Below are 57,671 nucleotides of genomic sequence, written 5' to 3' on the forward strand. Positions count from 1 at the left end.
AGGCAACCTCACCCCATGGATTGCTTCACTGCGTTCGCAATGACGAGTGGGGAGAGGCAGGAACATCTCCCTCCCGTCGCCCCGGACCTGATCCGGGCCCCGCTTTTCTTCCAGCGCAGTGCCAGCGGAAGCTGGACCCCGGATCAAGTCCGGGGTGACGGTGTTGGCCGGGAAGCGCCCCGGATGCGGACGACCTCGCGGCACCGGGCCTAACCATTCCCCGACTTACCCACCCTCGTCATTGCGAGGAGCCGTAAGGCGACGTGGCAATCCATGGCCCGAACCTCACCCCCTCACAACCGCCGTGACAGGAGGCAACCTCACCCCATGGATTGCTTCACTGCGTTCGCAATGACGAGTGGGGAGGCATGCGACTACCCCAAGCCGCCCCACCCCCGCTCCCGAACTTCGTCCCCGGATCAGCTCCGGGTCGACTTGCGGCTCAGCCTCTCGATTTCGCGGTCGAGCGAGCGGAGCACTTCCTTGCGGGCGCTTTCCGGGATTGAGGAGTCGCGGGCGATTTCTTCGCGGGCGGAGCGGATGCCATCCACTGCCGAGGCCATGATCTGGTTCGTGCAGACCTGCACCACGCGGCGGCCGTTCTTCCCGGTTGCAGTCTGCCCGCTGGTTACGCAGTTGGTGTCGATCTCCGGCATGCGGTCGATTTCGGCCATCGCTTCGGCGTGTGCCCTCGCTGCTTCACTGCGCGCCTTCGCCACATCGGCCCGGGCGGCGCGCACTTCGCGCTCGACCTGCTTGCGGATCGCCTTTTTATCGATTTCGGAATGGCTTGTCGTCCACGCCCATTCGCGCGCTTCGTGGCGTGTGGTCCCTCCCGTTCTGTCGCTCGCGGTGTCATTCACGCGCACGGTATATCCCGTGCGAGGCGCTGCGGGCACAGCCGGGGGCGCGGGCACCGCGGGGGTGGCCGCTACGGCGGGAGTGGCGGGGGTAGCTGGCGTTGGCGGTACATCGCCGACCTGCGATACCGCAGATACACCGGGCGCGGAGAATGCGTCATCCACGGTGTAGGCAGCGGGCGCATCCGGCGCCAGCGGCGCTTGCGGTACGCCAGAAACGTCGGAAACATCCGCCATCGCAGGCACTTCGGGCACATCAGGCAATTCGGCCTGCGCGTAAGATATCGATGCCGTAAGCGGCAGAGCCAGTGCGGCGGCGCCGATCAGGGCACGGCCAGCAATGCGCTGGCGACGCGAGATCTCTGTCATAGTAAGGGTCCTCAACCGATGGACAATAGAGGCGTCCCCCAACACCGGGCAGGCCATCGGAGCTGCCAGTGCGATTCTCGGCCCTGCTGCCTGTGCGGCGATCAATCGGGCATATACCGCCCGCTCTGCCTTGCCCCGCGCCGCGATCACGCGGGCATCGCAGGCGGCCTCCTGATCGCGCCGCATGGCGCGCCAGCCGTAATAGCCGAGCGGATTGAACCAGTGCAGCGCGAACAGCGGCTGCACCAGCATATTGGCCAGCAAATCGTTGGCCCGGTGGTGTGCGAATTCATGCTCCAGCGCGAGATCGCGCGAGCGGCGATCGTGCATCGCCATGAAATGCGGCGGCAGCACGATCAGTTTATCGATCACGCCCAGCGCCAGCGGGGAATCGACCTGCGGGCTTTCCAGCAGGCGGATACGCCCCGCTTCGCCCACGGGCCGCGCGTTGTGCAACAGATCCCCGCGCATGCGGAAATAGGCGGAAAAGCGCCACGCCAGCAGCACTGCGGCACCCGTCAGCCACAGGCCCGCTATCAACGGCAGCCAGTCGGCATACGAAATCGCCGTCGCGCCAGCCGAAGTCGAAACGGGCTCCAGAACGGGGGCCGAAACGGAAACGGCGCTGGCATCCGGGGGGACTCCGGTCGTTACCAGCACCGTTTCCGCCTTCGTAATCGTCTGCTGTGCCGGGGCCAGCCACGCAGGCAGGACAATCGGCGGCAGCAACAGGCGCAGGAAAGGCAGCAGCCACAGCGCATAGGCGGCGTGTGGCCCGAAATGGCGCGCCACGGGGCGGCGCAGCAGCAGAACGGCGGCCAGCAGCACACCGGTCCATACCAGCGTCGACGCAAGCCAGCTCATTGCCGCAACTCCTTCAGCAATGCTTCGATTTCAGTCAGATCGTCGTCGGTCAGCGCTTCGGCTTCGGCCAGATGCGCCAGCAGCGGCGCGGCGCGACCGCCGAACAGCCGCTCGACCAGACGTTTCGATTCGGTGCCGGCATAATCGGCCCGTTCGAGCAGCGGGGTGTAGAGAAACCGTCGCCCGTCCGGCTCAGTCGCCACGGCGTTTTTCGCGACCAGACGGCTGAGCAAAGTCTTGACCGTCGGCATCGACCAGTCACGTTCCGCACACACCGCATCGCACACATCGGCGGCGGTGGCGGGGCTGTTGGCCCACAATGCCTCCATCACGGCAAGCTCGGCCTCGCTGATCCTGTCGGATTTTGTGTCGTCGCTCTTGCTCATGCGCGGTGACCTCCCCGGCTTTTGCGCTGTTGAACTCTCTATGCGCTCAACGATTACGAATGTAAACATTGCTCACCGATGAACCGCTATTCAGGATCGACCAACCGCGATAAAGAGGGGAAATGGTCCGTATTTTTCCCGTTCCGCATTCGATCCGCCGGGTCGAAGATTGCCACAATATCGAAGATTTCCGCACGCTGGCGCATCGCAAGCTGCCCTTCCCGGTGTTCCATTATATCGACGGCGCGGGGGATGACGAGCTGACCAGAGCGCGCAATACCGCCGCCTATAACGATGTCGATCTGGTGCCCAATGTGCTGGCCGGGGTGGAAACCATCGATACCAGCACCACGATCATGGGCCGCAAGACCGCTCTGCCGCTGGTGCTCAGCCCCACCGCGTTGCAGCGGCTGTTCCACTGGCAGGGCGAACGCGCGGTGGCGCGGGTGGCCGAACGGCACAACCTGTGGTTCGGCATCTCCAGCCTGTCGAGCGTCAGTATCGAAGAAGTCGGCGCGAATTACTCCGGGCCGAAGATGCTGCAATATTACTATCACCGCGATCGCGGGCTGAATGCCGCATTGGTGGAACGCGCGCGGGCGGCAAAATTCGATGCCATCGCTCTGACGGTGGACACCATCGTTTCGGGCAATCGCGAACGGTGCAAACGCACCAAGTTCAAGACACCGCCCGAATTTACCCCTGCCAGTTTCCTGTCCTATGCCACGAAGCCGGCCTGGGGCCTCAATTTCCTGTTTCGCGAAAAATTCTCGCTCCCCAACCTCGCAACCCATGTGGCCGAAGGCAGCAAAGACGCGATTTCGATTCAGGATTATTTCGACAAAATGCTCGATCCCAACATGGACTGGGCCGCGGTGGAGCAATTGCGGAATGATTGGGGCGGCAAATTCTGCCTGAAGGGTATCATGTCGATTGGCGATGCCCGGCGCGCGGCCGACATCGGTTGCGATGCGATCATGGTATCGAACCACGGCGGCCGCCAGCTCGACGGCAGCCGCGCCCCGTTCGATCAACTGGAAGAAATCGTCGATGCGGTGGGCGACCGGATCGAAGTAATCTGCGATGGCGGCGTGCGGCGCGGCACGCATGTGCTGAAAGCGCTGGCCACCGGCGCCACCGCCGCATCGGGCGGCCGCCTCTATCTCTACGCATTGGCGGCGGCGGGCGAGGCCGGGGTCGAACGCGCGGTTTGCATCTTGCGGGACGAGATCGCGCGCGGGATGCGTTTGATGGGCGTGAAATCGGTCGCGGAGCTGAATCGCGCGATGTTGCGGCGGCGTTGAGCGGTGATTTTGCGGATTTTTGGGGTGTTTCTGGGGTTTGGGCGCGTCTGTCGATAGAATGGACGGGTGTTTGCGGTGAGTTGACACACCTGTTCGTCACTCTTGCGGAATTTTTGAAAAAAGGTGAGCGATTATGGTTGGTTACGGCGTCTATAAGCAGGTGATAATGGTGTTATCCCTGCTGGCTGCATCTGCCCTCGCCCCTGTGCTCGCCCACGCGCAAGACGTTGATGCAGAACCGAAAACCCAGCTTGTCGCGATTGAGACGACGGTGGGCACGATCACCGCCGCAATCGAGACGGAGCGCGCGCCGATCACCGCCAAAAACTTCCTCCGCTATGTGGATGAACACCGTTTCGACGGCACGGTTTTCTATCGCGCGATGCGGCTCGATTGGGGCGATCAGCCCAACGGATTGGTGCAGGCGGGGACGCAATACGACCCCAAACGGGTGCTGAAACCGATCGCGCACGAACCAACAAATGTTACTAGCATCAAACACTTACGCGGCACTCTTTCGATGGCGCGCTTCGCGCCGGGCAGCGCCACCGGCGATTTCTCGATCCTGCTGCAGGATCAGCCGAGCATGGATGCCGCCCCATCTGCCGACGATCCCGAAACCCGCGCAGGCTTCGCCGCCTTCGGTCACGTGGTCGCGGGGATGGACGTCGTCGAATCCATCCACGCCGCCCCCACCGATCCGAACAAAGGCGAAGGCTGGATGAAGGGCCAAATGCTTGCAAAACCAGTCAAAATTATCCGCATGAAGCGGGTGGCGGCAGTACCGGAGGCCGCGAAATAGCGGGCCTCACCGCACAATTCCCCGCCCCCGAATTTCGCGGTATGCGGCCAAAAACCCGCCTCCAACCGCCCCTCCCTCTCGTCATTGCGAGGAGCGCAGCGACGCGGCAATCCATGGCCTGCCCCGTTCCCATCACAAACGAAGCGATGGGGGAACCCTCACGCCATGGATTGCTTCACTCCGTTCGCAATGACGAAAGATCTGATAAATAAAGATGATTTTCTGGCAGCAATACCACTCGCCCCGCCCCCGCCCTCGTCATTGCGAGGAGCCGTAGGCGACGTGGCAATCCATGGACCATACGTCTCCCTCATCACAAACGAAGCGAGAGGCGGCAACCTCTCGCCATCGATCGCTTCACGCCGTTCGCAATGACGAAGGACCAAGCAATGGCCTGAATAATATAATGAAAAGCAGCGCCCCCACCTCTCCCCGAGCCTACTAGCACACTTCCGCTGTGTTCTCCGGGATCGGCCCCGGCGGCACTCGCGCCGCGCTCATCCAGAACGGATCGCCACGCAATTGGTGATTGTTTCCATAGGCTTGCCCCAGAACCGCATAGAGTTGCGGGTCATAAGCCGCGAGATCGGCATGGTTGAGTATCCGGCGCCCATCGAACACGGCCAAGCGGTTGGAATCAAACCAGAACTGGCTCCCTTCCGCCCAATATTCATCAACCGTGGTGGAGGCGTATTCGTCTTTCCACAGCCCGGAGGCGAGCGCATGGGCGTAAGCCGCATCGACCTGCCGGGCCAGTTTCGGATCGACTGCACGGATCGCGGAGAGGATGTTGTGACTGAATTCATGGACGAAAATCGTCTCGCCCCAATATCGACTGCTGCGTTTTCCCAGCAAATCCTCTTCCGCCCCGCTGGTCAGCACCCCTGCCATTCCGCGCGCGCGCTGGTCCCAATACTGGCGGTCGGTCAGTGCCCCGATCCGATCGCTATAAAGCTTGCGTTCGCAACGGGTTAGGCGGGGATCATTGCGCGACGGTTTCTTCCAGTGCGCCTGTTCGGGCAGATCGGTGGTCGTCTCACTTTCCGCCATGATTGCAACGCGATAGCGGTTCGCAACCAGCCACTGAGCCAGATCCGGCCGGTACGACAACAGTTGTTCGACGATCCGCTGCGCCACCGCCAGCGCCTCATCCGAAACGCGATCGCTGCCGACAATCGGAATGCCGTCCGCCTCTATCCGCTTGGAATAAAACGGATCGAGCGTGTGGTAAGTCGCGGAGAGGGCCGGAACGGCGGGTGCAGCAGGCGCAACACTCGCACATCCGCCCAGCGCCAGCAGACAGGCGCTCCCGGCGAATGCGGCAATCCGCAATCGCCGGGTAACCTCCTTAATATACGCGCTTTTTCGGTTTGATGTACTCGGCATCGTCGGTCAGCGTAAAGTCGTGGACCGGGCGATAATCGATCTTGATGTCGCCGCCTTTGCCGCCCCAACCTTCGAACCAAACGGCGGTGTGCTTCATCCAGTTGGCATCGTCGCGCTCAGGATAATCCTCGTGCGCGTGTGCGCCGCGGCTTTCCTTGCGGTTGTGCGCCGATGTCATGGTGACACTGGCCTGCGCGATCAGGTTGTCCAGTTCCATCGTTTCGATCAGGTCGCTGTTCCAGATCAGCGAGCGGTCCGATACACCGATGTCTTCCATCTGTTTGTATGTATCGGCAAGCACTTGCACGCCTTCCGCCATCATCTCGTCGGTGCGGAATACCGCGGCGTGCTTACTCATCGCGCGCTGCATCCGGTCGCGGATCGCAGCGGTCGGGCTGCCGCCCCTGGCATTGCGGAAATGATCGAGGCGGCCGAGCGCGAAGTCGGCGCTGTCCTTCGGCAGCTCCTCGTGCGCGGTACCCGGCTTGATCAGTTCTTTCAGGCGATGGCCCGTCGCACGACCGAACACCACCAGATCAGTCAGCGAGTTGGAGCCAAGGCGGTTCGCACCGTGAACCGACACGCAGGCCGCTTCACCCACGGCAAACAGGCCGGGAACCACGGTTTCCGGGTTGCCATCGGCACCGATGGTGACGACTTCTCCGTGGAAATTCGTGGGAATACCGCCCATGTTATAGTGCACCGTCGGCACCACCGGCAGCGGTTGCCGCGTCAGGTCGACCCCGGCAAAAATCTTCCCACTTTCGGTAATTCCCGGCAGGCGTTCGGCCAGAATCGCCGGATCGATGTGATCGAGGTGGAGGAAAATGTGGTCCTTGTCAGGGCCGACACCGCGCCCTTCGCGGATTTCCAGCGCCATCGAGCGCGACACCACGTCGCGGCTGGCCAGATCTTTCGCGCTGGGGGCATAGCGTTCCATGAACCGCTCGCCCTCGGAATTGGTGAGGTATCCGCCCTCGCCACGCGCACCTTCGGTAATCAGCACGCCCGCGCCATAGATACCGGTCGGGTGGAACTGCACGAATTCCATGTCCTGCAACGGCAATCCGGCGCGCAACACCATCCCGCCGCCGTCGCCGGTGCAGGTATGCGCGCTGGTGCAGGTGAAGTAGGTGCGGCCATAGCCGCCCGTCGCCAGCACAACCGATTTCGAACGGAACCGATGAATCGAACCATCGTCAAGACAGATAGCGATCACGCCACGGCACTCGCCGTTCACCATGATCAGATCGATAGCGAAATATTCAATAAAGAAATCAGCGTCGTACTTCAGGCTCTGCTGGTAGAGCGTGTGCAGCAGCGCATGCCCCGTGCGGTCGGCCGCAGCACAGGTGCGCTGCACCGGCGGGCCATCGCCCATGTTCTGCATGTGCCCGCCGAACGGGCGCTGATAGATCGTGCCGTTATCGTTGCGGCTGAACGGCATACCGGCATGTTCCAGCTCCAGAATGGCATCGGGCGCCTCGCGAACGAGATACTCGATCGCGTCCTGATCGCCGAGCCAGTCCGACCCTTTCACAGTATCGTACATGTGCCACTGCCAGTGATCGGGCGTGTTGTTGCCCAGACTGGCAGCAATCCCTCCCTGTGCGGCCACAGTGTGACTGCGAGTCGGGAAAACCTTGGAAATATTGGCAGTTCGCAGGCCAGCTTCGGCCGAGCCCATCGTTGCGCGCAAGCCGGAACCACCGGCACCCACAACCACCACGTCATAAGTGTGGTCTACGATTTTGTAGGCCGGTTGGGTCGATTCGGTGGCCATCAGGCAGCTCCTCCAAGAGCAAGGCGAATAATGCTGAACAGGGCGAATGCAGCGCCGCCGAAGGCAGCGAGATTAAGCGCGGCGATAGCGGCGAACTTGTTGCCCGGGGTGTGCACGTAGTCTTCGATCAATACCTGCAGGCCAAGGCGCGCATGCCAGAACGAACTGATGACGAACAGCGCAGTCGCCGTGGCCGGAACAGGGCGCGCGATCCATTCTTTCATCGCGCCGTAATCATGGCTGCTCATCAGAGCGAAGCTGACCGCCAGGAACAGCCCGAGCGCCAGATTGCCAATGGCCGTAAAGCGTTGCAGCAGCCAGTGATGTGTCCCGGCATGTGCCGAGCCGAGTCCGCGCACCCGGCCGAGTTCGGTTCCATTACCCATCTTCAGTCCCTCAGCGAAGAAGCACGATGGCCCAGAACCCCACCGTCAGCGCAATGCCGACAAGCGGGCTCACAATAGACCACGTATTGTTGGTTTTGAGTTCGTAACCCGCCCCGATGTCGAGCACGAAGTGGCGCAGCCCCGAACACAGGTGCGAAAAAAACGCCCACGACAAGCCGACCATAAAGACCCATCCGACAGGCGAAGTCGCGATGGCGAGGAAAGTGGCGTAAGCTTCCGGCCCGCTGGCCAGTGCGCCCAGCCACCAGACCATCACGGCCAGACCGACCAGCGCCAGCCCATCGCCAGTGGCGCGGTGCAGAATGGAAACCGCCATATTCGGCCCCCACTTCCAGATTTGCAGATGCGGTGATAGCGGACGGTTTGCCATGTGCGGTCTTCCGATTGCGCGAGTGAATTCGGCCCTCCCCTTAGCGCAATGATCCGCCGAGGCAAGCGCAGCGGCTCGACAGCGCACCGCCAATACCCGATAGTTAGTGGATGACAACGATACTTCTGACCGGTGCCAGTCGTGGAATCGGTGCCGCAACACGCACCGCCCTGCACGCCCGCGGCGCATCGGTGATCGCGCAGGCCACCCGCCCTGCCGCAGACGGCACGATAGGCGCCGATTTCACGGATCCGCTCGCCCCGGCAATGCTTTGGGAAGCAGCGCTGGATGCGGCCGGAGGCCAGATTGACGTTCTGATCAACAATGCCGGGCTGTTCGCCTCTAACCCGGTCGAGAGTTCTGATATCGAATGGCTCGACAGATGGGAGGCGACCCTCCGCATAAATCTCACCGCTGCGGCACAACTTTCCCGCTTTGCAGTGCGGCATTGGCAGGAACGCGGCATACTCGGACGCGTAGTGCACGTGGCGAGTCGCGCCGGGCATCGCGGCGACTCGCCCGCGCACTGGCACTATGCCGCGGCGAAAGGGGGGATGCTGGCGATGCACAAGACCATCGCCCGCCAATATGCCGCAGAAGGCATCCTCTCGTTCGCTATCGCACCGGGTTTTACCGACACATCGATGGCCGATGATTATCTCACCAGTCGCGGTGGAGCGGCATTATTGAGAGACATACCTCTGGGCCGGGTCGCCACGCCCGATGAAATCGCAGCAATCATCGCTTTCTGCGCGCTCGACGCTCCACCCAGCATGACGGGAGCGACAATCGATGCCAATGGAGCGAGCTATGTTCGCTAGATTCGTATCTCTTGGCGTTGCATCCATCGCCCTTGTATCGGCAGTTTCCGTTGCACCGATTTCTGCCCGCGCAGTCTCGTCGAATGAAGGGGTGCAGGCGGTAACGCCATGGGATTCGACAGGGCAGAGGGAATGGGCAGCAACCTGTAAGGACTGGGACAATTGGGACAAACCCGGCCCGCCCTTCCGTATCTACGGCAAGACTTATTACGTCGGCACATGTGGTATCGCCGCAATCCTGATCGCAGGCGACGAAGGCAACATTCTGATTGACAGCGGCACACGCCCCGGCGCTGATATTGTCGCAGCCAACATCGTGAAGCTCGGCTTCCGATTGGAGGACGTGAAATTGCTCCTGACCAGTCACGAACACTTCGATCATGTCGGTGGGATGGCCGAATTGCAGCGCCGCACCGGCGCCCGGCTGCTTACATCCACCGCCGCAAAACCAGTGATGGAGAGCGGGAAAGCATCCCCGGACGATCCGCAATCCGGGATGCATGAACCGTTTGAATCGGCCAAAGTCGACGGCATTGTCGAAGATGGCAAGCCCATACGACTCGGATCGCTCACCCTCACCCCTCTTGCCACACCGGGTCACACGCCCGGCGCGCTGAGCTGGCAATGGCAAACGTGTGACGGGGCCCAGTACGCCACGTTAGTGTTCGCAGACAGCCTTTCGGCCATCAGCAGCGACGATTATCGCTTCAGCGATCACCCCGGCTATATCCGAGCATTCCGTGATGGCCTGACACGCGTTGCCAGCGTCGATTGCGGAATATTGCTTACCCCGCATCCATCCGCCAGCAAGATGCGTGAACGCTTCGCCAAAGGCACCCCGTTTGGGGCACTCTCTTGCGAAGCCTATGCAAAGAGCGCAGCCGCACGGCTGGACAAACGGCTGGAAAAGGAAGCTTCACAATGAGCTGGAAGCTGGTGGCCTTCGCGCCGAAACCAGTCGTGCAGTCCGCGCTCGCCGCACATGAAGCGCGTTGGGACTGGGATGCGGACATCGTACTGACCGGCTCCGAAATTGCCGAGGACCGACCCGATGACTGGCAACTGGAGGCCTATCTCTCTCGTCGCCCGTCCAGGCAGGACCACAAGGCGGTTGAATCCCTGTTTGCCGACGGTGCCCCGCCTATAGCTGCGGAAAAACTGCCCGACACCGATTGGGTCACCGAAACACAGAAACAGGTTGTACCGATCCGCGCCGGACGTTTCCACGTGCACACTCCGGATTATCCGGCAGACGAAGCCCCCGGCATAACGGATTTCGTCATCCCCGCCAGTCAGGCATTCGGCACAGGGCAACATGCGACCACGGCAGGCTGCCTGACGATGCTCGATACGATGAAGCGGTGCGGCACAGTGGTTCGCAATCTGGCCGACATCGGCACCGGCACCGGCCTTCTGGCATTCGCCGCGCTATCCCTTTGGCCTCGCGCATACGCAACCGCGAGCGACATCGACACAGTGTGCGTGCCTGTCGTCGAAGGCAACTGCACGCTCAATGGAGTGGCAATGGGGGATGGGGTTGGTAGGTTGACGATGCTGGTGGCGGAGGGGATGGATCATCCCCGGTTGCAAGCACGTGGGCCATATGACCTGCTGATTGCCAATATTCTCGCGGGGCCGCTTGTTTCGCTTGCTGGCGACTTCGCAGATGCGGTCTCTTCCGGCGGTTCGCTTCTGCTGGCCGGACTGCTGGAAACGCAAGAGCCCGCCGTTCGCGCTGCCTACCGGGCTGCGGGGTTCCGCTTGGCGGCACGACTGGTGAACGGGGATTGGTCGGTATTGTGGCTGCGCCGACGCGCCATCGGTTGATCCGCGCAGCTCTCATGGGCCTCATCGGCCTGATCGCCGCAGTGATCTGCTTTGCCGTGGCAGGATGGGTGGGCAGCTCTGTTCCGCGCAATGCGGGATGGCGACAAACGGGGCGCGATATTGAAATTCTGGTCGAAACGAATGGCGTACATACCGCACTGGTTTTGCCGCTGATAGCGCCGGACAAAGATTGGCGAACAATCTTCCCCGCAAGCGATCTGCGCGCGCCCTTGCGGCCATACACGCATATTTCCATTAGCTGGGGTGAGCGCGCTGTGTTTCTCGACACACCTCGCTGGCAGAACATATCCCCAGTGACGATTCTGCGAGCAACCACAGGCAGCAGTTCCCTGCTTCATGTCGCGCATTATGTGCGCCCTGCCCCGGGGAACGACGTACGTCCGTTGCGGCTGACTTCGGCTGAATATCGACAACTGGTCACTGCTATCGAGAAGTCGATCGCGCCCACTTCACCACAGCGTCACTATCCCGGCTATGACAGCTACGATGTATTTTATGATGCTGCTGGCACTTATTGGATAGGGCGCACCTGCAACCAGTGGACGAGCGACATGCTGGCGGCAGCAGGGGTCAAAGTCGGACGATGGACGCCGTTTTCAGGGGGTGTGATCAAATGGATCGCACCTGCGCCGGCCGGTATCAGTTCGAGGCTGATTGAAAATACGCGCGAGCGCGCTTCGCCAGAACGATTGGGACAATAACCGACAGCAATATTCCCATCAGCATCGCAATCGCAGCGACGGCGTCCACCTCGGAATTGCCTGTCTGGAATAAAGTCCAGAATACCGGCGCAGCCATCACTATCCCGCGAATTTCATTGAGAACCAGCAACAGTCCGCCAACAGTAACCAGCTTTTTGAGCTTACTGGCGGTTGCGACGTTCATGATCGGTACCTTATCTCCATGGATGCCATTGGATTAAAGAGCCGCGACCGATCAGGTTCCCGCAACTGCGTCAGTTTCCCTTATCAGACGATCACCCTGCCGCTGCCACGATCTGCGCCCATTCCGCTTCGTCGATAACGGGAATGCCCAGCTCAGCCGCTTTCTTCAGCTTCGAACCGGCACCGGGGCCAGCCACGACCAGATCGGTCTTTGCGCTCACCGATCCGGCAGCTTTGGCACCGAGGCGTTCGGCCTGCGCCTTCGCTTCATCCCGGCTCATCGTTTCAAGCTTGCCGGTAAATACCACCGTCTTGCCAGCGACTTCACTGTCGCGGGTTTCGACTTCGTAACGCGGCGGATCGACCTGAGCGAACAGATCATTCCACACCTGCCGATTGTGCTCCTCGTGGAAGAAATCCGCCAGCGCATGACCGACTGCGATACCGATCCCATCGGTCCGCACTTCGAAAATCCGCTTTACCGCATCAACCATACGAGTGTTGAACGGACTTTCCTTCTCATCCGCTCCGCGGGGGTTTTCTTCCCGATAAGCGGCAAATTCAGCGGCCTTTTCAGGCAACACGCGAATATCGTGCAGCCCCTTCATCAGGTCACGCGCCGTTACCGCGCCGACGTGGCGAATGCCCAAACCAAACAGGAGGCGTGCAGCATCCGGGTGGCGCTTGCTTTCCACAGCAGCCAACAGGTTGTCCACAGACTTGTCCTGCCACCCTTCGAGCGAGAGTATTTCGTCGCGCCTTTCACGCAAGCGGAAAATGTCGGCGGGACTTTCCAGCCAACCCAGCGCGAAAAACTGGTCGATCGTCTTTTCGCCCAAGCCGTCGATATCGAGCGCGCCGCGACTTACGAAATGCTTCAGCCGTTCGGTACGCTGCGCCGGGCAAATCAGCCCGCCAGTGCAACGCACATCGACTTCGCCTTCTTCGGCAACCGCCTCGCTGCCGCATTCCGGGCAATGATCGGGGAAAGTATATGCAGGTCGCTCCGCATCTCGTGTCAGATTTTCAACTACTTGCGGAATCACGTCCCCGGCACGCTGCACTTTGATCCGGTCACCTGGCCGCACGCCAAGTCTGGCGATCTCGTCGCGATTATGGAGGGTGACATTCGTCACAGTCACACCGCCGACAAGCACCGGCGCCAGACGCCCGACCGGAGTAAGCTTACCCGTGCGGCCAACCTGGATATCGATCGCCTCCAGCGTTGTTTCGGCCTGTTCCGCCGGAAACTTGCGAGCGATAGCCCATCGCGGTGCTTTCGCCACGAACCCAAGACGACCCTGCCAATCGAGCCGATCGACCTTGTAAACCACACCGTCGATTTCATAGGGCAGCGCGCCCCTGCCCTCCGCAATTCGTCTATAGGCAGAAAGCATCGCATCGAGATTTTCGCAGCGCACCATCTCTGGCGAAATGGGCAGCCCCCATGCGGCAATCTGTTGCATCATGTCATGCTGTGTTACGCCCGGAACTGCGCTCGCCGCCCCCCAGCCATGCGCCCAGAAGCGCAACGGGCGTTCGGCGGTAACTCGCGGGTCTTTCTGGCGCAGCGAACCGGCGGCTGCATTGCGCGGATTGGCGAATTGGCGAACTTTGGCAGGATCGAATTCCTCGCCGGCAGCCGCGGCCTTCGCCCGCGCTTCTTCCATCAGTCGCGCGTTAAGAGCATGGAAGTCTGCTGTCGCCATATAGACTTCGCCCCGCACCTCGAAAACATCGGGGACCTCACCGTACAGTTTCTGAGGAATATCAACGATATGGGCAACGTTGGGCGTGACATCTTCGCCCACCTGCCCATCGCCGCGTGTAGCCGCGCGAACCAGCTCCCCTCGCTCATAACGCAGGGAACACGAAAGACCATCGATCTTGTCTTCAGCTGTAAACACCAACGGGACGGTTTCGTCGATCGAGAGAAAGCGTCGGACCCGCGCAACGAATTCAGCCACTTCTTCGTCGGAAAACGCATTGTCGAGGCTCATCATTCGCACTTCGTGCTTGACCTTGCCCAGCGGGGACGAAGCAATCTCGTGTCCCACCGATTGCGACGGGCTGTCAGCGCGGACGAGATGGGGAAAGGCACTTTCCAGCGCGGCATTGCGCCGCACCAGTGCATCGTATTCCTGATCCGTAATCTCTGGCGCGTCGTCTGCGTGATACAGGCGATTGTGATGTGCGATGGCCTTGGCGAGCCGCATGAGCTCATTGGCGGCGTCGGCTTCGGACATCTGGGTGGGGTTGATGCTCATAGTATCAGTCTGTCATTCGGTTCCGCGCAAAACCGCCAGCATGGCCGGTTCGAGGCGTTCGTAAACGGGGGCGCCGGGCGTGACGATAGCGAAATGGCTCGCGCCGGGATTGCTCAGCACATCGACTTGCGCGCCATCGGCGGCAATGGCCGCGATGACATCCGCCGATGGCGATGGGAGTTTGGCCTGCACAAACAGCACCTGCTCCAGTTGCGGTGCCTTCCGGAACGGCGAAATGACTGCGAGGCGATTATCGATCTCTTGTCCATCCGCCCCCACAAATGGGCTGACAGACGAGAATTCGCACAGCGCATCGAAATCGCGGGCCTCCCTGCCAATATCACCCGGACCGTCCAGTACGATGCCCGCACGCACCTTTGTCGCTGTGCGCGCACTCACAGGCCCGCCTGAATCCTGCGATGTCGCCAGCCACAGCGCTGGCAAAGCACCTGCCGAATGACCGACCAGTGTCACGCGCCCCCGATCGACAGCGTATTCGCTGGCAACTCGGTCGATCAGATGAGCAGCGCTGTCCCAATCCTCAAAACTGCCGGGCCAGCCCCCGCCGTCACCAACTTCGCGATAATCGACATTCAGCGTAGCAATTCCCTGTGCCTGCCACCGCGTTGCAAGCGGAGCCATATAGGCTGTGTCGGCGATGCCGGCTTTCCAGCATCCACCATGAAAGATGACCGCCAGCGGAAAATCGCCCCGCCCTTGCGGCAAGCGTAGCTCGGCAAAGCCGCGCGCGTGGGCGCTATACCGCAGGATCGCGTCGGGCACACTGGCACTGACACGAGCGTCAGCCCCGTAAGTTGAAAGAGTCCCCGCCGACCCCGCGCTATCCGGCTCTGTCATCTCGCACCCTGCAAGCAGGAGAAACGCAAACCCTGCCGCGCCCCCTCGCCGTACATCGTTCACATTCCTTCCAGCAAACGATCTGCCTGCGCGCGCGCCTCGGCGGTGATTTCGGCGCCGGACAACATACGGGCGATTTCCTCTTGCCGCTGGTCCGCGTCCAGCAGCGAAACCGACGTGCGGGTAACAGTACCCTCGCTCGATTTGTGGATTGCGTAGTGGGTTTGCCCACGCGCGGCGACTTGCGGGCTGTGTGTGACAACCAACACCTGCCCACCTTCCGCCAAACGCGCCAGACGATCACCTATGGCACTGGCGACCGCCCCACCCACTCCACGATCAATCTCGTCGAATATCATCGTTGCCGCGCCGCCTTTCTCTGCCAGCGCGACCTTCAACGCGAGAATGAACCGTGACAATTCCCCGCCACTGGCAATCTTATTGAGCGGCGCGAAGTCCGCGCCGGGATTGGTGGCGATAAGGAATTCGACGGCATCCATGCCGGATGCGCTCCAGCGTTCTTCGGGCAGTTCGACGACCGCTGTACGAAACCGTGCCGCATCCAGTTTTAGCGGAGGAAGTTCACTGGCCACTGCCGCATCCAGACGCTCGGACGCCTCCGCCCGCAAGTGGTGAAGTGTCATCGCTCGTTCGCGATAAAGGTCGCCTGCCTGCTTCGCTGCCGCGATCAATGCGTCGAGCTCCGCTTCGCCGCCTTCAATCGAATCGAGCGCCGCACGAAACTCACGCATTTTTTCGGGTAGTTCGTCCACCTCGCAGCGATGCTTGCGGGCAATAGCGCGCAGTTCGAACAGCCGCGTTTCCGCCCGCTCCAGTTCCGCGGGATCGTGAACCAGCGCTTCCGCCGCAGCGGCGAGCCGTTCCTCGGCTTCTCCCGCTTCGATTACCGCCCGGTCCAGCGCAGCCAGTGCATCCGCCAGCAAGGGATGTTCTGGCGCGATCCGGTCAAGCCGCCGTGCCGCCACCCGCAATGACGCCAGTGGAGAGTCCGATCCTTCCCACAGGTGCCGCAATTCTTCCAGATCGCCGGAAAGACGCTCGCCCTTCTGCATCGCAGCGCGTGCTTCGGCCAGACGCGCCTCTTCCCCAGCTTGAGGGGCAATCTCGGTCAGTTCCGCAAGATGCGCGAGAAGGAGATCCTGATCCGCTCTGGCGTTCTCTACGCCTTCGCGCGCATCTGCCAGTTGGTCTTCCGCGGCGCGCCATGCAGCCCATGCTTTGGCCAGCCCCGCAGAATCTGCCCCGGCAAACCGGTCGAGCAGCGCACGGTGCCCTTTCGGATTGACCAGTCCACGATCATCATGCTGCCCATGGAGTTCAACCAGCGAGGCGGACAGTTCGCGCAACAGCGCCACGCTCACGGGCTGATCGTTGACGAATGCCTTGCTGCCCCCATCGGCCCGCACAGTGCGCCGGATAATAAGCGGTTCACCAGCCTCGCGCTCAATCTCCGCATCTTGCAGGATCGTCGCCACGGGTGCTGGGGTCTGCGAAAACTCGAATGTCGCGGTTACGCTTGCGCGCTCTTCCCCTGCCCGCACGAGCGCCGTTTCCGCCCGATTGCCCAGCACTAGCCCCAATGCGTCGAGCAAAATCGACTTACCAGCCCCCGTCTCGCCAGTCAGCACACCGAGGCCGCCCCGAAAATCGAGGTCGAGCGCATCGATCAGCACGACATTGCGAATGGAGAGCCGGGTCAGCATAGCTGGACGATTCCCTAGCCCAACCAATGGCTCGCGTCACCGGTTTGCGGCGTGCTTGCCAACAAGCCTGAGAAATTCTGTGGCACTGAGCGCAGGCGAACAGAGGAAGCCCTGAAACAACAGACACCCTTCTGCCAGGGCCAGTGCACGCTGCTCCTCGGTTTCAACCCCCTCCGCAACTACTTTCAGGCCGAGTGCATCCGCCAGAGCAACGATAGCGCGCAACACTGCCAGATCTCGGGGATTATCTGTCACCCCTTCGATCATCGACTTGTCGAGCTTCAGGTAATCGAGCGGCAACAGCTTAAGATATCCGAAGTTGCAGAAACCGCTGCCGAAATCGTCCAGCGCGATTCGCATTCCTGTGCCTCTCAACTGGCTGAGTTTTCCCGCCGCCTCTTCGAGATCGTTCAGCAGGACATGCTCAGTAATTTCCAGCGTGAGACGCTCCGCCGGAAACCCGCTATTCGCCACCATCGCGAGGAATTCACGAACGAAGCCGCTGTTGGAAAGATCATCGGGCGTTATGTTCAGAGACAGGCGAAGGTCGCTTCCCCATTGCGCGGCCAATGCGAGGGCGCGCTGCGCGATATGGCGAGACAGATGCGCCACGTGCTCTGCACGCTCGGCAATAGCAAACATCGCCGTCGCACCGATCAACCCAAGCGTTGGATGTTGCCACCGTGCCAGCGCTTCTCCGCCAACGAGCAAACAATCGGCAAGGTCGTACTGTGGCTGAATCACGACCTCGATTTCGTCACGGTCAAGCGCTGCGATCAAATCCGCTTCCAGTTGAGCACTGCGATATCCGGGCAGCGCATACACATCGTTCGCCCATGTGACCCGAGCCCCGGTTTTGTCGTTAGCCTTGCCCAAAGTTGCTGCAAGCCGATCAAGCAGGTGTTCTGTTCGTTCACCCGACAGCATCCGAACCATTGCCGAGCGGGGCCACAGCCGGACCGTACCCACGCCGCCAATGGGGGCAATCGGGGCCGACAACACATCAGTCAGCGCTTCGGATAACCATTGCCAGCGCTCCCGACTGCATGCCTCTCTTGCTGCAAGCAGGAATTGCCCGCCACCAATTCGCGCTGCGATCCACTCTCCCTGTTTCAGCTCATCCTGTGCCAGCAGACGAATCCGCCGTGCAACTTCGGCAAGCGCCCCGTCGCCAGCCGCTTCCCCATACGCGAGGTTGACTGTATCGAAGCGGCCCAGACCAATAAGGGTTGCATGAATAGGAGCCGACTGGTCGTTTTGGGCAGCTTCGTCACGCCACCGCTCCAGAACATCGATGGCAAATGCTGCATTACCCAGACCGGTGAGCCGGTCGAACGAATAACTGGCGTTTGTTGTGAGTCTTGCGACCATGGCCCGGCAATAACGTGATTTGGTGGATCTGGCGCGTGCGCTTTCGCTGTGCGTTGCCAAATGGGACAACGCATCCTAATTTTCAGGTTGTAGCGTGTGCTTTTTATTCGAAAGCAAGAGGGGCAAGAGTGGCCAGCCAGCAAGAGTTTTCACGTCTGGCGTTGCTTGCGTCCGATACACCGCGGGCACAAGAGGCCGCAGTCGTTCTTCGCGATGCTTACGATTGGGTTCCCCTTCACCGCGCAGATGCGGTGGTGGTTCTCGGCGGCGATGGGTTCATGCTGCAAATTCTGCATCGGATGCTCGACAGCGGACGGATCGTCCCGGCTTACGGAATGAACTGTGGCACAGTCGGCTTTCTGATGAACCGCTATCGCAGCCCGGCAAAGCTGCTCGACCGTATCGCCAAGGCCAAGGCGTTCGGCATCGCGCCTTTGAGAATGGAGGCGGTCTTGCAGGACGGTTCCACAGTTCAGGCGCGCGCGATCAACGAAGTGTCCCTGCTGCGCGAAACGCGCCAGACGGCAAAGATCGAAATTTCGGTCGATGGCAAAGTGCGCCTGTCCGAAGTCGTATGCGACGGCGTACTGCTCGCCACACCCGCCGGATCGACGGCCTACAACCTTTCGGCCAACGGTCCAATTCTACCACTCGATTCGCAACTATTAGCACTAACTCCGATCAGCGCGTTCCGACCGCGCCGCTGGAGCGGAGCCATTTTGCCAGAACGCAGCACCGTGACTTTCCGCATCAAAGAACCGGATAAACGGCCTGTGTCCGCAGTGGCAGACCAGCATGAATTCCGGGACATAGCCGAGGTAAGGCTGGAGATCGACCGCGAACACCAGCTCTCTTTGCTGTTCGATCCGGGGCACGCTCTGGACGAACGGATCGTGGCCGAACAGTTCGTCGTGTAAAATTACCCCAAAACACGGGTTGCCAAAGTCGAACGGCACCCATATAGGCTCGCCCCTGCCCACGCGGCTGCTCCCCGATAGCTCAGCGGTAGAGTAGGTGACTGTTAATCACTTGGTCGTTGGTTCGAATCCAACTCGGGGAGCCACTTTCTAACATCGCAGCCGCTGCATCGCCTCCCGTCCTCGTGACAGGGAGGTTTTATTTTTCAGTCAATTACGAACTAAATCTCGATTGTCGTATTACGTAACGATCTGTCGCGTTTGGTTATCGTCGCGCAATTCGTGCATTGTAGCGCAAGCTGAAAATTCGTTCACATTTCAGCGATGCGAGAGGGAGCAGATGCTGGCGTGCACGGCGATTATGCCATGCATCTCAGGAGCATAAACAATGCGTCCAATTCATTCGATGATTTTCGGTTCGCTTGCCTCTCTCGCCCTCGTCATCGGCGCGCCCGCTTTCGCCAGCACTACCGGTATAGCCAAGCCTGTGGCGGTTGCGCTGACAGCCAAGGAAAAGGGCAGGACCGTTGCCAAACTCACCAAAGCGTCAGCAAGTGCAGCCAAACCATCCTTCGAATCATCCGGCCAGACCAAAGCAAAGCTCGCCACCAAGGCGGTGACGAAGAAGGGCAAAGCTGCCAAGTCCACTACTAAGAAGGTAACCAAAACGGCCAGCACACATTGCCGCGATGCGAAAGGGCACTTCGCTTCGTGCAGCACCTCAGGTGTGCATAAATCGTAATCAGAAGGTAGTCGCTCGATAATACAGCATCGGGTGGCTGCCTGCCTGCTACCATCCGGTCAACAGGCGCCCACCTACCCAAATGGTCAACGCTGCCGTCATCCAGCGAATCGCCATTTGCGGCAGAAATCGGACAGCGAGAAAACTCCCTATCTGCCCCCCGAGCACAACCGCAATCAGCAGCGGCAGGCCGACCGTTGTCGCTTCTCCAATACTGTCCAGGCCATTCTTTGCCAGTTGCCCGCCAAGCCCGAACAGCGAATTGACGAGGATAAAGAAAGCTGCAGTAGCAGCCACTTCCCGTGCGCCGTTCCAGCGTACCAGATGTAACAGGGGCGCCAGGAATATCCCACCACCGATACCGACCAGTCCCGCCAGATAACCGATCGGAGCCGCTACTAACGGCATGTAGCGGGCGCCACGCATTGGCACGCCCTCTGCCGTCGCAGGCCGAGGGAGCAGGAGAGTCAGTCCAGTGAGCAGCAGACTGCCCCCCAAAATCGCCAAAAATGCCCCTTTGCCAACCGGAGTCATCCCACCGAGCAGAGCCGCCGGGGCCGCCATCGCGGTTATCGCAATCGCGCCGCGCCACGGCGTCAAACCAGCACGGGCGAAGCGGATCGAACTGCCGCTTACCACCACTATATTGCATGCAAGCGATAGCACCGGCAGCAATCGATAGTCGAATCCGGCAATCGCCAGCAGAGCGCTGTAGGTCGATCCACCACCAAAGCCGACCGCCGCGTAGAGCAGCGCGGTGACAAAAAAAGCGATGGCGAGGCCGGTCATGGCCCCGCCCTATCGTTCACTTACATCCGATGCCAGCCACAACCAGCAGTTGCGGCGCTATCTTATGCGTCGGCAGTCGGACGCCCGCCCACTGCTCCATGGCAGTGCTTGTATTTGTTGCCTGAACCACAGGGGCATGGCGCATTACGGCTGATGTCCTGCCCGGCCCAGGGGTTTTCACCCGGTGCGCCGGGGCTGACCTCTGCCATTGGCGACCCGGCGAGCGAGCCGAACAATGCCGCGCGCGACGCCGAACCGTCGCCATCGTTCGAATTGTCCGTTCCCAGCAGCGGCTCGATATGGCCGGTTAGGAAATCGGGAAGATCGGGCAGTGTGTCCATCGGCGGCGGAGTGAAGCGGAATTCGCTCCGCATAAGGATCGAAGTGACATCTTCGCGCAGGGTATCCAGCAGGCGCTCGAACAGCGCGAATGCCTCCTGTTTGTATTCGTTGATCGGTTGCTTCTGTGCATAGGCGCGAAGGAAGATCACCTGGCGCAATGCGTCGAGTGTCGCGAGGTGTTCTTTCCAGTGGTGGTCGAGCCGCTCGAGCAGGATTTGTTTTTCAAGTCGCTGCCAGACGTCCGGTTCGATTTCGGCAATCTTGCCGTTCATCACTTCATCGGACATCTGCACAAGGCGCTCTTCGAGCATTTCGGGCTCGACATGATCTTCCTGCAACCAATCGTCGATCGGCGGGGTCAGGCCGAGCACTTCTTCGACCCGTTCCTTCAGCCCGGCAACATTCCATTGTTCAGGATAAGATCCGGGAGGACAAGCTTCCCCGACAATCGTGTTCACGGTGTCGTGCCGCATGTCGACGACTACATCGCTCACCGCCTCGCTATCCATGATTTCAGCGCGCTGTTCGTAGATCACTTTGCGCTGATCGTTCATCACGTCATCGTATTCGACGACCTGCTTGCGGATGTCGTAGTTGCGCGCCTCAACCTTCTTCTGCGCGGTCTCGATTGCCTTGGAGAGCCACTTGGAGCCGATGGCTTCACCATCTTCGAGGTTCGAATTCATCATCCGGGCAAACAGGGTATCAGGCCCGAAGATACGAAGAAGGTCGTCTTCCAGACAGAGGTAGAACCGTGACAGACCGGGGTCGCCCTGACGGCCGGAACGACCGCGCAACTGGTTATCGATGCGGCGGCTTTCATGGCGTTCGGTAGCGAGCACGAACAGGCCACCCGCTTCCTTCACTTTGGCCTTTTCCGCCGCGACTTCTTCTTCGATCCGCCTGATCGCTGCATCGCGTTCAGGCCCCTCGGGCATGTCGGACAGTTCGTCTTCGATGCGGAAATCGACGTTGCCGCCCAGCTGAATATCGGTGCCGCGCCCTGCCATGTTGGTGGCGATAGTCACTGCACCCAATCGGCCCGCCTGTGCCACGATATGCGCTTCCCGTTCGTGGAAACGCGCATTGAGGATCGAGTGCTTCACTCCTTCTTTGTCGAGGAAGTCGCTGAGCAGCTCACTCTTTTCGATGGAGACTGTGCCGACCAGAACCGGCTGACCGATCTCGTGCTTTTCACGGATCGCCTTGGCGATCGCTTTGAACTTGTCTTGCGTGTTCTTGTAGAACTCGTCTTCCTCGTCGATCCGCTGGACCGGGAGGTTGGTCGGGATCTCCACCACGTTCATCTTGTAGATGTCCCAGAATTCCGCCGCTTCGGTTGCAGCAGTCCCGGTCATGCCGGAAAGCTTGGGATACATACGGAAATAGTTCTGGAACGTGATCGAGGCCATTGTCTGGTTTTCCGGCTCGATCTTGACGCCTTCCTTGGCTTCCACGGCCTGATGCAGCCCGTTCGACCAGCGGCGGCCATCCATCATACGTCCGGTGAATTCATCGATAATGACGACTTTGTCGTCCTTCACGATGTAATCGATATCGCGCTTGTACATGATATTGGCGCGCAGAGCCTGATCGAGGTGGTGGACCACCTGCGTATTTTCGACATCGTAAAGATTGGGCGTTTCCAGCAACTCTGCATCAGAGAGCAGTTGTTCGATTTTATCGATGCCCTCTTCGGTCCAGGTGATGCCCTTCGTTTTCTCGTCCGCGTCATAGAAGCTTTCGTCGATCTGCTTCACGATCCCGTCGATCGTAATGTACAGGTCGGTCTTGTCCTCGGTCGGGCCGGAGATAATCAGCGGGGTCCGCGCCTCGTCGATCAGGATCGAGTCCACTTCGTCGACAATTGCAAAGTTGAACGGGCGTTGCACCATCTGGCCGCGCTCGTGTTTCATATTGTCTCGCAGGTAATCGAAACCGAATTCGTTGTTCGTGCCGTAAGTGATATCCGCCGCATAGGCATCGCGCCGTTCATGCTCGCTGAGGTTCGGAACGATCACGCCGATTGTCAGGCCCAGCCACTGATGCAGCCGCCCCATCCATTCCGCGTCACGTGAAGCGAGGTAATCGTTGACGGTGACGACATGGACACCCTTGCCCTCAATCGCATTGAGGTAGGTGGCCAGCGTCGCGACCAGCGTCTTACCTTCGCCGGTACGCATTTCCGCGATTTCACCGCGATGCAGCACGATACCGCCGATCATCTGCACATCGAAGTGGCGCATTCCCAGAACGCGCACCGATGCCTCACGCACCGTGGCAAATGCTTCGGGCAGAATATCGTCGAGTGTCGATCCGGCTGCCAGCTGATCGCGAAACTTCTGCGTCTGCGCTTTCAGCTCATCATCGGATAGCGCCTTGATCTGCTCTTCAAGAGCGTTGATCTTGGCTACAATCTTATCGAGCGATTTGACGTAACGGTCGTTGGCAGAGCCAAAGACGGCCTTGGCGATTGACTGAAACATGTGCGTTGAATCCTGAAATCTGGTTGGCCCATACGCGGGCCTGAAACGGGCAATTCCGCCCAGACACACTGACTGGCGGAAGAAAACGAGAAATTGACTGAAAGCCGGGTGCTATTCGTGCGCGCGGTCGATGCGGATCCGCACGGCCGGCGCCATCGGACGCAGTGCCGCGTCAGCAATAGGTGTTGGCGCGCTCGCTGCACAACCGGCGCTGACGCTGCGCGGCGCATAGTCGGCACAAACGGCCGCTTGCGCCACTTGCACCTCGCTGGCACTCGCTTCGATCTGTTGGCTCGCAGCGGCCAGAGCGCGCGCTTCCACAGGCGCGCCAAAAGAGGCGAGCCCGGTAACCAGCGCGAGGGCAGCAATAAGACGGCTCAACATTGCGACGCGCTAAATAGGGCTACGGAGTTAATTAGTCCACCTCGCGCAGACGGCATCTAGTCTGAAAAGCGGATTTACCCACACGCTATCGCAGCCTAAGCGCCCGCGTATGGATATCGAACGCTCCCCTCTCGCCCGGCCCTTTCCCAATGCACCACAAATAGCAGGTGTCACCCCGCGCGTGACCCGTGCCGGGTACAAGGACTGGGGCCGCTGCGACCTGACTTATATCGAGTTGAGTGAAGGCACATCTGTGGCCGGCGTGTTTACCCGCAACGTGTGCTGTTCAAGCGAAGTCGAGCTTGGACGGCAGAACGTGAAAGCTGGGCACGCACGGGCATTGGTAGTCAACGCGGGCAATTCCAATGCCTTTACCGGATATCGGGGACGCGAGGCGGTGGAGCAGATTATGGCGCAAGTTGCCGAACACCTCGGCTGTGCGCCGGAAGACGTGTTTGTCTCTTCCACCGGAGTCATCGGTGTGCCATTGCCGAAAGACAAGGCCCGCGAAGGAGTGGCCAACGCCTTCGCCGCTGCCGAATGTTCATGGGAAGATGCTGCCAATGCGATTGGCACGACCGACACCTTCACCAAAGGTGCAGTCGCCAGTGCAATGATCGGTGAGACGAAGATCAATCTCGTCGGCATTATCAAAGGCAGCGGGATGATCGCACCCGATATGGCCACGATGCTCGGCTATATTTTCACCGATGCTGCTGTCGATTCCGCTTTCCTGCAAGACTTGCTGACCGCTTCTAGCGATACGAGCTTTAATTGCATCACTGTCGATTCCGATACGTCAACCAGCGATACCGTGCTCGCGTTCGCCACCGGCAAGGCGGGCAACGCACCGCTATGTTCGTTCGACGATGCAGGCGCGGATGCGTTCGCTGCGGCGCTGAACGATATCTGCCGCCAGCTATCGCATCTGGTTGTGCGCGATGGGGAAGGCGCGCAGAAATTCATCGCTGTATCGGTAAGCGGCGCCGTCTCGGACGAGAGTGCGCGCCGGGTGGGCCTCGCTATCGCTAACTCGCCCTTGGTTAAGACAGCTATCGCCGGTGAAGATGCCAACTGGGGCCGCGTTGTTATGGCCGTCGGCAAAGCGGGCGAACCGGCTGACCGGGACAAGCTCTCCATCGGATTTGGCGGGGTATGGGCAGCACGGCAAGGGTTGCCACTGGCAGACTACGACGAAACGCCTGTCACCGAACATCTGAGAGGAAAGGATATTTCCATCGAGGTCGACCTGGGACTTGGCGATGGACGGGCAACCGTGTGGACCTGCGACCTCACCCACGGATACATCTCGATCAACGCCGACTATCGGTCGTAAGGTTCGTTTCCAATGAGCGCACTCGACGACGAAATCCTATCGCTCCTGCGCTTTGCCGCAGAGAACGCAGTCATGCCACGCTGGCGCAATCTCGCTGAAGGCGAAATTGAGGAGAAGGCGAAAGGAGATTTCGTCACCGTCGTCGACAAGGAGGTGGAGCAATTTCTGGCCGAGGCGCTCACGCGCCTTGCTCCGGGTGTCGAAGTAGTCGGGGAAGAAGCGGTGCACGCAGACCCGACCATTGCTGACCGCCTCTCCGGCGCGTGCTGGATTATCGACCCGATCGACGGCACAGGCAATTTCGCACGCGGAGATGGCCGTTTCGGCATTATGATCGCACTGGCCGATGGCGGTGAAGCCATCGCCGGATGGATCTACGACCCGCAGCGCGACCGGCTTTGCCGCGCACGTAGGGGCGAAGGGGCCTACATAAATAGTGAACGTATTACCGCTCGTGCGAGCGACCAGACCCCGCCGACACTTGCGGCCATGACTGGATTCATGGCCGCCGGGCAACGTGCTTTGTTCGAACGCGAGATCGCGCCGCATTATGCGCTGGTTGCCGCCCCGGGCTGCGCGGCGGAGCAGTACCCGCTCACCACCCTCGGCACACACGATATCGCGATCTACGAACGCACCCTTCCCTGGGATCACGCAGCGGGATGCCTGTTTCTCAACGAAGCGGGCGGGCGCTGCGCCCGGCAGGATGGTTCGCCCTACCGCGTCGATACTCAGCGCAAGGGAATGATCGGAGCCGCCACGCCCGCACTATGGGATGCGTTCGTGGAGCGACTCGATCAATCGGGCTATGTACCCGGCAGCGACAGTTAGAGTTCGCCTTCAAGCCAGCCCTTGAGCTGCCCCTTGGGAGCCGCGCCAAGCTTCTGAGCCACTGGCTTGCCGTTCTTGAAAAGCACCATTAGCGGAATCGACTGGACGCCAATCTGACCGGGAATGCCGGTGTTTTCCATGATATCCATCTTGGCGATGGTCACTTTGTCGGCCAGTTCTTCGGAAATTTCTTCCAGAGCCGGGGCGATCATTTTGCAGGGGCCGCACCAGTCTGCCCAGAAATCGACCAGCACGGGCTTGTCGGATTCGAGAACGTCGGACTGAAAGCTCGCGTCGGTAACGGCGATGGTGGCCATGAGAAGTCTCCTGAAATAATCGGTCAGCGCCAATTTAGGCGCGATAACGGTTTACTCAATGCCCGCGGAGGCAAAGCTTTCCGACTTGGCGGACAAGGCGCTCTTGCGGGAAGCAAGCATTTCACCGGGAATAGCGATCAGTTGCGGGGTCTGGGTATAGAGCACCGCGCATACGATCTCGCGGCGGGGATAGATGGCCTCCAGCGCGGCGGCATAGGCGGCCATCTGGCGCAGTGTGGCTTCCGGCACCTGGCCCAGCATTGCAGGAGGGCGGCGAGCGGTTTTGAAATCGACGACGGTGATACGGTCCGGCTCCACCAACAGCCTGTCGGCCGTACCGGCGATCACCTGCCCATCGACCGTCGCCGCCAAGGGTACTTCCGCCAGCGCATCCGGCCCGAAAATCGCCGCGAATTCAGGCGTACCGAGTACCGCCAGAGAGGCGTCAGCAATTTCTGCCCGCTCGCCATCGATCAAATCACGCGCTTGCCTTTCGAGCCAGCTATACGCCGCCGCCTTGCGATCATCGACTGCAATATCGGGCAAGCGTTCGAGCAAGCGATGGATCAACACCCCGCGCCGCGCGGCCACTTGGGCCACTTCGGCCGGCAGCGGCGGATCGGCTCCCAGTTCTCCACCTGCGGAGGACGGTGCCAGCGGGCGCGGCGGGCGTGGTTCGGGACCGATCGCTGTAGTTGCCCAGCCTGGCAAAGCGATCGGCGCGACCCGATCCGGCTTCGCCACTTCGGCAATCGGCTCCGCACGGTGCCCAAGCTCTCTGCGCGCGCCCCAGATCGGATCGGCCAGATCATCGCCATCGAACAACGGCGCAAGCCGGGCATACCACGAATCCGCCGCCGCTTCGCGTTCGCGCTTGCCAAGCGCGCCGCCGATAAACAACGCCTCTTCGGCGCGGGTCATCGCGACATAGAGCAATCGCCAGTGTTCCTCGCGCTCGGCATCGGCAACTTCGGCCTCTGCCGCGGCGATGCGGCCCGCCTTCTCTTCTTTCCGCAAGTTCGGCAAAGGCACGCTTGGTCCATCTTCGCCGGGCAGGTCTTCCGCCAGTTCCAGCCCCCGCACGCGCGAGCTGTCGGGGTTACCGGTCGCATCGGCAAGGATGACGATGGGAGCCTGCAAGCCCTTGCTGCCATGCACGGTCATCACCCGCACCAGCCCGCCGCCGCCATCGGCCTCTCGCTTCAACTCGCCCTCGCCTGCATCGAACCAGTCGATGAACCCGGTTATACTTGGGGTGTGAGCCGAGGCGTAGGCATTCGCCGCATTGAGCAATTCGTCAATGGGATCGTTCGCCTCGCGTCCCAGTCGCGCAACCAGCGCCCGCCGCCCCTGCCAGGGGCCCACCAACATCCAGTGCAACAGGGCCTGCGGCGGTTCGAAATCCGCCCTTCTCAACAAATCGCGCAGGCGTTCAGCCGTTTCCTGCTGACGAGGATCTTCACCTTTGCGGATATGATCCCACAGCCGCACGTTTTTTTCGCGCCACCCATAATCGAGCAAGTCCTGCTGGCTCCACCCGATCAGCGGAGAAACCAGCAGGTTCGCAAGGCTCAAATCGTCGCGCGGCTGCGCGGCGAAGCGTAATGCGGCGAGCAAGTCCTTCACCGCCAGCGGCGCACCCAGGCGCAACCGATCGACCCCGGCGACCGGAACGCCCGCAGCATGAAGGCGTGCGACGATCAAACCGGCCAGTTCCCGCCGCCGCCGTACCAATATCATGATGTCGCCCGGCCCGGCGTTGCGTCGGTGTTTGGCCAGAGGATAGCCGGTATCGAGCCACTCCTTCACCTGATCGGCAATGCTATTGGCCATCGCCCGTTCGGGTTCGGACAGCCATTCTTCCGGCCCGTCATCTTCCTCGTCATCCGATTCATGCGCGCTGATCGGATGCCATAAGGTCACCTGACCCGGCAGATCGTCTCCCTTATGCGGCGCAGGCGGGGATTTGAGGCCGAATTTATCCGCGCCAATGGCTGCAATCGCGGCATCGACCACGTCCAGCACAGGCTGCGCCGTGCGATAGCTGCGCCCCAGATCGAGATCGCGCAGTCGCCGGGCGGTGGAAGACGCCCCGGCCAGATCGTCCATCAGTTGCGCGTAGTGATCGCGGGCGATGGCGAAGTTTTCCGGGCTGGTGCCCTGAAAGCGGAAAATGGCCTGCTTATAGTCACCAACGACGAATATCGTTCGCAACACGCCGCCGTGCTGCCCATCGCCTGCGAAAAAATCGCCGGTCAGTGCGCGGATGATCGACCATTGCGCTTCGTTGGTATCCTGCGCTTCATCGACAAGGATGTGATCGAAACGGCGGTCGAGCTTATAGCGAATCCAGTCCGCCATTTCCGCATCGCGCAACAGTGCGGCGGCACGGCGAATTTGATCGTCGAAATCGATCAGCCCTTCGCGCGACTTAGCATCTTCCCATGCCAGTGCGAACCGACGGCCGATTTCCAGCGCCGGAGTCAGCCATTCTGCCAGAGCGAGCAATGTCCGCAGATCCACCACCCGCTGAATCGATGCGGCAACCGCGCTGGCCGCATCGGCATAGCCGGCATCCTGCTTCTCCAGGCTTTTGAGCGAGCGCGGATCGCCTTTCTGTGTGAACAGTGCGGCTTGCATCGGCTCCAGCGCGGCAAGCCGCCGCACCCCGTGCGAAGCGAGAAAATCGGCAATCGCCGCGATCGATTTTTCCGCAGTCGCGGTGCCCCATGCCTGATTGGCGGACAGCATCTGGCGTAGCGCCGCCACGTCGAACGCATCGTCGGCGCACAGTTCCGCAACGCTGCTTTCATCCGCATCGCTATCGAGGCCGAGCAAGCGGGCCACGCGCCCGCGCATCGGCGGTTGCCAGCCACCCGGCCCAAACCACACCTCGCGCGCTGCGGCGCAGCGCATCAGCCATTCCCGAACCCCGTCTGCCCCCATCCGCAACGATAGCATCGCGAGCGGCGCGATCACGGCATCGTCTCCGCTCGCTTCGGCATCGGCAACCATTTCGGCCAGCACTTCGTGCGCCAGAACATCGCGGTCGCGATCTTCCATCGGTCTGGTGCCCGGAATCAGCCCCGCCTCTTCGGGAAAGGCGGCCAGCAACCATTGCGAAAACGCATGGATCGTATCGATCCGCAAGCCGCCGCCTGGGCAATCGAGCACGCTGGCAAACAGCGTGCGGGCGCGCGCCTGCGTATCGGGATCGAACGGTGCGCCGATTGCCCGCAGGTCTTTTGCCAGCGCTTCGGGCCTCATCCGCACCCATTGCGCCAGCACGGCGTTGACCCGCTCTGCCATTTCGGCGGCGCCTGCCTTGGTAAAAGTAAGGCACAGAATTTCCGAAGGCTTTACCCCTTCGCGCAGCAGCAACCGCAGCACACGGGCGGAAAGGACCTGTGTCTTGCCGGTGCCTGCCGAGGCAGACAGCCAAACGCTGTCCTCCGGCTCCACCGCCAGCGCCTGATTGTCTTGTAACGGAAAGACTTTCCCGCTCATTGTTCGCGCCCCATCCATTCATCGAGCCGCATAAGCTGGTCATACGTCGCATATCCGGGGGCATCGGGATTGAGCCGCGCGGTGAATGGCTCGTCCCCCAATATCCAGCGGTTCAACGCGTCGTCGAGATATTCGCGCGCCTTGGGCAGAAACGCGTCTGTGGCGATTCCGCTGCGCTTGGCCCCTTCCCGGATCGGCGTGGTCACATATCCGAACCCGGTTTCGCTCTTGTCGCTGCGCCCCAGCGACCAGTATTCGAACCGGGTGGCCTTGCCGATGGCCTTCGCGAAGCCGCCATTTTCCACCATCAGCCCCAGTGTGCCAAGCTGAAGAGCATAGCCTGCCTCCACCTGCGCACGGCTGGGCGGGCGACCGGTCTTGTAATCGACGACTGCGTAGCTGCCATCTTCCAGACGATCGAGCCGGTCGATCCGGCCACGAATGGTCACTCCGTTCCATTCCATGCTGCCCCACTCTTCGAACAGAGTGGGTATCCGCGCCGGATCCGCGGCGATTTGCCCTTCGACCCATTCCAGAGCCTTCAGCAAGCGGGGTCGCCACAGCGCACGGGTCAGCGGGTGAGCATGCATTTGCGCCAGCTGCTCTTCTGCTATGTCGGCAATTGGGCGGTGGGTCTTGTGCCACACTTCCAATATCTTGTGCGCGAGTTCCCCCTGCCACGCCGGGCCGGGATCGGCATCAAGCGCATCCATCTCGCTCAACCGAAGGATCGAACCCGCATAGAATTGGTAGGGATCGGCGCGCAGACGATCGAGCCCGGTGACACTAAGCGCGACCTTGCGCTGCTCTGTATCGGGCCTTGGCTCCGGCTGTGGATATGGCGGTGCCGGGGGCGCATCGTCCAGAGCGCGTGCTAGTTCGACCGCGCCCGTTTCGATATGGCGGTCAAGCAAATCGCCCAGCAAGGCCTGCACCCGCAAAAGGAAGCGCGAGGCAATCGCCGGACCGCCTTCGTCACGCCGGGCGCGGCTAAGCACGACATCGGGGGCACCCAGCGCCGCAGCGAGATCGTGCGCCGCCAGCCCAATGCGAAAATCCGCCCCCGGCACGCCAAGCGCCCGCAGCACCGCCGGGGCCAGCAAGGGATCGGTGGCAGGCCGTGCAGGCCAGGTGCCTTCGTTCAACCCGGCACAGATAACCAGATCGGCGCGCGCCATGCGGGATTCGATCAGACCGTAAATCGCCACGCGCGGATGCCCGCCATAAGGGGGGCGGACCGAGTTGCCTTCCATCGCATCGCTAAGCGCGACATGAAGCTCGTCCGCTTCCAGCACAGTGCCGACATCGCGCGCGTGGAGTCGCAGATCTTCCACAAACTGCGCCAGCGCGCGCCCATCCTCGCGGCTCCACAATGCATCCGCGCACAGCGCCTCCCCTGCAGCGGCCAGACGGTTCAGCCATTCGGCAAGCGGCAGGCTGTCATCCTCGCATAGCGGCGCGAGGATTGGGGAGACTTCTGCCCACCACTCGGCAACGTTCGCTTCATCGGCAATATCGGCAACGGGTGTCAGACCGGGTGCCGGGCGCGGGCCCCGCAACTCTTCCTCCAGAGCGCGCAGATGGCGGAGCCACTCGCCACGCCCTTCGCCATATCGGACCAGCGGGTTGGCCAGAGCCGCAATCAGCGAAACTGGAGCGGCGCGCTGAGCTGCGATATCGGCCAGTTGAAGGAGCACTCTGCCCGATGCGGTCAACGTCAGCGGCCGCCCTGCGGTATCGTCCGCTTCAAGGTTCCAGCGCCTGAGATGCTGGACAACGCGCCGTGCCAGCGGTCTGTCCGGTGTGACCAGCGCCACCCGCCGTTCGGGCACCGAAACCGCTTCGCGGATCAGCAAGGCGATAGCCTGCGCCTCTTCCTCAGGGTTCGCCGTTTCCATTACCCGCACACCCGAAAGGCGGCGTTTCTCCGCTGGCAGGTCCACCCAGATCTTGCTGGCCTGCGGCGGCAGGAACAGGCTGGATATCGCATGGGTGCGCTCTGGCGGGGCCGGGGCGACGCCCTTGCGATGCCACTGCTGCACTTCCGCCCGGTTTATGCCCATCCGGTTGAGCAACAGCTTGAGATGATATTGCGGGTGGGTCACCGCGTCGCCTTCGCTGAACGGCGGATCGCCGGGATTGGCGCTGGCGCCTGCCGTGCCCAGTTCGCCCCACACATCTTGCGGCATCGACAGGTCGAGGTCCGGCAGGATCACCGCCCCCAGCGGCAATTCGGATACCACCCGCAGCAATCGCGCCAGCGCTGGCGCGGCGCTGGTCACGCCAGCGGCAACAATCGGTGTAGCGGGCGGGTTGTTCCGCCATTGGGTCGCTGCGTGATCGAACAGACGATTGCGCCGCGCAGCAGCGTCGATCGTGCCTGAGGCGGCCAGTTCCGCCAGCCAGATCGCCTGCACCCGCGCAAAGCGATGAATCGCCCGTTGCCAATGCTCGGCCAAATCGCCGACCACGCCCATCACCCGCTCTTCCAGCAGTTCCTGGGGGCCGATGTCCTCCACCAGCAAACGGTCCATCGTCGCGGCGAATTCGCTGGCCAGTCGCAACAGGGCCGAACCGCGCGGGGCATCGTCACCCATTTCGGCGCGGAGTATTTCCGCCAGCCGCAGCCATCGCCGCGTGGGATCGACCGCCGGCGGAATATCGGCAGTGCCCAGCGGGTCGAGCAAAACGCCCAGCGTCTCGTCCAGGTCGAGATCGCCCACCACCGCCATGCGCGGCATCAGCATCCCGCCACCCGATGCCCGCACGAACGCTTCAAGCACAGTGCGAATCGCGCGGGTGGACGGGAGCAACAGAGTCAGCCGGGCAAGCCCCAGCTCGGCATCGCCATAACGCGGGATCAGCCCAGCCACGAGAGCATCGGCAAAACCGCGATGGGCGGCGATCGAATATACCTGCGGGTGGATGCGCTCAGGCACCCGTCAGCACCGCCTCAGTCGGTCGGATGGCTTGCGGCGTACCCACTTCGAACCATTGCCCCGTAAATGTCGCACCGAACAGGCGACCTTCCGCTATCGCCCGTTCCCACAGAACCATCGTGCCAAATCGTCCCTCGGGCGCTTCGCGCAGCAGGCGGTGGCTCACGATCTGGATGCCGGTGTAAATAAACGGCGCAATCCGCCCCGGCCGCCTGCGGGTGAGGCGACCACACGGGTCCATATGAAAATCACCCAGTCCGCTGAAATTGGCAGCCCGCGCATGGGGCACCACCAGCAGCAGGGCATCCATTTCTTCCGGCTTCCACAGTTCGGTCATTTCGACGAACGCGTTGCGCGGCCCGTCGAGCCAGATGTTGTCGGCGTTGAGACAGAAAAACGGATCGGGCAGCAGCCCGGCCCTGTACGCCTTCAGCATTCCGCCGCCGGTTTCGAGCAGCAAGTCGCGCTCGTCGGAAATCGTCACACTGGGTGTTGCGCGATCTTTGATATGGGCCTCTAGCGGATCGGCCAGATAATGGACGTTGACCACCGCCCTGGCCACACCCGCCTCCGCCAGTCGATCCAGCGTATGGTCGATCAGCGCCTTGCCAGCGACACGCACCATCGGCTTGGGCTGAGTGGCGGTGAGGGGACGCATCCGTTTACCCAGCCCCGCCGCCATGACCATCGCCGTATCGGAGGCGAGCACGTTCACATCAGTTCCCCACCGAAATCGTCGCGGATATTGCGCGGAATATTGCTGTCGAACCATGCGGCGACCGGGGCCAGCGCGGGATGTTCGAGATCACGCTCCATCGCTTCCCAGACACGCGGGACATAGGCGAGATAGCGCGGCTTGCCGTCGCGTTTCCACAGGCGGGCGAAAATGCCCACGATCTTGGCATTCCGCTGTGCGCCGAGCCGCGCATAGTCGGCATCGAAATGCGCGCCCGCCGACACCATCTGGCGATAGTGATCCAGCATCGCAGCCTCAAGCTCGCGACTGACATTGCGGCGCGCATCCTGCAGCAGCGAGACGAGATCGTATGCCGGGTGCCCGACAAGTGCATCCTGAAAATCGATCAGGCCCTGCTCCCCCGATCCTTCCGGGTCGAGCAACATGATGTTTTCCGCGTGATAATCGCGCAGCACAGTCACACCAGGAGTCTGACGCTCGAGCATCGGGGCCAGCACTTCACGCCAGGCGGCGAGATAGCCATCCCGATCGACATCGAGCCCCATGGCCGGACAATACCATTCGGTGAACAGCGCGGTTTCCGTCAGGTATGCATCCATATCGTACGGCGAGAACGGACCCGGCGGAAGAGCGTGAAGCCGGGTCAGCGCGTCAACCGCGATCGCATAGGCGCGTTGTTCGCCATCGGGATGAACGTCAAGCCAGTCGCGCATCCGGTCGTCCCCGAAATCTTCGAGCAAGACCCAGCCTGCAGGCGCATCGGCAGCGATGATCCCCGGCGCGCGCATCGAATTGGCAGTAAGCCATTCGGCCACGTCCAGAAACGGCTGCGGATCCTCGTGCGGGGGCGGCGCATGCATCAGCATCGCGTGTCGCGCGCCATCGCGAATGCGAAAGTATCGCCGGAACGACGCATCGCCCGGGATTGGCGCGATGGCGGCATCGCCCCATCCCGCCTGTTTCAGAAAGGTGTGAATCCCATCGGGCAGTCCGCTCATGGTTCCCGCCCTAGCCAAGACTCGCCGGGCAAGACAATCGCCCTTCGCCCTTCACCCGCAATTTCAAGGGTTATCGACAGGCAAGCGGCTTCGTGACCAAATCCGCCGGCGTTTTCGGGCCATTCAGCCAGCAGTGCAGCCCCTTCCCGATAATCGTCCAGCCCGATCTCATCGATTTCCGAAGGATGTTCGAGGCGGTAAAAATCGGCATGTACCAGCGGCGGCGAGAGCGAATCATAGGTTTCGATGATCGTGAACGTCGGTGACGGCACCTCACCCGGATGGCCTAGCGCCGCGATCACGCTGCGCGACAGAGTGGTCTTCCCCGCACCCAGCCCACCTGACAGCGCAACGACATCGCCGGGGCGAAGCGCAGCGGCAATCCGCGTCCCGAATGCATCCATCGCCGCGAGATCGGGCAGATCGACGATCACGGAATGAAGATCGAGGCGGTTGTCCCCTCGCCCTTGCGCGATACGATATCCAATGTGCCCCCGTGCGCCTCCACCAGCTGACGAGTCAGCGGAATGCCAAGCCCCTGACGCCGCTCAAGATTGCCATCGACATCCGATTGCAATCCGTCGAGCGCGCGCGAAAGCTCTGCGCGAGTCATCCCGCTGCCGTTGTCCGACACTACGATCCGCACCCCATCCTTACGCCGCGAAAGATCCACCAGAATCTTCCCGCCCTTGGGCGTCGCGGAAATGGCATTGTCGAGCAACTGGCCGATGGCACGGCCGAGCTGCCGCTCGTCCGCAGAAATCTTCGCGCTGGCACCGCCGCGTAAATCAAGGCTCAATCCACCATCGACAATCGCCGCCTCCCGATCGCGCACCACTTTGGTGACGAACGGCAGCAGGTCGATGCGCTGCTTGCTGATCGGGAGCAGCCCCGCCTCGCTCTGCGACAGGTCGAGCACGTTTTCGACTTGTGCGGTCAGCCGCTGGACCGACTCGATAATCGCCGCGACATATTCGCGTCCTTGGTCCGTCAGTTCACCTGCCGCACCGGATTCGAGAAGTTCGGCAAACCCGCCGATAGAGGTCAACGGCGTGCGGAATTCGTAGCTCATATTCGCGAGGAAGCGGGTTTTCACTTCGTCCGCCGCCTCCAGCGCCTTGTTGCGTTGGCGCAAGGCATCTTCGGCCATCTGCGAATCCGTGATGTCGAGCACTGTCAGCAAGCCATTGCCATCAGGCAACGGCACACCGGCCACTTCCAGAGTGCGCCCATCGGCCAGTGCGACACGGCCACCGGTCTGCTTGCGATCGAGCGTCGCGCCGCGCACAACCTCGCCAATACCCTGCGCCTGCTTTGGGTTATCGAGGTTCGGCGCAATCAGGGCGACGAGTTGCTCTGCTGTCGGATGCCCGTCCATTTCATCGGGATCGATGCCCCACACCGACGGGAAACGGCGGTTCCACAACTGCATATGCCCATCGGGCGCGAACACGGCGAGCGCTTCGAACAGACTGTCGAACGTCGCGGTCCGCGTCCGTAGTAGCGTATCGCGGGTGGCGGCCAGAGCGAGTTGCTCAGTGCGATCTTCCGCGATCAGCACCAGCGATCCGTCGGGCATGGGCTGCGCCACAATCCGCAAATGTGTGCCGTCGCCCAGCGGCCAGTTTTCCTCTATCGCGTCGTCGGCCGAGAACCATTCGATGCGTTCTTTCCGCCACGCCGGGAAATCGCGCACTTCGGGGGTGCGCCCTGCTTCGCGGGATTCGCGCATGAAGCGTTCGAATTCCAGCCCCTCGCCCACCCCCGGGCGCATCGAGAATGTGCGGCGGAACGGCTGATTGGCAAAGCCGAGGCGATGATCCGCGTCGAACTGCGCCACGCCGACCCCGAGTTGATCGAGCATCTGACGCTGTGCATCGCGGAATGCCCGCAGGGCGCGGGCCTGTTCCTCTGTCTCTTCGATATCGACTGCGTAACCGGCAACGCCTTCGTCGCCCAGCGGCAAATCGCTTACTCGCATCGACCGGCGTTGCCCGTCGATCGTCGTCGCCACCACGCGCTCGACCGGCTGGCGTTGCTCCGCCGCCTGAGCCGCGACCTGCGCCGCAGTCAGCCCTTCGACCGCTTCGATCAGTTCGACCTGACCTGCCACAACCGCTTCCGCGCTTTCGCCGCCAACCGCGCGTACATAGGCGCCATTGACCAGCTTGAGACGGGCGTCGGGCCCACGGAACCACATCGGCAGCGGGGCTGCTTCGATCAGGCCGACCAGCGCAGCAAAATCTCCCCGCGCGCGGGCCGCATCGGCGCGCAACCGGGCCAGTTCGTTTTCGCTTTCGGAAAAGTCGAAAATCCACAGCAGTGCGGCGCCGCCGGGGAACACTTGCGGATCGGCCAGCGCCCCGCGCACCGCCAGACTGCGCTGCGATCCCGGCACAGTCAACGCCATGCGGAACGGCGCAGCGGTTTTCTGAGCGCGGCGCACATGCTCGGTCAGCGTGATGACCTGATCCTGTGACAGGCCCTTGCCCTGCCCGCCAACCAGTTCACTGAGGAATTGCGGCAATTTATCGAGGCCAAACCAGCCTGCGAGCCTTTCGCTGCCTTCGATCCGGCCATCGGTACGCACCACCAGCGGGATCGCCGGTGCTTCGTCGATCATGCGCGCCATTCGGCGCGATGCCTTGCGCGCTGTCTCTGCCCCGCGGGCACGGGCGCTGGCGGCAAGCATCAACCATGCAGCCGCCGCGGTCCACGCGGCCAGCAACAGGCCGATCAGCACCAGTACAATAGGCGAGAGTTCCATAACAGCCAGCTATGCGCGACGCGGGCGCGATGCAACTCGTTGATGATACGACCCCGACAGTCCGAAGACTGCCGGGGACAAAGTGCAATCAGTAACGATAATGTTCCGGCTTGAACGGACCTTCCACCGGCACACCGATATAATCGGCCTGCTGCTTGCTCAATCTGGTGAGCTTCACACCCAGTTTATCAAGGTGCAACGCCGCAACCTTCTCATCCAGATGCTTGGGCAGAACATAAACATCGTTGTTGTAACCGTTGGCGTTAGACCATAGTTCCATCTGCGCCAGCACCTGATTGGTGAACGAACAGCTCATCACAAAGCTGGGGTGGCCGGTGGCACAGGCGAGGTTCACCAGACGCCCCTTGGCCAGAACGATGATTTCCTTACCATCGGGGAACTTCACCAGATCGGTTCCCGGCTTCAGTTCGGACCATTCGTAATTGTCTAGTGCGCTGATCTGAATTTCACTGTCGAAGTGGCCGATGTTGGCGACAATGCTCATCGGCTTCATCGCTTTCATATGTTCGGCGGTAATCACGTCTTCGTTGCCGGTGGTGGTCACGAAGATATCGGCACGGGTCACGGCATCTTCCATCGTGACGACTTCATACCCTTCCATCGCCGCCTGCAGCGCGCAGATCGGATCGATCTCCGTCACCAGCACTCGCGCACCGCCATTGCGGAGCGACTGAGCGCTGCCCTTGCCGACATCGCCATAACCCGCGACGCAGGCGACCTTGCCGCTCAGCATCACGTCGGTTGCACGGCGGATGGCATCGACCAGCGATTCACGGCAGCCATAGAGGTTATCGAACTTCGACTTGGTCACACTGTCGTTCACGTTGATCGCCGGGAACGGCAGCTTGCCCTGCTTGGCGAGGTGATAAAGGCGATGGACGCCCGTGGTGGTTTCTTCCGATACGCCCTTGATCGCCTTTACGCTTTCGGTGAGGTAACCCGGCTTTGCCGCGACAAACGCCTTCAGCGCGCGCTGGAATTCGATTTCTTCGGCATTGGCCGGTTCGGGCAGCTCTTCGCCCGCTTCGATCCGTGCACCCCACAGCGCGAACATGGTCGCATCGCCACCATCGTCGAGGATCAGGTTGGCCGTGGTATCGCCCCAGTCGAAAATCTTGCCGACATAGTCCCAGTATTCGGCCAGGCTTTCGCCCTTGATCGCAAATACAGGGATATCCTGCGCGGCAATGGCAGCAGCGGCATGATCCTGAGTCGAGAAGATGTTGCAGGTGGCCCAGCGGACTTCTGCCCCCAACGCCACCAGAGTTTCGATCAGAACGGCAGTCTGGATCGTCATATGCAGCGAACCGGTGATCCGCGCCCCTTTCAGCGGCTGCTGACTGCCATATTCCGCGCGAAGCGCCATCAGACCCGGCATTTCGGTTTCGGCAATCGCGATCTCTGCGCGGCCGTAATCGGCAAGGCCAATGTCTTTGATGACGTAATCGTTGAAGTTGCTCACAAAAGATTCCTTCGGGAGTGATCGTTAGAATTCGGGCGGCAGGCGCAGCGATCGCCACAGGCCGCAATGCAGCGCGCCTTAGACGCTCACCACTGCAGAGGCAAATATAAAGATAGCTTTATATCTCTGGCACGGCACGCCAGAGCGAACTAGTCGTTGTCCCGCCATTTACGCCCCCTATATCGGGCATTCGACTACCCACAGAAGGTTCGAAAGGATTCGGAATATGACGATTGCAAAAGGTGACAAGCTGCCCGACGTGAAGCTGGTCAAGGCGACTGAAAACGGCCCCGAGGCCGTGCAGAGCAGCGACTATTTCGCCGGAAAGAAAGTGGCGCTGTTTTCTGTACCGGGCGCATTCACTCCGACCTGTTCGGCCAAACATCTGCCCGGCTTCGTCGAAAAGGCTGAAGAACTGAAGGCCAAGGGCGTGGACGAAATCGTCGGCACCGCTGTCAACGATGCGTTCGTTATGGGCGCATGGAACAAGGCCGCCGGTTCGGACGACATCACAATGCTGGCAGACGGCAACGCCGAATTCGTCGATGCACTGGGCCTGACGATGGATGGTTCGGGCTTCGGCCTCGGCAAGCGCGGCCAGCGTTTCTCGATGATCGTGGAAGACGGCGTCGTGACCGAACTGAACGTGGAAGAGCCGGGCGATTTCTCGGTTTCCAGCGCGGAACACATGCTCGGCCAGCTCTAACGACCTGACCGGCCTTCGCGGCTGGAACCGTCGATCCGGGGCCGGATACTATCATGGTATCCGGCCTTTTTTTGGTTTGGAGTTACGGGCAACCGTGCCGACACAGGGCGCATCGCGCGCGCCTGCTATCAATTCCCCATCAGTTTCAGTACTTCCTCACGGCTGCGATGATCGTCACGGAAAACCCCGCGCATTTCCGATGTGACCATCGTAACTCCGGGCGTCCGCACACCGCGCGCTGTCATACAGGCGTGGGTCGCCTCGATCACGACCGCCACACCCTGCGGCTTGAGGTTGTCCCAGATACATTGCGCCACTTCCGCCGTAAGACGTTCCTGCACCTGCAGGCGCCGGGCAAAGCCGTGAAGTACGCGGGCCAGCTTCGATATACCGACAACATGGTCGGTCGGCAGATAAGCGATATGCGCCTTGCCGATGATCGGTGCCATATGATGTTCGCAATGGCTCTGGAACGGAATGTCTTTGAGCAGCACGATTTCGTCGTAACCGCCAACTTCTTCGAAAATCCGCGACAGGTGAACCGCCGGATTTTCTTCGTACCCCTGACAATATTCCTTCCACGCGCGCGCCACCCGCTTGGGCGTATCGACCAGCCCCTCGCGCGATGGATCGTCGCCTGCCCAGCGGATCAGTGTACGGATCGCGTCCTGCACTTCAGCCGGAACGGGCGGCTTGCCCCGCGGATCGTCTTCGTCGGGGCCGACAATGCTGCTCATCCCTATTGCTTCCTCTTGTTTTCCACTCGCGCCAGTGCGCGTTCGACCAGACTTCCCTTGCGGAAAAGGCCGCCTTTGGCAAACGGCTCGAACATCTCCTCCGGCCTTTCGGATCGAGCAGTTCGGAATCAGCCAGGGTTTTCGCTACAGCATCGCCTTCAGGTGGAACAAACCGCCGCAACTGGCGCACATTGGGTTTTCCGTAAGAGCCAATGAGATTCAGCATTGACGGGTCTTCTTCTTCGAGCACCCGCCGCACGTCACCTTCTTCCATCCCGCAGTGTTCAGCCAGCAGCGAATATCGCAAAGCGGCAATACCATCATAAGCGTGGGCATTGCCGGGCCGGGTACAGTCGATAAATACATCGCATTCCGAATCCAGCCCCATCGAGCGGTTATTGAGGTTAGCGGAACCGACCCGCAGGATCATATCGTCGAATATCGCCAGCTTGGCGTGGATATAGATCGGCGTCTCGCCGGAATAGGCGACGAACAGGCCGAACCTGTTGGCATGATCCACCTCAGCCAATGCCCTGGCGATCGTGTTGCGCGCATGATCCATCGCCTGCTGCTCCAGCCATCCTTCGGCTGTTTCAGGGTGAACGATCACGATTTCAGGTGGGTCATCCTCTTTCAGACGGGCGGCCAGTGCATCGGCAATCTTGCGCGATGTCAGATACTGGTTTTCCATGTAAATAAATCGTTCGGCCCGCGCGATCTGAGACAACATAAGCACTTCGATCTCGGTTACCTCAGGTAAGCCGTCGTACTCCGCGCGAGTTCTGGCGATGCCTATTTCGACATTCTCAAATTGCACCCGCAAACCTTTGGGCCACAAGCTTTCATCCGGGATTTCCGCCGGAGCAAACGGTTTGCCCCCCGCCCGCACCCATCGCGCACGCGCCAGAGCGGCCAATGTCGCGGCCGCTTCGCCTTCGAACATCATCGTGACATCGTGCCACGGGTCGTAGCGGCGCCATCCAGGCTTCATCCGCCGCCGGTCGTGTTCGCGATGTTCGCGTGTGTCCCAGCGTTCCTGCGTCATGTCGATCCCGCCACACACCGCCAGCTTATCATCAAGCACGGCGATCTTTTGGTGATGCGAGCAGGCCACCGGGTGGTGCGTGTCGAATTTGAACGTGATCGCACGGTAACTGGCCATCCGCAGAATATCGACCAGCATGTATCCCCGTGTGAGAAAGCGGAATATGCCAAGGCTCCATTTGAGCACCCGAATCTCCAGCCCCTCCCGATGGCGTGCCAGCCACATCGGGAAACTGCCCAGTCGACGCGGATACTGACGGCGAAACGGCCTTTGAAACCAGCGGCGGCCCAATGTGAGATGGATACGGGTATCGAAATCCCATCCAACCAGAAAAATGCGATGCTTCGCATTCAGCATCGCCCGCTGCATCAATGCGAAATAATCTTCCGCGTCGATAATCAGACTGGCCCGCTCGACTTTGGCGTAGCGCCAGACACCCGGCTCGGCCGAATCGTCGCTGAACTCAATCGTATCCGGATGAGTCGTTGCCTCGTCCATATCTGACATTTATCCGATAGCTGCCCCAGCGACCCGTCGCCGCCTGCAATCAACCGACAAATTCGGGCCGGGTTCCTGCGCTCAGCGCCGCTTACGTTTAACCCAAAGCGGATGTACGTGGTCAGAAAAGCAAACCACCCAAAAAACAAAACCCCGTCCCTCTGGTGAGGGAGCGGGGTTTAGTTGGCGCGCCAGGAAGGATTCGAACCTCCGGCCGCCTGATTCGTAGTCAGGTACTCTATCCAGCTGAGCTACTGGCGCGCTTTGGAGGGCGCCACATACGGGGGCTATCCGAGCTTGGCAAGCCCTTAACCGGCCAAAAATTGCAGAAGCGCGACATCCAGCGGTGGTTTGGGCAACTCTGCCATCTCACTTCGGTCGAACCAGCCAAGCTCCGCTGCTTCCTGTGCGATAGCTTCCCCCTGCCAACGGGTGGCACTGTAAAGCAGGATGACAATCCCCGGATGGCTATCCCTCCCCCCATTTTCAGCAAATCCTACAGGTTTCAGATCGCCGGGATGCAGAGCCAGTGCGATCTCTTCCTGCAGTTCGCGGACGAGCGCGTCGCGCGGATTTTCGCCGTGTTCCACCTTACCGCCGGGAAACTCCCACAATCCCCCGTGCTGCTTTGCGAGAGGGCGCTGCTGCATCAGCCAGCGCCCGTCGTTTGCCTGCAAGGCTGCAGCCACGACCGTGATCCATGTCGGATTTTTTTCCAGTCTCGCCTCCTCCGGAAACTCTTTTTTAACGCCCTATGGTCCACAAGGCCAATCGTATCGGGGCAATTTGATTAAGGGGGCCACGCGATGAGCACATTCCTTCGTTGGATTGCCCAGGATGAAGCGGGAGCAACCGCTGTCGAATATGGACTGATTTTATCGCTAATGTTTCTTGCCATTGTCGGAACACTTAGTTCCACTGGAAGTAACACAACATCGATGTGGAATGACGTCGGCAACAAGATGACAGAATCAAATGCCGATTAAATATCTAGCTAAGGTTAGAGAATTATAAACACTCTGATCGTAGCCAGAAAATATCCCGCCTCATTTGGGTATTTGGTGGGTTTGGGTAACGAAGACTAAATCAGGAGACAACACATGCAGTTCATCAAGAACATCGTTCGCAACGAAGAAGGCGCCACCGCAATCGAATACGGCCTTATCGCCGCTCTGATCGCTGTTGCTGCTATGGCTGCCATGGGCAGCATCGGTTCGAACCTGAACACGACCTTCGGCAAGGTGAACACCAAGCTGACCGAAGCGAACAAGTAAGCCAGCCTTACGGCTAAAGGCAAAGGGCGGTGGGAGTAATCCCACCGCCCTTTCTCGTTTCCCGAACTGTCGGAAAATTGATCAACTGCCGCGAACGACGATTTTGACCTTCTGCCCCGGCGTGACCCGGTCGGACGACGAAAGACCGTTCAGCACCCGAAACCGCTGTTCCTGTGCATTGGTGTACGCCATACGCGCCGCCAGCGACCGTACCGTGTCGCGCGAACCGACGGTGACCACATCGATCCGACGCGGGATCACGCTGCCCGCTTCGCTGGCGCTGAGACGGCGGACCGATTGGTACATCGAATTGAACACGCCCGCGCCGCCCGCTTTTGTTATCGCCACGAAGTGATAGGCACGGTTGTTAGCGAATTCATAAGCGAACACAGTCACATCGACCGCACCGCTGCTCGATTGCACCCGTGCGGTGCCATAGGCGGCGGGAATGCCATTCACCGTGGTCCGCTGAATTTGCGATGGAGAGATCTGCTGCTGGTTGCTCAGCCCCGAAAAGGCCTGCCGCACATATGTTTCAAGATTTCCGCTATACGGCGCCAGCGTAAACTGCGCCTGCCCGCTTTGCCCGTTAATGGAAACGGCCTGAGTACCATTCACCATATAAAACCCGCCTGGGGCAGTGAATTTGAGGCGCATCGTCGGCTGGATGAAGCTGCTGCCTTCGATCACGCCTTGCTGCGGATCGTCGCCATACATCAGCCCGTCGACTCGCGTCAGAAACAGGTCGCGTTCGGTACGGCCGGTCGCTGCACCCGCGCGTTGCATGGCCGCCGAAACACGGCTGGCCGGATCGGGGTGAGTCGATGCCCATTCGGGGACCGTAGCGTTACCACGACCCTGCAACTGCGAATCCAGAGCGTTCTGCGCTGCCAGCGACGTCAGCAAAGTCGCCATCGCGTGCGGATCGTAGCCAGCACTCACCAGATATTTTTGGCCCAGTGCGTCAGCCTCCAGCTCTTGCGAGCGTGAGAATTTGAGCGTCAGCAACTGGGTGTATTGCGAACCTTGTGAAATCAGGTCGCCCACGCCTCCGCCGACAACCGAACCGACAACCTGCCCCAACAGGCCGAGCAGCGCGTTCTGCTGTGCCGCCTGTTGCCGCCGCTGCGAATGGCGCGCGGCGACGTGCCCAACCTCGTGCCCCAGAACCGCCGCCAGTTCAGCTTCGTTGTTCATCAACGTCACGAGCTGGCGCGTGGTATAAACATAGCCACCGGGAATCGCGAAGGCGTTGTTGACCGAGCTGTTCAGCATGGCAACTTTGAACGCACTGGGCGAAGTGGCCAGCCCGGATTGCACTGCGATCCGCTGCCCCACACCCTCGACATACTGGGCCTGCGAACCACTCATCGCTGCGCCGAACTGCTGAATAATTTCCTTGTTGGCTTCTGCCCCCTGCTGCGCTTCCGATTGCGTGATCGGCGTAGAGGCACTGGGGATCGGGCCGCCCATCGTGGCGCAGCCCGAAAGAGCCAAAGCTGTAAGCGACGCAGCAGCAGCCGCTGTGCGCGAGCGGATTGTACGAAATGACATAGGGCTCCCCTTCATGTGCGCTGGCCCCACCACCGGCGCGAGATTGTCTATGAGCGGTTTAACCACTCATACTGCGGTAATGTTCCCCGCGCCGACAAAACCGAAGGAGCTTAGTTCGCGCCGATGGCGAGAAAACGCTCCTCGCGCTGACGGCGAAGCACATCGGTGGGAATGGCAGCAAGCGCGTCAAGCTCTTCCCCGATCGCCTTGCCCAGAGCCTTTGCCATTTCCTCTGGTGCGCGGTGTGCGCCGCCAATCGGTTCGTTGATAATGCGATCGATCACGCCCAGCTTTTGCAGATTCTGCGCCGTCACTTTCATCGCTTCGGCTGCATCGGGGGCCTTTTCGGCTGTGCGCCACAGGATCGAAGCGCATCCTTCGGGGGAGATTACCGAATAGACCGCGTGTTCCAGCATCAGCACACGTTCCGCACTGGCCAACGCCACGGCCCCGCCAGATCCACCCTCACCCACGATTGTCGCCACCATCGGCACCGGAAGCGTCAGACAGGCCTCTGTCGAGCGGGCGATGGCTTCGGCCTGCCCACGCTCTTCCGCTTCGATCCCCGGAAATGCACCAGACGTATCGACCAGGGTCACCACTGGCAGGCCAAACCGGCCCGCCAGTTCCATCAGGCGAATCGCCTTGCGATACCCCTCTGGCTTACCCATCCCGAAATTGTGGCGGATGCGGCTTTCGGTATCGTGTCCCTTTTCATGGCCGATCAGGACCACCCGGCGACCATCCAGCGTCGCAAGGCCCCCCATAATCGCCTGATCGTCGCCATAGAGACGATCGCCGCCCAAAGGCACGAACTCGTCAAACGCATATTCAACATAATCGCGAAAATGCGGGCGTTTGGGATGGCGCGCGACCTGTGTCTTCTGCCACGGAGTGAGCGCGGCATACGTGCTGGCGAGCAATTCCTCGCTCTTGCGCTGAAGCCGGGCGAGTTCGCCGGAAATATCGACATCATCGCTACCGGCAGCGTCGCGCAATTCGGCAATCCGCGCATCGAGTTGAGCGACAGGCTTTTCGAAATCGAGATAAGCGTTCATCGCCAGCGCGCTAACCGGCTTCGCCCGCGCGCGCAAGCGGGTGGCGCTGGTTGACGAGCGCAACCAGGCGTGCGGCATCGACATGCGTGTATATCTGCGTGGTCGCGATATCGGCATGGCCGAGCAAGGTTTGCAGCACCCGCAAGTCCGCCCCGCCTTCCAGCAGATGCGTCGCGAATGCATGGCGCAAGACGTGCGGACTGACCTTTTCGGGTGGCAGATCGGCCCGGATCGCCAGCTCTTTCAGTAACTGGAACAGACGCACCCGCGTGAGATGTTTGCCGCCTCGCGATGCGAACAGGTAACGCCCCTCCTGCCGCACCGCCAGCCAGCGCGACAGCGCCGCTTGTGCCCGGCGGCTGACTGGCACCATCCGCGCCTGCCCGCCCTTCCCCGTCACCGTCAGGAACGGCGCGTCGCGCGGAACGGCGGACAGGGGGAGCGACACCAGCTCGGTCGCACGCAGGCCGGAGCCGTATAACAGCTCCACCAAAGCAAGCATCCGCACCCCGGCAGGCGCATCACTTTCAGCTTCGATCTCCGCACGGGACAGCAAGGCTTCCACCTGATCGTGGCTTAATATTTTGGGCAATGGGCGACGGGTTGCCGGGCGCGGCAAAGCGTTACTCGGATCGTCCGCCCGCAACCCTTCGTCCACCAGAAAGCCATAGAACTGGCGCAAAGCCGATGCCTTGCGCGCCACTGTTGCCGGGGCCAGCCCGTTCCACACTTTCGCCAGCGTGGCCAGTTGTTCCCCCGATGCAGCGGCAAGATTGCCCACCGCGTCCGCCGCCTGATCCAGATCGCGGCGATAGGCTGCGATAGTATTGGCTGCTGCCCCCCGCTCTGCAGCGAGCATCGCGAGGAAGGCATCGATCTCTGGCTGCATCAGGCCCGCGCGACAGCCTCCGCCGCGATCATGCGCGCTTCGGCCGACAGACCCACGCGGTTCAATGCGGAAACGATGTGGTAGAGGTGGCGCGGCGTCATCTGTTCCCACCCCGTGCCCTGCATCCCGACCCCGGCAAGCAGCGCGACCAGCGCCTTGTTATCGACCTGCGCTGCGCGATCGATCATCGTGGCCCACTTGGTCGAAGCGGTCAGGTTGACACCCAGATCGCTAGCGGCGGAACCGATATCGCCCTGATCCATCCTCCCAAGCCCGGCCAGTCCGGCCAACAGGAATTTTGCGCGCCGCCGACCGCTGCTGTCATCATCGCTGGCAAAAGAACCGATCGCCCCGGCTCCGACTTTGGCGCGATATTCGGGCGCAGCAAGCGCCAGCAGCGCCCACCCTTCGCTCCCGTCATCCACGACATTGGCCCAACGCAGCGCATTGCGGTCCAGCCCGGCAGAGAGCATCGAGGCAATCAGTTCCCCCGCATCATCCGCATGATCGGCACTCGGTTCCACGCGCGCGGCGGCATATGCGGTGAGAACAAGGCGCGAATAATCCTTCGCAGTCTTGTCGCCCCACAATGTACGGATGGCATTCATCCGGGCCGCATCGTCCGCCCCGACATAGGCCTGACGCAAAGTGCGCGCGGTCTGCGCGGGCTGCCCATCGTCTTCATTCGCCGTTTCGGCGTGGAGCTGCGCGTACAGATCGATCATCGCGCGAGCCGACAAGATACCCTCTCGACCTGCCAGATCGGCCGCGGCAATCCGTTGCGGCAGGCCAAGCATCGGCACAGTCGCACTTGCCCGCATGTAATAAGGGGTGGGATTCTGCAGCAGCTTTTCAGGGATGGTTTCCCCCACGGCGTTGGCCAGCGCGAAGCGCCACGGAGTCAGTTCATCCACCCCGTCCCATTCGATAGTCACCGCCGCGCGCTGTTGCCCTGCCGCACCGGCGAACCGTTGCGCCAGCAGCACATCGATCCGGTCGGCCTTTCCGCGCGAACGCAGGCGGTTGAGATCGGTGCGCGCCCGCGCCGCTTCCCCGGCGTAGGAATTGCAGATGGCCTGCAACATATGCCAGGTCGGGTCTTCGCGCAGGCCGCTTTTGAGGCGCACAACGGGGCAGGCACCGACAAGATCGGCCGTGCCGATATAGGCATCGACGGCGGCATTCGTCAGGTCGAGGTTCCAGTTCGCAGTATCGACATCCTGTACGACAGCGCGCGCGGCGGCGAATTCACCGATCCGGTTGAGCAATGCCGCCCGCAAAGCTGCGAATTCTGCCGGGTCCATTCCTTGCGGTGCCGCCAGCCGACTGGCCAATGCACGGCGCAACAGGATATGGCCCCAGCGCGAAACCACCGGCCCTTTCGTGCCAGCCAGCGCGGCACGCACCAGTTGCGCCGGTTGTCTGGCCAGCGAAAATGTCGGCAGGCCGCCTTCGGCCGGGGCAAGCACCCCCACCTGCTCCATAGATCGGCGGGCGGCGGGCGGAATATCGACTTTAGGCTTCAGGCCCAGCGCTTCATCCAGATCGTCGGTCGACATCGACTCAAGCTGTTCCAGCGACGGCAGCTTTCCGTTAAAAGTCGGCAGTGCCCCGGCCACTTCCCCCGCCGTTGCCGCACCTTGCGGCAAAGGCTGAACGATGGGAGTCGACGCAGCAGAGGGCGTATTGCCACCATTGGCCGGGCGCGACGGTGTTTGCGGTGTAGCGGTAGGGCGCGATGTCGGGCGCGCACTGGGCGCAGGCGTGGGTGCAGGCCTGGGATCTTCGAAACCGGGCGGCAGCAGCGATTCGGGTGCATCCTGCGCCATCGCCAGCGCCGAAACCAGCGCCAGAGCAGTGGCCCCGCCAACAAGGAACAGCGAACGTTTCACGACGTGGCCCCCGGTACAGCGACAGATTGCACAATCGGGCGCAACGGTTCTTCACCGCCATCGACCCACGCATAAATCACGACAATCCCGGCCAGAGCGCCAGCGATCAGTGCCATTCGTTTTCCGCCAGTTCCCACGCGCGACTTACCTGTTCCCACTTGCTGATGGTTGCACCGGCCCTAGCCCATCTATAGGCGAGGCGGCAATGGACACCGAACCCCTTAGCCTGAGCAAATCCGAAATCGAAGCGATCGCTCGTCGGATAAAACGGCCAATCGTGCTGGTTGGTCTGATGGGTGTGGGTAAATCGACTGTCGGGCGCAAGCTGGCCAATATGCTGTCGCTCGATTTCGTGGATACCGACCACGAAATCGAACAGGCCGCTGCGATGACCATCCCCGAAATGTTCGAACAATTCGGAGAAGCATACTTTCGCGATGGCGAGCGCAGAGTGCTGGCACGCCTGATGGAGGAACATCACGGCGTGATCGCTACCGGCGGCGGCGCGTTCGTCAACGACGAAACGCGTGAGCAGATTCTGGCCAATGGCATCGCGGTGTGGATCGATTGCGATATCGACACGCTGGTGCAACGGACTGCGCGCAAAGACAGCCGGCCGTTGCTGAAAGATGGCGACCCGAAAGAAATCCTCTCTCGGCTGCACGACGAACGCGCGCCATTCTATAGTCAGGCCCCGATCCGCGTCGCCAGCGCCGACGGGCCGCACCACGACACTGCGCTGGCAATTATCGAGGCAATCGACCGATGGCTGTGATCCCTGTCGATCTTTCCGGGCGCGAATACGACGTCCATGTCGGGCGCGACCTGCTGGAAGGCGCCGGGCGACTGGCACGCAATTTCATCCGCAAACAGATGGTATGCGTGGTGGCGGACGAACGCGCGCACGAACTGCACGGCCGCCGTCTGGAAACCGCGCTGATGGAACAGGGGCACGATGTCGCCTGGTATCTCGTTCCATCGGGTGAAGCGTCCAAGAGCTGGAACGGGCTGGCTCAGCTTTGCGAATGGCTGCTCGATAAAGAAGTGGAGCGTGGCGACCATGTCTTTGCACTGGGCGGCGGGGTCGTGGGCGACCTGACCGGCTTCGCCTGCGCGATACTCAAACGCGGCTGCGGCTTCGTGCAATTGCCGACCACGCTGCTGGCGCAAGTCGACAGCTCGGTTGGCGGCAAGACCGCGATCAACACCCGCGCGGGCAAGAATCTGGTCGGAGCGTTTCACCAGCCATCATTGGTGCTGGCCGATCTCGGCACGCTCGCCACCCTGCCACCGCGCGAATTGCGCGCGGGCTATGCCGAAGTGCTGAAATACGGTGTTCTGGGCGACCGCGCGTTTTTCGACTGGCTCTCCGCCAACGGTCCTGCTGTGCTCTCGCTGGAAGAACAGCCGCTCGAATATGCCGTTTCGATGAGCATCGCAGCCAAGGCGCGCATCGTGGCGGAGGACGAGCGTGAAACCAGCGGCCGCCGCGCGCTGCTCAATCTCGGCCATACGTTCGGCCATGCGCTGGAGGCGGAGACCGGCTTTTCCGACCGCCTGCTGCATGGCGAAGGGGTGGCGTTGGGCATGGTGCTGGCCGCGCGATATTCTGCGCGAATGGGGATGATCGGGGATGCCGATGCCGATCTGGTGGCACAGGCAGTGGCAACTGCTGGCCTACCACACGATCTTGCCGATCTCGCCCTCGATTGCGACGGGCAAAAGCTGGCCGCGCATATGCGGCATGACAAGAAGATGGACGCAGGCACCCTTCCCTTCGTCTTGCTGGAAGCGGTGGGCAAGGCCGTGCTCAAACGCGATGTCTCGCTCGACGATGTAGCTGCATTTCTGGATGGACAACTGCGCGTCGCGTAATTTGGCACATAGCATGGCGTATCGATATTTCGCCTGACAGACCGATCATTGCCCGCTAACTCGATACGATTGAAACCAATCGTATTGCCGGGGATGCCATGACCGCAGCCGAAGCCACACCCGAAGTCGATCCCGAAACCGTGGAGGCAGTCGTCCGCGACGACCGCGCTTTCATCGGCCACCCCAAGGGGCTGGGATATCTCGGCTTCGTCGAGGCGTGCGAGCGTTTTTCGTATTATTCGATGCAGACGCTGCTGGTCCTGTACATGACCAAGTATCTGCTGCTGCCGCAAAATGCCGTGAACGTGATCGGCCTGGGCGCGGTGGAGAATTTCTACGGCCTCAACGGTCAGCCACTCGCATCGCGCATTTTCGGTGACTATACTTCGCTGGTCTATCTCACCCCCATCGTCGGCGGGATAATGGCCGACCGCTGGCTGGGCCGCCGCGCCGCGCTGATCGCAGGGGCAGCGATTATGTCGCTCGGCCACTTCCTGATGGCGTTCGAGGGGGCGTTCCTGTTCGCTCTGCTGGCACTGATCGTCGGGGTCGGGTTGTTCAAGGGCAATATCGCCAGCCAGGTGGGCGAATTGTATAGCGAAAACGACAATCGCCGGGCGATGGCGTTCCAGATATTCTATATCTTCATCAACGTCAGCGTGATTGCCGCGCCGCTGATTTCGGGCACTTTGGGGCAAGATGTGGGCTGGCACTATGGATTCGGCACCGCCGGCATCGTGATGGTGCTGGGCCTGCTGATCTATCTGAAGGCGCGCCCCTGGCTGCCCGCCGATAACAAGCCGCAACGGCAGGAAAAAACGCCGCGTGAAAAAATCCAGCCGCACGAATGGCCGCGACTGATCGCACTGCTGATTCTGGTGCCGGTGCTGGCTGTCTCGCTGCTGACCAATCAGGAGATATTCAACGCCTATCTGGTGTGGGCCGATACGAAGTTCACGCTGAACCTGTTGGGCATTCAGATGTACAGCAGCTGGATGATTACCATCGATGCGGCGGTGTCGTTCTCGATGCTGGTGGCGGTAGCATGGTTCTGGAATTATGTCGGTAAAAAGACCGGTCGCGAGCCGGACGAACTGGGCAAGATGATCATCGGCAGCGTCTTCACCATTTCCGGCGGTCTGTGCCTCTATATGGGCGCAGTCACCGCGGGCGATGGCAAAGTGGCGATGTTCTGGCCGCTGATGTTCCACCTGCTGAACTCGATCGGCTTCGCGCACATCCTGCCGGTCAGTCTGGCGCTGTTCACCAAGCTGGCACCGCGCGCGCTGAATGCGACGGTGATCGGGATTTATTACCTCGCCTTCTTCGCCTCGAACTATGTCGTCGGCACTATCGGCGGATGGTATTCGTCGATGCCGACACCGCAATTCTGGCTGGTCCACGTTGCCAGCGCAGCGGTCGGGCTGGTGGCATTCGTGCTGTTCAAGGTGTTCCTCGGCAAACAGATGCAGGATATTCCGGCGGGCGCGGAAAGCGGGCGATGACCCGCTTTACCGACCTGTCAGCCCACTCAAAACAACCGTGACCCATTCGGCACTTTCACATCGGGTGCGAACAGGACGACTTCGCCTGCTTCGTCGGCGAAGCCCAGTGCCAGCACTTCGGACATGAATTTGCCGATCTGGCGCGGGGGGAAGTTGACCACGGCGGCTACCTGGCGGCCGGGCAATTCGTCCAGCGTGTAGTTCGCAGTGATCTGGGCGCTGGTTTTCTTCACCCCGATAGCCAGGCCGACGATGCTGGGGGTGAAGTAAAAGAAGGGAAAATCTCCCTGACCTCTGTCGGCACCCGCAACAGGTGGCAGTGCCGAAAGGGATCAGGGAACCGTCGCGACGAACCGACACGGCTAGCTTGCCAACAGCCTCCTCGGAATGGCCCATATTACCACAACCAGATACTGGCTCAAATATGTCCACGCCGCCTAGGAGAAACAGGGCAATCATCATCTTCTAGAAATCACGTATCAATGATGAATATGAATATTTATTTATTCCTATTCCTACTTAACCTTTCCCTAAATTTAGAAAAAACAAAAACACCAACGGTTAACCCAATAAAACCCATCAGTACAACACCATCAGAAATGCCAATCGCTTCGCGAAAACTCCATCCAGTTTCTTTCACAAAGGCGACTGCAATTGATGAAGACATCACAGAAACAGCGACAATAATGTATAGGTTAATCGATTTATTGAGCATTTTTATCAATCCGAGCTCAAGTTATGCCCCGTTTTCATTTGATAAGCTCGGCGGGCCCGGCTCACACAAAAGTTTTGACCTGCTGCAGCAGCACCTGCGCCGATTCCTGCCCCAAAAATACCTCATCCGAGAGGAGTGGAAAGCGGCGTTGCCGCTACACCTGCAATCACACCCAAGATAGCCCCTCCAACAGCGGCAACTACAGTGCATGCGCTCTGACTGCTATCACCGCCTACAGATTGATTACCACCACAAACCAGATCAATCTCATCAATTGTAAGTACTTGCATCAAACCACCTGTCGCCACCCAACCTTTATCGAGTGACCTCACAAATAAAGATACCAATCAAATCATGATACCATCATATTGATGAATACTCAAACCATTTTTATAATCTACACTATATTCTTAAAATTTGTTAATAGCAGACCAACTGATCCGTTGAAGTAACGCGGAAAGACCGAATCCAATATCCAACTTAAATTGGAGAGCGCCCCCAGACAGAGGTCTCTAAGGGTCGCTTTGAAATTCGCAACGGGACGCCACTAAGCACAGCGTCATCTTCGCTCCCAACCGCAGGACCCTCAATCAAAACAAACGTGACCCATTCGGTACTTTCACATCGGGCGCGAACAGGACGACTTCGCCTGCTTCGTCCGCGAAGCCCAGTGTCAGCACTTCGGACATGAATTTGCCGATCTGGCGCGGGGGGAAGTTGACCACGGCGGCCACCTGACGGCCGGGTAATTCGTCCAGCGTATAGTTCGCGGTGATCTGGGCGCTGGTTTTCTTCACCCCGATAGCCGGGCCGAAATCGATCCGAAGTTTGTAGGCAGGCTTGCGCGCTTCGGGGTATTCCTCGGCTGCGATAATCGTGCCGACGCGGATATCGGTTTTGAGGAAATCGTCGAACGCGATCTCCTCGCACCGGGGGGCATCGGGGGCGTGGCTCAGGTGCATTATTCGAGTTCCAGAATAACCTCGTCAACGGCCAGACTATCGCCCTGCGCGGCGTTGATTTTCGCCACTTTGGCGGTCTTTTCCGCGCGGAGGATGTTTTCCATCTTCATCGCTTCCACTGTGGCCAGCGGCTGGCCCGGCTGAACCTCGTCCCCTTCGGCCACGTGCAGCGCGACCAGCAGGCCGGGCATCGGGCAGATCAGCAGCTTGGACAGATCGGGCGGCACCTTCTCGATCATATGCGCGGCCAGCGGCGCAACATGGGCGGGCAGGATACGCAGCACGTGCTTAGCCCCGTGGGTGGTGATGGCATAGCCGGTGCGGGTCGGTTCGAGCTGCAGCCCGTATTGCCCGATCGGTGCGGCGTCCTCGTCATCAGCATCGGCGTAGTGCTTCACGTCCACAAACCGTTCGCCGGGGGTGTAGGCCATTTCAAGGACGACCGGCTCGCCATCCACGGTGATCGCGTCTTCTTCCAGACTGACCTGATGATCGGTGCCACCAACAGTGACCACCCAGTCACCGGGAGGGGGCATCGCTCCGTCGAGCTGGCCATCGATCCGCCGCGCCCGGTCGGCATCGAGCGTCGCAATCACACCGCCTACCGCCGCCAGCACTTGGCGGCGTTGATCGGTCAGCGGCGCACCTTCGAAGCCATCGGGATATTCCTCGGCAATAAAGCCGGTCGTCAGCGCCCCTTCGCGGAAACGTGGGTGCTGCATGATCGCGGACAGAAAATCGACGTTGTGGCCCAGCCCCTGAAGGCGGAACGCATCCAGCGCATCGATCTGCTTGTCCGCCGCCTCGTCGCGGGTTTTGCCCCAAGTGATCAGCTTGGCGATCATCGGGTCGTAGAACATCGACACCTCACCGCCTTCGAACACGCCATCGTCCACCCGCACACCATCGATACCGCGGCGGCCATTGGCGGCACCATCGTCGGTCCACCCTTCGATCGGCGGCTGGTATTTCACCAGACGGCCAATGCTAGGCAGGAACCCGCGATAGGGGTCTTCGGCATAGACGCGGTTTTCGATCGCCCAGCCATCGATCCCGATGTCATCCTGCGTGAACGGCAATGCCTCACCCGCTGCGACGCGGATCATCTGTTCGACCAGATCGATCCCGGTGATCGCCTCGGTCACGGGATGCTCCACCTGGAGCCGGGTGTTCATTTCCAGGAAGTAGAAACTTTCGCCTGTCGGATCGGCGCCCGAAACGATCAATTCGACGGTGCCAGCACTAAAATATCCGACCTTGTGTGACAAATTGACGCACTGTTCCCCCATCGCCCGGCGCATTTTGTCGGTAACAAAAGGACTTGGCGCTTCCTCAACGACTTTCTGATGACGTCTTTGGATGGAGCATTCGCGTTCGTTGAGATAGACGATATTGCCGTGCTTATCGCCCAGAATCTGGATTTCGATATGGCGCGGGTCTTCGATGAATTTCTCAATAAAAACACGGTCATCGCCGAAGGAATTGAGCCCTTCGCGCTTCACGCTTTCGAACCCTTCGCGCACGTCCTTTTCGCTGTAGGCAAGGCGCATCCCCTTGCCCCCGCCGCCTGCGCTGGCCTTCATCATCACGGGATAGCCGATTTCATTGCTGATCTCGACCGCGTGATCGGTGTCTCGGATCTCTCCAACGAAGCCGGGGACGACGTTAACCCGCGCTTCTTTCGCGAGTTTTTTGGATTCGATCTTGTCGCCCATCGCCGCGATGGCATTGGCCGGGGGGCCGATGAAGGCGATACCAGCGGCGTCCAGCGCCTCCACGAAACTGGCCCGTTCGGACAGGAATCCATAGCCGGGATGAACCGCCTCTGCGCCCGTATCCTTGCACGCCTGAATGATTTTTTCCGCCAGCAGATAGCTCTCGGCGGCGGGCGGCGGGCCAAGATGCACCGCCTCGTCCGCCATTTTCACAAACGGCGCCCGCGCATCGGCATCGGAATAAACGGCAACCGTCTGGATGCCCATCCGGCGCGCGGTCTTGATGACCCGGCAAGCGATTTCGCCGCGATTGGCGATGAGGATTTTCTTGAACATCAGTGTTCTATCTCCACGTGATCACGCAATTGCTTCGTGCGCGCTTCGGTCAGACTGGTAAGGCAGGTGTTCTGTAGCAGCGGCCATATCGTGCCGCTTTCGCTACGCGGCCCGTTCTCCGCCAGACATTGTGCATCGCGATAGGCCAGCCATTTACGCTGGGCATCAAGATGGCGGCTCTTCGTGTCCCCGGACGCCTCGCTCGCAAGAACCTGCCATGCCTCATTAAGGGCAATGTCCGCTCGTAAATAATCGCGGTAAGAACATATATTCATGTCAGACTGCGTAATGGGTTCTTTGCAATCGGGTGGCGGCGATATCGCCATAGACTGGGCCAGCGCGCACTTGTCATGCTCCAGCGCGTTACGCGACGCGCCGCAGTCCTGCATTGCTGCCGCTGCGAGAATGGCAATTGCACCAATCACTCAGCCGCCTCCAACGCGCCGCATCCGCGCGCCTGTGCAGCCCGCATCGGCTCTTCGCCTTCCAGCGCAGTCATACCAAGGCGGGCGAACAGCGCAGCGTCGCTATCGTCGCCTGCATTGGGCGCAGTCAGCAGCTTGTCACCAGTGAAGATCGAGTTCGCTCCGGCGAGGAAGCACAATGCCTGTGTCGCATCGCTCATGCTCTCACGACCGGCCGAAAGGCGCACCATCGAGAGCGGCATGGTGATCCGCGCCACCGCGACGGTGCGGACGAACTCGATGTCGTCGATCTTGGCGAGCGGCGTATCGGCCAGCATGTCGCCCAGCACCGTGCCCTTGACCGGCACCAGCGCGTTGACCGGCACGCTCTCGGGATGCTGCGGCAGCGTAGCCAGCGTGTGGACGAAGCCGACGCGGTCCTCGCGCGTCTCGCCCATGCCGACGATCCCGCCGCTGCACACGTTGATCCCCGCCGCGCGCACGTTCGAGAGCGTGTCGAGCCGATCCTCCATCGTGCGGGTAGTAATCACGCGCTCGTAATATTCAGGGCTGCTGTCGATATTGTGGTTGTAGTAATCGAGGCCCGCTTTTTTCAGCTGAGCGGCCTGATCCGCGGTCAGCATCCCCAGCGTCATGCAGGTTTCCAGCCCCATCGCCCGCACGCCTTTCACGATCTCGATAATCGCGGGCATGTCGCGGTCTTTGGGGTTGCGCCAGGCGGCCCCCATACAGAACCGCTGACTGCCGTGATCCTTGGCCTGCGCCGCCGATTGCAGCACGGCCTGCACATCCATGAGTTTGCTCGCCGCAACTCCGCTGTCCGCTTTGACCGACTGCGAGCAATAGCCGCAATCTTCCGGGCAACCGCCAGTCTTGATCGACAACAGCGTGCATAACTGCACCTGATCGGGCGGATGGTTTTCCCGATGAACGCTGGCTGCCCGAAACAGTAGTTCGGTAAACGGCAGATCGAACAGCTCCGCGATTTCCTCGCGGGTCCAGTCGGTGCGAACGGTATTACTAGATTGGGTCAATCGATCACCCTTTGATAATTGGCCAAATATCCTCGGCAATCGAGGCTGGCGCCAAATAGTTATTCCCAAGAAACCGGATCACTCCGCCGCCTCATCCAGCTCATCGCCCGCAGGTGGCATATTATGACCCAGCAGGCGCAGCATATCGGCGGCGCATTCGACCACATTGCTGCCCGGCCCATAGATGCCCTGCACCCCGGCTTCACGAAGGAATTCATAATCCTGCGCCGGTATCACGCCACCCGCCACGACCTTGATATCGCTGCGCCCCGCCTCTTTCAGCAGGCCAATCAGTTCGGGGATCAGTGTCTTGTGCCCGGCAGCCAGACTGCTGGCACCGATAGCATCGACATTGTTTTCCAGCGCCATATCGCGGGTTTCCGCCGGGGTCTGGAACAGCGGGCCGGACACGACATCGAACCCCATGTCGGTGAACGCACTGGCAATGACGTTGGCACCGCGATCGTGGCCGTCCTGCCCCATCTTGGCGACCATTACCCTGGGCTTGCGACCAAGGCGGCGTTCCACCGCCTTCACGCCTTCCACCACCTGACCGTAGCGCGTGTCGCCTTCATAGGCGGCGGCATAGACCCCGCGCACTGGCTTCGGCAC

51 protein-coding genes, 2 tRNA genes and 1 pseudogene (1 of these 54 cut by a window edge) are annotated in these 57,671 nt (G+C 60.8%); 18 read left to right on the forward strand and 36 right to left on the reverse strand.

Features of this window, described 5'->3' with window-relative positions; translation table 11 throughout:
- Positions 1–419: 419 nt before the first annotated feature.
- Both D6858_RS12365 and D6858_RS12370 read right to left on the reverse strand, forming a co-directional pair.
- Positions 420–2,093 carry a M56 family metallopeptidase gene (locus D6858_RS12365; protein ID WP_120110971.1) on the reverse strand — a complete coding sequence of 558 codons (1,674 nt, stop codon included), beginning with the start codon at positions 2,091–2,093 and terminating at the stop codon, positions 420–422.
- Positions 2,090–2,479, reverse strand: a complete 390-nt coding sequence (locus tag D6858_RS12370; RefSeq protein WP_120110974.1) for a BlaI/MecI/CopY family transcriptional regulator — start codon at positions 2,477–2,479, stop codon at positions 2,090–2,092. The genes D6858_RS12365 and D6858_RS12370 overlap by 4 nt, the downstream gene beginning before the upstream one ends.
- 122 nt (positions 2,480–2,601) lie before the next feature.
- Here D6858_RS12370 and D6858_RS12375 point away from each other — a divergent pair, with 122 nt between their 5' ends.
- The gene (locus tag D6858_RS12375; RefSeq protein ID WP_120110976.1) at positions 2,602–3,783 is read left to right on the forward strand and encodes an alpha-hydroxy acid oxidase; all 1,182 of its coding nucleotides are present in this window, start codon (positions 2,602–2,604) and stop codon (positions 3,781–3,783) included.
- A 133-nt stretch (positions 3,784–3,916) separates the two neighbouring features.
- Positions 3,917–4,585, forward strand: coding sequence for a peptidylprolyl isomerase (locus D6858_RS12380; protein WP_120110978.1), 669 nt, complete (start codon positions 3,917–3,919; stop codon positions 4,583–4,585).
- Positions 4,586–5,026: 441 nt separating this feature from the next.
- Here D6858_RS12380 and D6858_RS12385 read toward each other — a convergent pair whose 3' ends face one another.
- The 4 genes from D6858_RS12385 to sdhC are packed head-to-tail and all read right to left on the reverse strand — an operon-like array spanning position 5,027 to position 8,531.
- Entirely contained in the window at positions 5,027–5,917 is an 891-nt protein-coding gene (locus D6858_RS12385; RefSeq protein ID WP_240623832.1) for a glycoside hydrolase, read from the reverse strand.
- A gap of 16 nt (positions 5,918–5,933) precedes the next feature.
- Positions 5,934–7,754 (reverse strand): succinate dehydrogenase flavoprotein subunit, encoded by a 1,821-nt coding sequence (gene sdhA, locus D6858_RS12390; protein ID WP_120110980.1) that lies wholly within the window; start codon positions 7,752–7,754, stop codon positions 5,934–5,936.
- Entirely contained in the window at positions 7,754–8,140 is a 387-nt protein-coding gene (gene sdhD / locus D6858_RS12395) for a succinate dehydrogenase, hydrophobic membrane anchor protein (protein WP_120110983.1), read from the reverse strand. Before sdhD ends, sdhA begins: the two co-directional genes overlap by 1 nt.
- A gap of 10 nt (positions 8,141–8,150) precedes the next feature.
- Positions 8,151–8,531, reverse strand: a complete 381-nt coding sequence (gene sdhC / locus D6858_RS12400; protein WP_120110986.1) for a succinate dehydrogenase, cytochrome b556 subunit — start codon at positions 8,529–8,531, stop codon at positions 8,151–8,153.
- A 110-nt stretch (positions 8,532–8,641) separates the two neighbouring features.
- Here sdhC and D6858_RS12405 point away from each other — a divergent pair, with 110 nt between their 5' ends.
- The 4 genes from D6858_RS12405 to D6858_RS12420 are packed head-to-tail and all read left to right on the forward strand — an operon-like array spanning position 8,642 to position 11,901.
- Positions 8,642–9,352 carry an SDR family NAD(P)-dependent oxidoreductase gene (locus D6858_RS12405; protein ID WP_120110988.1) on the forward strand — a complete coding sequence of 237 codons (711 nt, stop codon included), beginning with the start codon at positions 8,642–8,644 and terminating at the stop codon, positions 9,350–9,352.
- Positions 9,342–10,277, forward strand: coding sequence for a subclass B3 metallo-beta-lactamase (bla, locus tag D6858_RS12410; RefSeq protein ID WP_120110991.1), 936 nt, complete (start codon positions 9,342–9,344; stop codon positions 10,275–10,277). Before D6858_RS12405 ends, bla begins: the two co-directional genes overlap by 11 nt.
- Positions 10,274–11,179, forward strand: a complete 906-nt coding sequence (locus D6858_RS12415; RefSeq protein ID WP_120110994.1) for a 50S ribosomal protein L11 methyltransferase — start codon at positions 10,274–10,276, stop codon at positions 11,177–11,179. The genes bla and D6858_RS12415 overlap by 4 nt, the downstream gene beginning before the upstream one ends.
- On the forward strand, positions 11,152–11,901 hold the full coding sequence (locus D6858_RS12420) for a DUF2459 domain-containing protein (RefSeq protein WP_240623833.1): 750 nt from the start codon (positions 11,152–11,154) through the stop codon (positions 11,899–11,901). Before D6858_RS12415 ends, D6858_RS12420 begins: the two co-directional genes overlap by 28 nt.
- Here the strand turns inward: D6858_RS12420 and D6858_RS15655 are convergent.
- The 5 genes from D6858_RS15655 to D6858_RS12440 form a co-directional block, all read right to left on the reverse strand.
- Positions 11,840–12,085 (reverse strand): hypothetical protein, encoded by a 246-nt coding sequence (locus D6858_RS15655; RefSeq protein WP_133305292.1) that lies wholly within the window; start codon positions 12,083–12,085, stop codon positions 11,840–11,842. The two genes, D6858_RS12420 and D6858_RS15655, sit on opposite strands and share 62 nt — an antisense overlap.
- A gap of 91 nt (positions 12,086–12,176) precedes the next feature.
- Positions 12,177–14,351, reverse strand: coding sequence for an NAD-dependent DNA ligase LigA (gene ligA, locus D6858_RS12425; RefSeq protein ID WP_120110997.1), 2,175 nt, complete (start codon positions 14,349–14,351; stop codon positions 12,177–12,179).
- 12 nt (positions 14,352–14,363) lie between these two features.
- Complete coding sequence (locus D6858_RS12430; protein ID WP_120111000.1) at positions 14,364–15,209, reverse strand: alpha/beta hydrolase family protein; 846 nt, start codon at positions 15,207–15,209, stop codon at positions 14,364–14,366.
- A gap of 59 nt (positions 15,210–15,268) precedes the next feature.
- Positions 15,269–16,933 carry a DNA repair protein RecN gene (recN, locus tag D6858_RS12435; RefSeq protein ID WP_120111002.1) on the reverse strand — a complete coding sequence of 555 codons (1,665 nt, stop codon included), beginning with the start codon at positions 16,931–16,933 and terminating at the stop codon, positions 15,269–15,271.
- A 36-nt stretch (positions 16,934–16,969) separates the two neighbouring features.
- The gene (locus tag D6858_RS12440) at positions 16,970–18,304 is read right to left on the reverse strand and encodes a GGDEF domain-containing phosphodiesterase (RefSeq protein WP_120111005.1); all 1,335 of its coding nucleotides are present in this window, start codon (positions 18,302–18,304) and stop codon (positions 16,970–16,972) included.
- 128 nt (positions 18,305–18,432) lie between these two features.
- Here D6858_RS12440 and D6858_RS12445 point away from each other — a divergent pair, with 128 nt between their 5' ends.
- The 3 genes from D6858_RS12445 (at position 18,433) to D6858_RS12455 (ending at position 19,963) form a co-directional block, all read left to right on the forward strand.
- A complete protein-coding gene (locus D6858_RS12445; protein WP_120111008.1) occupies positions 18,433–19,221 on the forward strand; it encodes an NAD kinase in 789 nt (262 codons plus the stop codon).
- A 71-nt stretch (positions 19,222–19,292) separates the two neighbouring features.
- A tRNA-Asn gene (locus tag D6858_RS12450) sits at positions 19,293–19,367 on the forward strand.
- A 260-nt stretch (positions 19,368–19,627) separates the two neighbouring features.
- Entirely contained in the window at positions 19,628–19,963 is a 336-nt protein-coding gene (locus tag D6858_RS12455; RefSeq protein WP_120111011.1) for a phosphoheptose isomerase family protein, read from the forward strand.
- Between the two features lie 48 nt (positions 19,964–20,011).
- On the opposite strand, the gene D6858_RS12460 is transcribed toward D6858_RS12455, so the two are convergent.
- From D6858_RS12460 to D6858_RS12470, 3 genes are all read right to left on the reverse strand, one after another.
- Positions 20,012–20,752, reverse strand: a complete 741-nt coding sequence (locus D6858_RS12460; protein ID WP_120111014.1) for a sulfite exporter TauE/SafE family protein — start codon at positions 20,750–20,752, stop codon at positions 20,012–20,014.
- A gap of 62 nt (positions 20,753–20,814) precedes the next feature.
- Positions 20,815–23,580 (reverse strand): preprotein translocase subunit SecA, encoded by a 2,766-nt coding sequence (gene secA / locus D6858_RS12465; RefSeq protein ID WP_120111017.1) that lies wholly within the window; start codon positions 23,578–23,580, stop codon positions 20,815–20,817.
- Positions 23,581–23,691: 111 nt separating this feature from the next.
- Positions 23,692–23,964: a hypothetical protein gene (locus D6858_RS12470; protein ID WP_120111019.1), complete on the reverse strand. Its 273-nt coding sequence runs from the start codon at positions 23,962–23,964 to the stop codon at positions 23,692–23,694.
- 109 nt (positions 23,965–24,073) lie between these two features.
- On the opposite strand from D6858_RS12470, the gene argJ reads away from it, so the two are divergent.
- A complete protein-coding gene (argJ, locus tag D6858_RS12475; RefSeq protein WP_120111022.1) occupies positions 24,074–25,300 on the forward strand; it encodes a bifunctional glutamate N-acetyltransferase/amino-acid acetyltransferase ArgJ in 1,227 nt (408 codons plus the stop codon).
- Positions 25,301–25,312: 12 nt separating this feature from the next.
- Entirely contained in the window at positions 25,313–26,131 is an 819-nt protein-coding gene (locus D6858_RS12480; protein WP_120111025.1) for an inositol monophosphatase family protein, read from the forward strand.
- Here D6858_RS12480 and trxA read toward each other — a convergent pair.
- The 8 genes from trxA to ahcY form a co-directional block, all read right to left on the reverse strand.
- Positions 26,128–26,448 (reverse strand): thioredoxin, encoded by a 321-nt coding sequence (gene trxA / locus D6858_RS12485; protein WP_102156149.1) that lies wholly within the window; start codon positions 26,446–26,448, stop codon positions 26,128–26,130. The genes D6858_RS12480 and trxA overlap by 4 nt on opposite strands.
- Before the next feature lie 51 nt (positions 26,449–26,499).
- Positions 26,500–29,955: a double-strand break repair helicase AddA gene (gene addA, locus D6858_RS12490; RefSeq protein WP_120111028.1), complete on the reverse strand. Its 3,456-nt coding sequence runs from the start codon at positions 29,953–29,955 to the stop codon at positions 26,500–26,502.
- Positions 29,952–32,894: a double-strand break repair protein AddB gene (gene addB, locus D6858_RS12495; RefSeq protein WP_120111031.1), complete on the reverse strand. Its 2,943-nt coding sequence runs from the start codon at positions 32,892–32,894 to the stop codon at positions 29,952–29,954. Before addB ends, addA begins: the two co-directional genes overlap by 4 nt.
- On the reverse strand, positions 32,887–33,609 hold the full coding sequence (locus D6858_RS12500; protein WP_225081357.1) for a nucleotidyltransferase family protein: 723 nt from the start codon (positions 33,607–33,609) through the stop codon (positions 32,887–32,889). The genes addB and D6858_RS12500 overlap by 8 nt, the downstream gene beginning before the upstream one ends.
- Entirely contained in the window at positions 33,606–34,589 is a 984-nt protein-coding gene (locus tag D6858_RS12505) for an aminoglycoside phosphotransferase family protein (protein ID WP_120111036.1), read from the reverse strand. The genes D6858_RS12500 and D6858_RS12505 overlap by 4 nt, the downstream gene beginning before the upstream one ends.
- Positions 34,586–35,023 carry a tRNA (adenosine(37)-N6)-threonylcarbamoyltransferase complex ATPase subunit type 1 TsaE gene (tsaE, locus tag D6858_RS12510; protein ID WP_120111039.1) on the reverse strand — a complete coding sequence of 146 codons (438 nt, stop codon included), beginning with the start codon at positions 35,021–35,023 and terminating at the stop codon, positions 34,586–34,588. Before tsaE ends, D6858_RS12505 begins: the two co-directional genes overlap by 4 nt.
- The gene (locus D6858_RS12515; RefSeq protein WP_120111041.1) at positions 35,020–37,356 is read right to left on the reverse strand and encodes a sensor histidine kinase; all 2,337 of its coding nucleotides are present in this window, start codon (positions 37,354–37,356) and stop codon (positions 35,020–35,022) included. The genes tsaE and D6858_RS12515 overlap by 4 nt, the downstream gene beginning before the upstream one ends.
- 88 nt (positions 37,357–37,444) lie before the next feature.
- Positions 37,445–38,839, reverse strand: a complete 1,395-nt coding sequence (gene ahcY / locus D6858_RS12520) for an adenosylhomocysteinase (protein ID WP_120111044.1) — start codon at positions 38,837–38,839, stop codon at positions 37,445–37,447.
- A gap of 226 nt (positions 38,840–39,065) precedes the next feature.
- Here ahcY and D6858_RS12525 point away from each other — a divergent pair, with 226 nt between their 5' ends.
- The gene (locus tag D6858_RS12525) at positions 39,066–39,545 is read left to right on the forward strand and encodes a peroxiredoxin (protein ID WP_120111048.1); all 480 of its coding nucleotides are present in this window, start codon (positions 39,066–39,068) and stop codon (positions 39,543–39,545) included.
- Between the two features lie 128 nt (positions 39,546–39,673).
- Here D6858_RS12525 and folE read toward each other — a convergent pair whose 3' ends face one another.
- The 4 genes from folE to D6858_RS12545 all read right to left on the reverse strand — a co-directional run bounded on the left by folE (position 39,674) and on the right by D6858_RS12545 (position 42,514).
- Positions 39,674–40,282: a GTP cyclohydrolase I FolE gene (gene folE / locus D6858_RS12530; protein ID WP_120111051.1), complete on the reverse strand. Its 609-nt coding sequence runs from the start codon at positions 40,280–40,282 to the stop codon at positions 39,674–39,676.
- Complete coding sequence (locus D6858_RS12535; protein ID WP_240623834.1) at positions 40,221–41,834, reverse strand: phospholipase D-like domain-containing protein; 1,614 nt, start codon at positions 41,832–41,834, stop codon at positions 40,221–40,223. Before D6858_RS12535 ends, folE begins: the two co-directional genes overlap by 62 nt.
- 175 nt (positions 41,835–42,009) lie before the next feature.
- Positions 42,010–42,086: transfer RNA gene (locus tag D6858_RS12540), tRNA-Arg, on the reverse strand.
- Between the two features lie 47 nt (positions 42,087–42,133).
- Positions 42,134–42,514, reverse strand: a complete 381-nt coding sequence (locus D6858_RS12545) for a (deoxy)nucleoside triphosphate pyrophosphohydrolase (RefSeq protein ID WP_338067310.1) — start codon at positions 42,512–42,514, stop codon at positions 42,134–42,136.
- 117 nt (positions 42,515–42,631) lie between these two features.
- Here D6858_RS12545 and D6858_RS12550 point away from each other — a divergent pair, with 117 nt between their 5' ends.
- The gene (locus D6858_RS12550; protein ID WP_120111058.1) at positions 42,632–42,811 is read left to right on the forward strand and encodes a Flp family type IVb pilin; all 180 of its coding nucleotides are present in this window, start codon (positions 42,632–42,634) and stop codon (positions 42,809–42,811) included.
- A gap of 114 nt (positions 42,812–42,925) precedes the next feature.
- Positions 42,926–43,099 (forward strand): Flp family type IVb pilin, encoded by a 174-nt coding sequence (locus tag D6858_RS12555; RefSeq protein ID WP_102156161.1) that lies wholly within the window; start codon positions 42,926–42,928, stop codon positions 43,097–43,099.
- An 81-nt stretch (positions 43,100–43,180) separates the two neighbouring features.
- Here the strand turns inward: D6858_RS12555 and D6858_RS12560 are convergent, their stop codons facing one another.
- From D6858_RS12560 to D6858_RS12575, 4 genes are all read right to left on the reverse strand, one after another.
- Positions 43,181–44,653, reverse strand: a complete 1,473-nt coding sequence (locus D6858_RS12560) for a M48 family metalloprotease (protein WP_240623835.1) — start codon at positions 44,651–44,653, stop codon at positions 43,181–43,183.
- Between the two features lie 110 nt (positions 44,654–44,763).
- Positions 44,764–45,711: an acetyl-CoA carboxylase carboxyltransferase subunit alpha gene (locus D6858_RS12565; RefSeq protein WP_120111271.1), complete on the reverse strand. Its 948-nt coding sequence runs from the start codon at positions 45,709–45,711 to the stop codon at positions 44,764–44,766.
- Positions 45,712–45,721: 10 nt separating this feature from the next.
- Entirely contained in the window at positions 45,722–46,600 is an 879-nt protein-coding gene (locus D6858_RS12570; protein WP_120111063.1) for a tyrosine recombinase, read from the reverse strand.
- Positions 46,600–48,492 carry a hypothetical protein gene (locus D6858_RS12575; RefSeq protein WP_120111066.1) on the reverse strand — a complete coding sequence of 631 codons (1,893 nt, stop codon included), beginning with the start codon at positions 48,490–48,492 and terminating at the stop codon, positions 46,600–46,602. The genes D6858_RS12570 and D6858_RS12575 overlap by 1 nt, the downstream gene beginning before the upstream one ends.
- Before the next feature lie 205 nt (positions 48,493–48,697).
- Between D6858_RS12575 and D6858_RS12580 the strand changes: the two genes are divergently transcribed.
- From D6858_RS12580 to D6858_RS12590, 3 genes are all read left to right on the forward strand, one after another.
- Positions 48,698–49,267: a shikimate kinase gene (locus tag D6858_RS12580; RefSeq protein ID WP_120111069.1), complete on the forward strand. Its 570-nt coding sequence runs from the start codon at positions 48,698–48,700 to the stop codon at positions 49,265–49,267.
- Entirely contained in the window at positions 49,258–50,367 is a 1,110-nt protein-coding gene (gene aroB, locus D6858_RS12585) for a 3-dehydroquinate synthase (protein ID WP_120111071.1), read from the forward strand. Before D6858_RS12580 ends, aroB begins: the two co-directional genes overlap by 10 nt.
- Before the next feature lie 98 nt (positions 50,368–50,465).
- Positions 50,466–51,872 carry a peptide MFS transporter gene (locus D6858_RS12590; RefSeq protein ID WP_120111074.1) on the forward strand — a complete coding sequence of 469 codons (1,407 nt, stop codon included), beginning with the start codon at positions 50,466–50,468 and terminating at the stop codon, positions 51,870–51,872.
- Between the two features lie 26 nt (positions 51,873–51,898).
- Here D6858_RS12590 and D6858_RS12595 read toward each other — a convergent pair.
- Positions 51,899–52,120, reverse strand: a pseudogene (locus D6858_RS12595) (tRNA-binding protein); the annotation flags it as partial.
- A 234-nt stretch (positions 52,121–52,354) separates the two neighbouring features.
- Between D6858_RS12595 and D6858_RS15660 the strand changes: the two are divergent.
- Complete coding sequence (locus tag D6858_RS15660) at positions 52,355–52,768, forward strand: hypothetical protein (RefSeq protein WP_133305295.1); 414 nt, start codon at positions 52,355–52,357, stop codon at positions 52,766–52,768.
- A gap of 409 nt (positions 52,769–53,177) precedes the next feature.
- Here the strand turns inward: D6858_RS15660 and D6858_RS12600 are convergent, their stop codons facing one another.
- The 5 genes from D6858_RS12600 to scpA form a co-directional block, all read right to left on the reverse strand.
- The gene (locus D6858_RS12600; RefSeq protein ID WP_120111079.1) at positions 53,178–53,549 is read right to left on the reverse strand and encodes a tRNA-binding protein; all 372 of its coding nucleotides are present in this window, start codon (positions 53,547–53,549) and stop codon (positions 53,178–53,180) included.
- Complete coding sequence (locus D6858_RS12605) at positions 53,549–55,600, reverse strand: acetyl-CoA carboxylase biotin carboxylase subunit (RefSeq protein ID WP_120111081.1); 2,052 nt, start codon at positions 55,598–55,600, stop codon at positions 53,549–53,551. Before D6858_RS12605 ends, D6858_RS12600 begins: the two co-directional genes overlap by 1 nt.
- Complete coding sequence (locus D6858_RS12610) at positions 55,600–56,025, reverse strand: lysozyme inhibitor LprI family protein (protein WP_240623836.1); 426 nt, start codon at positions 56,023–56,025, stop codon at positions 55,600–55,602. Before D6858_RS12610 ends, D6858_RS12605 begins: the two co-directional genes overlap by 1 nt.
- Complete coding sequence (gene bioB, locus D6858_RS12615; RefSeq protein ID WP_120111083.1) at positions 56,022–57,059, reverse strand: biotin synthase BioB; 1,038 nt, start codon at positions 57,057–57,059, stop codon at positions 56,022–56,024. The genes D6858_RS12610 and bioB overlap by 4 nt, the downstream gene beginning before the upstream one ends.
- Before the next feature lie 78 nt (positions 57,060–57,137).
- Positions 57,138–57,671, reverse strand: the 3' portion of a protein-coding gene (gene scpA, locus D6858_RS12620) for a methylmalonyl-CoA mutase (protein WP_120111085.1). It continues 1,632 nt past the right edge of the window; 534 of the gene's 2,166 nt are visible here — the last part of the coding sequence; the start codon falls outside the window, past its right edge — the gene reads right to left on this strand; it ends in the stop codon at positions 57,138–57,140.

It is taken from the genome of Tsuneonella suprasediminis, from assembly GCF_003605755.1.
GTDB classification, from domain to species: domain Bacteria; phylum Pseudomonadota; class Alphaproteobacteria; order Sphingomonadales; family Sphingomonadaceae; genus Tsuneonella; species Tsuneonella suprasediminis.

Excerpts from the sequence above, each read along its gene's own strand:
- D6858_RS12365 (WP_120110971.1), bottom strand. The coding sequence starts at position 2,093 with ATGAGCTGGCTTGCGTCGACGCTGGTATGGACCGGTGTGCTGCTGGCC.
- D6858_RS12370 (WP_120110974.1), bottom strand. The coding sequence starts at position 2,479 with ATGAGCAAGAGCGACGACACAAAATCCGACAGGATCAGCGAGGCCGAG.
- D6858_RS12375 (WP_120110976.1), top strand. The coding sequence starts at position 2,602 with ATGGTCCGTATTTTTCCCGTTCCGCATTCGATCCGCCGGGTCGAAGAT.
- D6858_RS12380 (WP_120110978.1), top strand. The coding sequence starts at position 3,917 with ATGGTTGGTTACGGCGTCTATAAGCAGGTGATAATGGTGTTATCCCTG.
- sdhA (WP_120110980.1), bottom strand. The coding sequence starts at position 7,754 with ATGGCCACCGAATCGACCCAACCGGCCTACAAAATCGTAGACCACACT.
- sdhD (WP_120110983.1), bottom strand. The coding sequence starts at position 8,140 with ATGGGTAATGGAACCGAACTCGGCCGGGTGCGCGGACTCGGCTCGGCA.
- sdhC (WP_120110986.1), bottom strand. The coding sequence starts at position 8,531 with ATGGCAAACCGTCCGCTATCACCGCATCTGCAAATCTGGAAGTGGGGG.
- D6858_RS12405 (WP_120110988.1), top strand. The coding sequence starts at position 8,642 with ATGACAACGATACTTCTGACCGGTGCCAGTCGTGGAATCGGTGCCGCA.
- bla (WP_120110991.1), top strand. The coding sequence starts at position 9,342 with ATGTTCGCTAGATTCGTATCTCTTGGCGTTGCATCCATCGCCCTTGTA.
- D6858_RS12415 (WP_120110994.1), top strand. The coding sequence starts at position 10,274 with ATGAGCTGGAAGCTGGTGGCCTTCGCGCCGAAACCAGTCGTGCAGTCC.
- D6858_RS15655 (WP_133305292.1), bottom strand. The coding sequence starts at position 12,085 with ATGAACGTCGCAACCGCCAGTAAGCTCAAAAAGCTGGTTACTGTTGGC.
- ligA (WP_120110997.1), bottom strand. The coding sequence starts at position 14,351 with ATGAGCATCAACCCCACCCAGATGTCCGAAGCCGACGCCGCCAATGAG.
- D6858_RS12430 (WP_120111000.1), bottom strand. The coding sequence starts at position 15,209 with ATGACAGAGCCGGATAGCGCGGGGTCGGCGGGGACTCTTTCAACTTAC.
- recN (WP_120111002.1), bottom strand. The coding sequence starts at position 16,933 with ATGCTGACCCGGCTCTCCATTCGCAATGTCGTGCTGATCGATGCGCTC.
- D6858_RS12440 (WP_120111005.1), bottom strand. The coding sequence starts at position 18,304 with ATGGTCGCAAGACTCACAACAAACGCCAGTTATTCGTTCGACCGGCTC.
- D6858_RS12455 (WP_120111011.1), top strand. The coding sequence starts at position 19,628 with ATGATTTTCGGTTCGCTTGCCTCTCTCGCCCTCGTCATCGGCGCGCCC.
- D6858_RS12460 (WP_120111014.1), bottom strand. The coding sequence starts at position 20,752 with ATGACCGGCCTCGCCATCGCTTTTTTTGTCACCGCGCTGCTCTACGCG.
- secA (WP_120111017.1), bottom strand. The coding sequence starts at position 23,580 with ATGTTTCAGTCAATCGCCAAGGCCGTCTTTGGCTCTGCCAACGACCGT.
- D6858_RS12470 (WP_120111019.1), bottom strand. The coding sequence starts at position 23,964 with ATGTTGAGCCGTCTTATTGCTGCCCTCGCGCTGGTTACCGGGCTCGCC.
- argJ (WP_120111022.1), top strand. The coding sequence starts at position 24,074 with ATGGATATCGAACGCTCCCCTCTCGCCCGGCCCTTTCCCAATGCACCA.
- D6858_RS12480 (WP_120111025.1), top strand. The coding sequence starts at position 25,313 with ATGAGCGCACTCGACGACGAAATCCTATCGCTCCTGCGCTTTGCCGCA.
- trxA (WP_102156149.1), bottom strand. The coding sequence starts at position 26,448 with ATGGCCACCATCGCCGTTACCGACGCGAGCTTTCAGTCCGACGTTCTC.
- addA (WP_120111028.1), bottom strand. The coding sequence starts at position 29,955 with ATGAGCGGGAAAGTCTTTCCGTTACAAGACAATCAGGCGCTGGCGGTG.
- D6858_RS12505 (WP_120111036.1), bottom strand. The coding sequence starts at position 34,589 with ATGAGCGGACTGCCCGATGGGATTCACACCTTTCTGAAACAGGCGGGA.
- D6858_RS12515 (WP_120111041.1), bottom strand. The coding sequence starts at position 37,356 with ATGGAACTCTCGCCTATTGTACTGGTGCTGATCGGCCTGTTGCTGGCC.
- D6858_RS12525 (WP_120111048.1), top strand. The coding sequence starts at position 39,066 with ATGACGATTGCAAAAGGTGACAAGCTGCCCGACGTGAAGCTGGTCAAG.
- folE (WP_120111051.1), bottom strand. The coding sequence starts at position 40,282 with ATGAGCAGCATTGTCGGCCCCGACGAAGACGATCCGCGGGGCAAGCCG.
- D6858_RS12535 (WP_240623834.1), bottom strand. The coding sequence starts at position 41,834 with ATGTCAGATATGGACGAGGCAACGACTCATCCGGATACGATTGAGTTC.
- D6858_RS12550 (WP_120111058.1), top strand. The coding sequence starts at position 42,632 with ATGAGCACATTCCTTCGTTGGATTGCCCAGGATGAAGCGGGAGCAACC.
- D6858_RS12555 (WP_102156161.1), top strand. The coding sequence starts at position 42,926 with ATGCAGTTCATCAAGAACATCGTTCGCAACGAAGAAGGCGCCACCGCA.
- D6858_RS12560 (WP_240623835.1), bottom strand. The coding sequence starts at position 44,653 with ATGTCATTTCGTACAATCCGCTCGCGCACAGCGGCTGCTGCTGCGTCG.
- D6858_RS12565 (WP_120111271.1), bottom strand. The coding sequence starts at position 45,711 with ATGAACGCTTATCTCGATTTCGAAAAGCCTGTCGCTCAACTCGATGCG.
- D6858_RS12570 (WP_120111063.1), bottom strand. The coding sequence starts at position 46,600 with ATGCAGCCAGAGATCGATGCCTTCCTCGCGATGCTCGCTGCAGAGCGG.
- D6858_RS12580 (WP_120111069.1), top strand. The coding sequence starts at position 48,698 with ATGGACACCGAACCCCTTAGCCTGAGCAAATCCGAAATCGAAGCGATC.
- aroB (WP_120111071.1), top strand. The coding sequence starts at position 49,258 with ATGGCTGTGATCCCTGTCGATCTTTCCGGGCGCGAATACGACGTCCAT.
- D6858_RS12590 (WP_120111074.1), top strand. The coding sequence starts at position 50,466 with ATGACCGCAGCCGAAGCCACACCCGAAGTCGATCCCGAAACCGTGGAG.
- D6858_RS15660 (WP_133305295.1), top strand. The coding sequence starts at position 52,355 with ATGATGAATATGAATATTTATTTATTCCTATTCCTACTTAACCTTTCC.
- D6858_RS12600 (WP_120111079.1), bottom strand. The coding sequence starts at position 53,549 with ATGCACCTGAGCCACGCCCCCGATGCCCCCCGGTGCGAGGAGATCGCG.
- D6858_RS12605 (WP_120111081.1), bottom strand. The coding sequence starts at position 55,600 with ATGTTCAAGAAAATCCTCATCGCCAATCGCGGCGAAATCGCTTGCCGG.